The organism is Bartonella sp. AA86SXKL (assembly GCF_042196885.1).
In genome coordinates this window covers 1-57,671 of the sequence record NZ_JBHIRE010000008.1, presented here as the reverse complement: position 1 = coordinate 57,671, position 57,671 = coordinate 1, and the positions used below count along the sequence as shown (strand labels likewise).

Below are 57,671 nucleotides of genomic sequence, written 5' to 3'. Positions count from 1 at the left end.
AATGGTTCTTTTAATCCGCCTGCCATTCCAAATATATCAACCTGCCCGCTAGAATTGTCATCGAGAATACGAAGTGCACGCGCATGAAGGGTTCCAAGATTGGCTAATAAAACCTCACGTGCAATGTTAAAACAATCAAAAGCACCAGCACAAACTAAACTTTCCATCGCACGCTTATTAACAATACGAGGATCAACGCGCGCACAAAAATCTTCCAAATCCTTAAAAATCTTATTCCCACGACAAGAAACAATATGATCTACAACAGTTTCTCCCACACCTTTAATGGCAGCAAGAGAATAATAAATACTGTTATCACCAACCTCAAAAACACGATGAGATGTTTGTATAGAAGGTGCAATAACTTCAATACCCAACCTTAATGCTTCGCGTCGAAAATCATTGAGCTTATCTGTATTCGTCATATCATATGTCATTGAAGCAGCTAAAAACTCAACGGGATAGTTTGCTTTCATATAAGCTGTTTGGTAAGAAACAATTGCATAAGCAGCAGCGTGCGATTTATTAAAACCATAATCGGCAAATTTTGCTAAAAGATCAAAGATAATATCAGCTTGATCTTTATCCACACCACCTGCAACAGCTCCATTGATAAAACGCGTACGCTGTTTTTGCATTTCAGCATGAATTTTTTTCCCCATAGCACGACGTAGTAAATCAGCTTCTCCAAGCGAATAGCCAGCAAGAACCTGAGCAATCTGCATCACCTGTTCTTGATAGACAATAACACCTTGTGTTTCTTTAATCAGATGATCTATCTTAGGATGAATAGAAGAAATTTCCTCTTCCCCATGTTTGCGTGCATTATAGGTTGGAATATTCTCCATTGGACCTGGACGATAAAGTGCAACCAGCGCAATAATATCTTCAATACGGTCTGGCTTCATTCCAATCAACGCCTTGCGCATACCAGAACTTTCCACCTGAAACACGCCAACCGTTTCACCACGTGCCATCATAGCATAGGTTGCTTCATCATTCAGAGGAATATTTGATAAATCTATTTTAGTCCCCTTTCTGGCAACAAAATCGACTGCCATTTTCAAAACAGTAAGCGTTTTTAATCCAAGAAAATCAAATTTTACCAGCCCCGCCTGTTCCACATATTTCATGTTAAATTGTGTAACAGGCATATCAGAACGAGGATCACGATACATCGGGACAAGCTCCCAAAGTGGACGATCTCCGATAACAATCCCAGCAGCATGAGTTGAAGCATGACGATAAAGTCCCTCCAACTGAAGTGCTATATCTAATGTGCGGACAACAACGGGATCTTTTTTCTTTTCCTCTTCAAATTTAGGTTCATCCTTAATAGCATCAGCTAATTCTACCTGACTTCCTGGCGTGGCAGGAATTAATTTTGTAAGATAATCCACCTGACGATAAGGAACTTCTAAAACACGCCCCACATCACGCAAAACTGCACGTGCCTGTAACTTACCAAAGGTAATAATTTGAGCAACTTGATCACGTCCATATTTTTTTTGAACATATTGAATAACTTCTTCGCGCCGCTCTTGACAAAAGTCGATATCAAAATCTGGCATCGAAACACGATCTGGGTTGAGAAAACGTTCAAAGAGAAGAGAAAACCGCAAGGGATCCACATCAGTAATTGTCAATGCATAAGCAACAAGTGAACCAGCACCAGAACCCCGTCCTGGTCCAACGGGAATGTCATGAACCTTTGCCCATTTTATGAAATCTGAAACGATAAGAAAATATCCAGAAAATTGCATACGCGTAATAACTGAAATTTCATAATCAAGCCGCTGTTCATAATCTGCAATCGTATACCCTTCAGCCAACCCTATTGTTTCAAGCCGCATCTTCAAACCAGCTTTAGCCTGATTTAACAACTCACTATCTTCTATTTCTAAAGTAGTTTCTGAATTAACAGATTGTTCTATAAAACGAGGCAATATCGGTTTTCGAAGAGGCGAGGCAATATGACAACGCAATGCAATTTCAACACTATTTTCCAAAGCTTCTGGAAGATCAGAAAACAGTGTAACCATTTCATCTTGTGACTTCAAATAATGATCTGGCGTCACACGTTTGCGATCTGGATTAGAGACAATTTGTCCTTCTGAAACAGCCATCAGCGCATCATGCGCTTCATACCCTTCTCTTTTCAGAAAAAAGGCTTCATTCGTTGCAACAAGAGGAATTTCATGCGCATAAGCCAATTCAATAAGATCAGCTTCTACACTCCGGTCATAAGAACTATGCCGTTGTAACTCCACATAAAGACGATCCGCAAAAGATTTTTTCAAATAAATTAAGCGCTCAACAGCGTGTTCTTTTTTCTCTTCCGCCAAAGAAAGATTAATAGGTCCTCCCTTTCCACCCGTTAAAGCGATTATTCCTTCACTGTGTTCTGACAACCAATCAGCTTTAATATGAGGAGGATCAGTATCACACTTATCAAGATAAGCACGGCTCACAAGACGAACCAAATGAGCATAACCGGTTTCGCTAGCTGCCAAAAGAACAATAGAGCAAAAATCAGAAGGATTACGCCATTTAGCCAAACGTGAATGATCATTTTCATCACAAAAATCAACAGTAAGCTGACAACCAATAATAGGTTGGACCCCATGAGAAAGACAATGCTGTGAAAATTCCAAAGCACCAAATAAATTATTGGTATCGGTAATAGCAACCGCTGGTGCATGATCTGAAATCGTCTGTTGAATAATTTGGGGGATTTTTAAAGCCCCTTCGAGCAAGGAATAAGCTGAATGCACTCTCAAATGAATAAAGCGAGGAAGAGAATTTTTGTTCTCTTGCATTTGCATTTTATTTTTTACCACTCTCACAATTTCCCACTACAAAATAAATGCTAAACAGCAGCCCTTATAAAAGAAAAAACTTCTGTTTATCATCAAACTTTAAAGCTATAAATTCATCATCCTACATAGGAGCAATATCCCAATTTTATTAATATTTATAAGAGAGTTCTATCAAGAAAATGCTTCTATTCACAGCAAATAAACACCTAAAATAAAAAGAAAAACAATATACCTCATCTAAGCACTTTAATTTTTGACCATTTAATTGTATTTTTCTTTAAATATTAATTTCTCTTCCTAAAGTTCAATGTGTAAATAAAGCAACCTCCTCTTTATGACTTTATCCCCAAAAAGCTCTTCTAAAGGTCTAGAAAAAACAAAAAGGGCAGGTTAAATTTGCTCATGCCTCCAAGTCTTCTTACCCCACTTTTTAATTCTATCCGAACTCTTTCTGGTATTACACCTAAAGTCTATGGTTTATTGACCAAACTCTTAGATGTTAATCCCACACAACGCGAAGCAACCCTTATTGACCTTCTTCAATTAATGCCCCATTCCGTTATAGACCGCAGAATGCGTCCCAACATTACTTGTGCAAAAGAAGGAGATACTGTTACGCTCGAAATTATCATCGATCAGCATCAACCACCACCCCGTGGTCACAACCGAATTCCCTATCGTGTTATTGCCCATGATCAGACAGGAAAAATAAATTTAGTCTTTTTTCATGCTCAACCTCTTTGGCTAAAAAAACAACTCCCCGAAGGAAAAAAAGTCATTATATCAGGAAAAGTTGAATGGTTTAATGGACAGCTTTCAATGGCGCATCCAGACTATATTGCCCCAAGCGAACAATCAAATCAGATACCTCTCATCGAACCTGTCTATCCCTCTACTGCAGGACTAACTGTAAAGACACTAAGACGCGCCATACAAAACGCTCTTGATTTTATTCCTCTTCTACCAGAATGGATAGATGAAAATGTAAAAAAGCAGCAAAATTTTCCTTCTTTTTCTGTTGCTTTACGCCGTATCCATGCGCCCATTAACCCCAATGATCTATCCTTAGAAAGTACAGCACGCAAACGTCTTGCCTATGATGAATTGCTCGCTTGTCAATTGGCACTAGGACTCGTGCGTTTGAAAACTAAATCTCTTGTTGGCACTTCTCGACCATCAACAGGAATTTATACTAAAAAATTGCTCAATATCCTCCCCTTTCAACTCACAACCGGACAAAAAAAAGCAGTAGAAGATATCGCAAATGATCTTGCTTCACCAGAACCGATGCTAAGACTACTTCAAGGTGATGTAGGCGCAGGAAAAACTGTTGTTGCATTGATGGCAATGGCACAAATTGCTGAAAATTCAGGACAATCAGCTTTAATGGCACCAACTGAAGTGCTTGCTAGGCAACATTTTGCCACCATCGCTCCTCTTGCCAAAAAGGTCGGATTACAAACAACGCTTTTAACAGGACGAGAAAAAGGGAAATTGCGGACAAATATCGTGAATGATATTCTGTCAGGTCAAGTTTCTATTGTCATCGGAACCCATGCTCTCATACAAAACAGTGTTACTTATAATAATCTCGCTTTAACCATTATCGATGAACAACACCGTTTTGGTGTCCATCAACGTATCGCTCTTACAGAAAAAGGTAATAAAGCTGATATGCTGGTTATGACCGCCACGCCCATTCCGCGCACACTTGTCTTAACAGCTTTTGGTGATATGGATGTATCTAAAATTACCGAAAAACCAATGGGACGACAACCCATTACAACAGCAACGCTTTCTTTGAAACGTCTTCATGAGCTTATAGAGAGAATCGCAATTGCATTAGAAAAAGGAGAGAAGCTCTATTGGATTTGTCCTTTAGTGGAGGAATCGACAGCTCTTGATCTCACTTCAATTGAAAACCGCTTTGCATTTCTCCATGAGTGCTTTGGAGCACACGTTGGTATGATCCATGGAAAAATGTCTACAGCAGAAAAAGAAGCCGCTATGGCATCTTTTAAATGTGGAAATACACGTATTTTAGTTGCAACCACAGTCATTGAAGTGGGAGTAGATATTCCAGATGCTTCGATCATTATCATCGAACACGCGGAACATTTTGGCCTTTCACAATTGCACCAATTACGTGGACGTGTAGGACGAGGCGATAAAAAATCTTCCTGCATTTTGCTCTATAAAGATCCACTGACTAAAACAGCAGCAACACGCCTTAATATTATCCGCAATACAGAAGATGGTTTTGAAATCGCTGAAGAAGATTGGCGCCTACGAGGCGAAGGAGAGCTTTTAGGTACAAAACAATCCGGAGTCCCAGAATTTCATATAGCAAACCTTGCTGTTCATAGCGATCTTTTGTCAATGGCAAGAAAAGATGCTCGTTTATTTTTACAACGCGATCCTCATCTTTCTTCTGAGCAAGGACAAGCTTTACGGTTGCTCCTTTATCTTTTCGGACACAACGATGCTGCACGCCTCTTACGAGCAGGATAATAAAGACCCTCTAATAAAAAACTTAAATACTTTTCTGTTTAAATATGGTTTTCTCTCTTAGAATTACCCATAAATGATCTACGCAGTCTCTTACCATCTTTATGCTTCATGAACGAATAATAAATCAACAGCACTATCTTCTCTCTCAATCTGAATTATTCTTGCATTAAAACAGTAGAAGCAATATTGCGTCTTTTTTTACCATTATGTTCACATAGCTGATCCATTTTTTGATAGGTAAGAAGATATTTTTTGTTTTATCGTAAAGGATTGAGAAAGAAAAAAACTGTCTACAGCATTCTCGTTCAACAGAGAAAAATGGAAAAATAAGCTTTATTATAAATCAATTTCTTACACTTGATTATTCTTCAAAAGATTCAAAAATATACTTTTATTCAACCGTGACTGATTTTGCTAAATTACGGGGTTGATCAACATCTGTTCCTAATAAAACAGCCGTATGATAAGCGATTAACTGAACAGGGAGTGCATAAATAATAGGAGAAATAAATTCTGGAACATCTGGCAAAGTGATCGTTGATAAAGTCTTAAGAAAAGCCACCTCTGCTCCTTTTTTATCGGTTATTAAAATAATACGACCATTACGCGCTACCACTTCTTGCATATTAGAAAAAGTTTTTTCAAACCACCGATCATAAGGTGCAACAACAATAACGGGTATTGTCTCATCCACCAGAGCAATTGGTCCATGCTTTAATTCACCTGCCGCATAACCTTCAGCATGAATATAAGAAAGCTCTTTCAGTTTAAGAGCTCCCTCCAAAGCAATCGGATAAGAAGTTCCACGTCCCAGATAAAGAACACTTTTTGCATTCACCAAATCACGACAAATACATTCAATTTTTCTCTCTAATTTTAAGACCTCATTTAAAATACGTGGAACTTCTGCCAACTGTTGAACCAGTTTCTTTTCCATTTGAGCCGAGAGATAGCCACGTTGTTTAGCAGCACTAAGAGCGAGTGAAGCAAGCGTTGCCAATTGACAGGTAAAAGCTTTTGTTGAAGCAACACCTATTTCCGGTCCGGCAAGTGTTGGGAGAATAAAATCAGCCTCCCTTGCCATTGTTGATTGCTCTACATTCACAATTGTTGCTGTTTTTACACCCCGCTCACGACAATAACGCAAAGAAGCCAATGTATCAGCTGTCTCACCAGATTGAGAAACAAACAGCGATAACACATCAGACGTTATAGGAGGTTCACGATAACGAAACTCCGAAGCAACATCATTATCAACACTTAAAGCGGCAAATTTCTCAAACCAATAGCGCGCAACTAAGGTTGAATAATAAGCCGTTCCACAACTCGCAAAAAGAAGCCGATGAATATTTTTCCAATCAATCAAATTCTCAAGCGGTCTAACGACATAATTTCCAAGGTCAAGATAATGCGCCAAATTATGAGAAATCACTTCAGGTTGTTCAAACATTTCCTTGTGCATAAAATGACGATGATTACCCTTAGAAATCAATAAAGCCCCTTCGAGTAATGTCGTCACAGGACGTTTTACCGGTTGGTTGTTAGCATCATAAATTGTAACACCCTCCCGTGTGAGAACAGCCCAATCCCCATCTTCCATATAGCTAATATAATCAACGAATGGTGCCAAAGCAATCGCATCTGAACCCACAAAAAATTCATCTTTTCCATAACCAATTGCCAGAGGTGGACCAGAACAAGCAGCAATCATAAGGTTATCTTCACCTTCGAAAATAAGAGCAATAGCAAAAGCCCCCTGCAGCCTTTTCCAACTAGTACGCATAGCTTCTTGCGGAGAAAGACCATCTTTTAATGCACGCGTTATTAAATGTGCAATAACTTCCGTATCCGTCTCTGTTTCAAAGATACAACCATCCTCTATGAGTTCCTTTTGCAATTCTACAAAATTTTCAATAATACCATTATGAACAATCGCAAGCTTTTCAGTCACATGGGGATGCGCATTGCGTTCAACAGCAATTCCATGCGTAGCCCAACGGGTATGACCAATCCCTAAACTTCCCTCCAGAGGTGTTTTTTTTAATTTTTCTTCTAAATGAACAAGCTTCCCCTCAGCACGTACACGATAAAGATGCCCATTATGGACTGTTGCCACCCCAGATGAATCATACCCTCTATATTCAAGACGTTTTAACCCCTCAACCAAAAAGGACGTAACACACCTCTTTCCAAGAATTCCAATAATTCCACACATTAAAAAGCTCCAACCCTCATCTTAAGATTTAAATCTTATAAAACAATCCAACAGCCTTTATTTAAAACTATAAATAATAAAATAATTCAAACATGGAGTACGGCAATCTTTAAGAATAAACATCCTATCCATCGTTAGATTAACACGAAACAAAGGAATAGACTGAAAATAATCATTTTTTCTGTTTGTTTTCTAACAAGCGCTCTCGAAATTTTGTCGCATAGCCCTCTTTTATAACCTGTCGTGCACGCCCAAAAGCCATACTGTTCATAGGAATATTTTCAGTAATAACACTTCCTGAAGCAACATAAGAGCCATCCCCTATTACCAATGGGGAAACAAGTGCCGTATTAGACCCAACAAAAGCATGATCACCAATTATGGTTTTATATTTGTTAAATCCATCATAATTACAAGTAATCGTACCAGCTCCAATATTGGTATGTGCACCAATTTCGGCATCACCAATATAACTTAAATGATTGATTTTAGAAGATTCTCCTACCTTAGCTTGTTTGACTTCACAAAAATTTCCAATCTTTACGGACTTCGCCAACTCTGTTCCTGGACGCAAACGTGCATAGGGACCAATCTGTGCATCCTTACCAACCACAGCACCCTCGAGATAACTAAATGCATGAATAACAGCACCAGATTGTACTTTCACGCTTAATCCAAAATAAACATTTGGTTCTATCACCACCCCTGGTTCAATTTCTGTATCATAAGAAAAATAGAGTGTTTCTGGTTTTAAGAGTGTAACACCCGATAACATTAAATCGCGCGCTTTACGTTTTTGCCACAAAGAATCAGCCTCAGAAAGCTCAAGACTGTTGTTAATTCCTACAATATCTTCAAAAGGAACTTCAACAACACGCACATCTAATCCTTCGCGTATTGCAAGAGCAGCAATATCTGTTAAATAATATTCTTTTTTCACATTGTTATTACCAACCTTCTCTAAAAGAGAAAGTGCAAGTTTTCCACGCATAGCGAGTATTCCACCGTTACAAAAAGAAATCTTTTTTTCTTCATCGCTAGCGTCTTTTTCTTCTACAATTGCGATCAATTGACCATTTTTCTCGAGAAGACGCCCATAACCTGTTGGATTTTGGGTATGAAAACCTGCAAAAACAACATCTGCTCCATCAGCAAGCTGTGCACGCATTTGGTTCAATGAATCTTGCTGAATGAGAGGCGTATCCCCAAAAACAATGAGAACATCATCCACTTCCTTTTGCAAAGCTAAACGAGCAGATAAAACAGCATGAGCTGTTCCTAAACGCTCTTTTTGTTCAAAAATCATCGCATCTTTTACAAATGACTGAACAACGTGCGTAACCTCCTTAGCACCAAATCCCACAACGACTGCTAATTGTGAAGAGCCTGCCAATTCTATTTGTTTTAGAACATGGCATATAAGAGGCAATCCAGCAATTTTATGAAGTACCTTAGGCAGAGACGATTTCATGCGCGTCCCCTCACCTGCAGCAAGAACAATAGAAAGACAACTTCTAACCATAGAAACACATAAGACTAACGAGAAAATCCAAAAAAATTCATAATATCGTGCCAACGAATATCTTCAATATAACTCAACGAAGGATAATGTTCTAAAAGCCAAAATGAAAGATCCTGCATAGAGCCTGTTAAAAACAAAATCCCTGTAAGAATAAGAAAAACACCAATAATTTTTTCAACTTTTCCTAAATGAATACGAAAAGCTCCTAAAAATCGCATAAAACTGCTCGAAAATAAAGCTGCCAAAATAAAAGGAATAGCAAGACCTAATGCATAAACCGCTAATAGAACAGCTCCCTCTCCCACAGTTTCTTTTGTTCCAGCAAGCGTTATAATAGGGCCTAAAATGGGGCCAATACACGGTGTCCAACCAAAAGCGAAAGCTAACCCAATAATATACGCGCCTAAAGGACCAGAAGGTGTTTTTTTGGTCTGAAAACGCGCTTCACGGAATAAAAAAGCGATCTTGAAAATCCCCAAAAAATTTAAACCAAAAATAATAATGACAATTCCAGCAGCAAGGGCGAACCAATCACGATAATAACCGATGAATTTCCCAATTGTGCTAGCACTGGCACCTAAAGCAACAAAAACAGTCGTAAACCCGAGAACAAAAGCAATAACAGAAGACAATAAAGCCCACCGTACAAAGACTTTCTCATCACGATTTTTTGAACGAAAATCATCAATACCAACACCTGCCATATAGCAGAAATAAGGAGGAACTAATGGCAAAACGCAGGGCGACAAAAAAGAGAGTGCCCCAGCAAAAAACACACCAACTGTTGAAATTTCAATCAAAACTCATACCCCGTCTCTCATCATAGTTTACCCCCATGAACAACAATCAATCCACATCTTCATCAATTCGTTGCATATTTTGCTCATTCGCCACCACACTTATATCTTCATCATGACCAGAAACGACTGAAAAAACTTTTTGATAGATTTTATCTTTATTTTTAGCAATTGCAATATACTCTCCCTCCGCTAACACGAGTGAAACATAAGCACCAACTGTTTCATAAACGATATCACCAGAATCATTGGCAAGAGACCAACTTGTATCTGCAAGCGCTTCCCCTCCTTCTTGTCGTACCAGCTTTAAGACAATCTGAGCAGCCTGATGTTCAAGGGTAACTTCTGTCATTTTACCAGCATCCACTTGAATATCCGAACGAGCCGTCGCATTAATAGAACCATAATGGGAAGCAACATGGTAGCGGCCAGCTTTTAAACGCACAACTGATTGGGGTTTAACATTTGATAAAATCACCCCCGTATCATCATTTTCTTTTTCATCCTCATAAATGGTAAAACGTAATTCCTTTTCATTCATTACACCATTGAGCAGTGTTGCATTTAAAATGACTCCACCAGCCTCAAGATTAAAGTTTTTTACAAGACTCTGTCCATTTTTTAAACGAATATGGCGCACAGCACTCATATGACCAAATGAGACATGAACAAGATAATTTCCTGGTTCGAGATCAAAACGCGCACTTCCCCCCTTATAGGTTGCCACTAATGGTAATTTATTATCAATCCCTAGAATAGGGGCATAAACCCGCCAGACAAGCCCTTTTTCAATATCCGGATGACTATTTGTTAATCGAGCATTCAAAATGAGTTGTGTTTGAGATGCTACATTTTCTTTTTCCTGCTCTTGAGACTTTACAATAAAACTCCTTGATTGTCCCTGCTGCTGATCTTTCCCTTCTCCTTCTTCAGAAAAAGCACAGTGGCTCCAGATCAATAAAGTAAGCACCACGCACAACCATACACATCGGTGCACTATTTTTATAAGAATACCCATTCTCACATTGTTGACCAACATGATATTTTTTTCAAGAAACAATATCACAAAGCCATCATTTTAAATTGAAAAACTCACACCACAACCACATGATGAAACAGCATTGGGATTGTGGATTTGAAAAGACTGCCCCATAAGATCATCAACAAAATCAATCTCAGCTCCTTCCATGAAAGGAAGTGATAGTAAATCAATAAACACAACAGCCCCATCTTTTGTGAGAACGAGGTCATCTTTACACATTTCAGAAACCAAGTCATATTTATAAGAAAAACCAGAACACCCACCACCTTCAACAGAAATACGCAATGCTATTTTATCGGGTTCACGCAAAAGTATCTGTGCAATTTTTTTGGCAGCAACATCTGAAATTTTCACATTCATTTTATATATCCTTGCATTAAACCATCAAGAAAGAGTATCCCATACTCAAAGAGCAGTTTATTTGTCATAAACCACTCTCAATTTTAAGATGATAATGGGCAACTTGCAATGGATATAGGCAATATCAACTTTAATTACCAATCTCGAGCAGTGTACAGTGCTCATCCGCAAACAAGCCGTGGTAGATTATTCCATGAAACGATGAGTACCACACGCTCACCTTTTCAACGAGATAGAGATCGTATTATCCATTCTAATGCATTTCGACGTCTTAAACATAAAACGCAAGTATTTATTGCTGACGAAAGCGATCATTATCGTACTCGCCTAACCCATTCCATAGAGGTCTCTCAAATTGCAAGAACATTAGCCCGTGCCCTTTGTCTTGATGAAGATCTTGCCGAAGCCATTGCCCTTGTTCACGACTTTGGACACACGCCCTTTGGCCATGCTGGAGAAGATGCACTTAATGAAGCCATGGTACATTATGGCGGCTTTGATCATAATGCACAAGCATTACGCATTGTCACAAAACTAGAACAGCGCTATGCAAATTTTGATGGACTTAACCTTACATGGGAAACCCTCGAAGGACTTGTAAAGCATAATGGTCCCCTTTTAGGTCCTCACGCGAAGAATAAGGAAGTTCCTATCGATATTTTACAATACAATGCAGAGCAAGACCTTGCACTCGATTGTTTTGCAGGACTAGAAGCGCAATGTGCTGCTATTGCAGATGATATCGCATACAATGCGCATGATATTGATGATGGTCTACGTTCGCAATTTTTAACACTCGATCAATTTGAACATGTTTCACTAACAGCAACAATATTAAAAGATATAACAGATGAGCATCCCCACCTCGACCAAGCGCGTCGCGGTTACACACTTGTACGAAGACAAATAACAACCATGGTTGAAGATGTTATCAAACAATCACAAGAAAATTTAGCACGCATCAAACCAACAAGCATAAACGATATTCACCAAGCAAAACAAACTATTGTCACCTTTTCACCGACAATGATCGTTTATGAAAAAGAACTAAAAAACTTTTTATTTAAAAATCTTTACTACCATGAACAAGTTCTTAGTCGTCGCAATGCAGCAAAATGCATTGTACAAAAATTATTCAATTGTTATTATGAAAATCCAAATACAATGCCTGAAAGTTGGCAGAGCAAAACAGTGCACTTAAAAAATCAAGAGTTAGCACGTTTGATTGCTGACTTTCTTTCAGGCATGACAGATCACTACGCTCTACGTGAATATCACCGTTTATTTGACCATACAGATAATTTCGTCTAATGGCTTTTGGCATCATCATGGAAGCTAAATATGAATATCTTTAAAAACTTCGAAAAAAAAATTAAGAGATCAATTGAATTATCTGATATAAAAGGAAAAAATGGAGAAGATCTAGATTTATCAAAAATCACTGTTGATCCTCCGCGTGATTCCTCCCATGGTCATTTATCAACCAATGCTGCTATGGTGCTTGCAAAATCTATTGGAATCAATCCACGTGCACTTGCAGATAAAATCATAGAACTTCTTAAAAATGATTCCTCTATCGAAAATATAGATGTTGCCGGTCCTGGTTTTATAAACATAAAGCTTACAAAATTATTTTGGCAAGATGCTATAAAATCCATGCTTGAATCAGGCACTTCTTATGGTCGTATTCCAATGGGACAAGGAAAACGCGTCAATGTTGAATATGTCTCAGCAAATCCGACAGGACCAATGCATGTAGGACACTGCCGCGGAGCGGTTGTTGGGGATGTTCTCTCCAATTTGCTACAATTTACGGGCTATAACATTACGAAAGAATATTATATCAATGATGCTGGTCAACAAATCGAAGTCCTCGCCCACTCTGTACTATTGCGCTATCGTGAGGCTCTTGGGCAAGAAATTAATGAAATTCCAGAAGGGCTATATCCTGGAGAATACTTGATACCATTGGGACAATCACTTGCTCAAGAGTTTGGTGACCAACTCCTCACGATGGATAAAGATGAAGCCTTATCTCTTGTGAAAGAACGTGCAATTCATGCAATGATGTCCATGATTCGCGAAGATTTGGCTGCTCTTAATATTTATCATGATATCTTTTTCTCTGAGCGAATGCTTTATGCAGATAATGCACGCGCCATTCGTAACACCATTAACGACCTCACTTTAAATGGTTATATCTACAAAGGAAAACTCCCCCCTCCCAAGGGACAAAATACAGAAGATTGGGAACCAAGTGAACAAACTTTGTTCCGTTCAACAAATGTTGGTGATGACCAAGACCGTGTTTTAGTCAAATCTGATGGTTCTTACACTTATTTTGCTGCTGATGTTGCTTATTTTCGGGATAAATTTAATCGTCATTTTGATGAAATGATTTATATTCTAGGCACAGACCATGCTGGCTATGTAAAGCGGCTAGAGGCAATGGCAAAAGCAATTTCTGGGGATAAAGCTAAATTAAGCGTCTTCTTATGTCAATTGGTAAAACTTTTTCGCAACGGTCATCCTGTACGCATGTCAAAAAGAGCGGGATCTTTTGTCACTCTACGGGATGTTGTCGAAGAGGTTGGGCGTGATCCTGTGCGTTTTATGATGTTATACCGTAAGTGTGAAGCACCTCTTGATTTTGATTTTGCAAAAGTAACAGAACAATCAAAAGATAACCCCATCTTTTACGTACAATATGCAAGTGCACGTTGTCACTCAGTCTTTCGTCAAGCACAAGAAGCGCTTCATATTAAAAGCTTTTCAAATGATACATTAATCGCCCATCTTCATCGATTAACAGATGACCATGAAATATTGTTAATACGCAAACTTTCTGAATATCCACGTATCATTGAACAGGCCGTCGTTCATAAGGAACCGCATCGATTAGCGTTTTATCTTTATGACCTTGCTTCCAGCTTTCACACCCATTGGAATAAAGGGAGTGAAAATCTCAATTTACGCTTTATTCAACCTGATGATAAAGAGTTATCCTTTGCAAGATTGGGGTTGATACAAGCTGTTATCAATATTTTATCATCAGGACTTACCATCATAGGAGTCGAAGCACCAATAGAAATGCATTGAAAAAGTTCTATAAATACATACAATAGGTACTCTATTGATAAACTTTTTCATGTATCCTTGCATGAGAGGGGGAAAATTTATAATTTTAATATAACAAATCAAAATCAACCATTGATTGCACGCAGATGCAAATCACCATGTGAGAAAAGCTATGAGCGATAACGATCGCAAAAATCTACACGAAACAAAACACGATCATGAACACCATGATCCTTTGGAAAGGCTTACGCGCATTTTTAATCCGCACAAACAAAGCGGAAACCAAAATGAGCAATCTTCTTTACAGACAGATCGATCAACATCTCACCCCGAAACATCATCCCATGATGATGATTTTGATTTGTCCTTTCTAGAAGAGGAACTTGAAAATAATTTAGCACATGACTTACCGTTTGATGATCAAAAAAAACAATGGGACTTGCGTGCAACCAGCAACGCAACAGCCTCAGATATTGCACAAACTGTTTCTTTCAACCATTCAAAACAAAATAATTTATCTGAAGAGAAATATTCTTCACCTAGCAGTCATGATGAAGAACAAATTTTAGATGAGCTTTCTCCATTACCAATCCCAAAGAATCAATCCCCTCAAGAGAAAACAACAGCAACCAGTGCTGATCCGTTTCTTAAAAAAAGTAACCTTATTTCACAATCAGAATCAGAAAATTTCTTTTTTGATAAATCTGAAAGACGCGAAAATAAGAAAGAGATTCCAGAATCTGTTGAACAAACCAATCGTTTTTCACAAACAAATTCACAACAGCCTAAAACTACGGATATACAACAAACTTATGATGACAATCAAAACCTCTATGACATTCCTGTAAACCATCCCTATAAAATTTCAGCTGATCAAGAAAATTGGATCAAAAAAGATTATCCTGATGTCTCCTCTTCTACAGAGGCAAATGAGTTTTTCTCATCTTCTAATCTTATGTCAGAAAGACAAAACACTGCAAGAAATCAAACAAGAAGTACCTTCTCCTCACCTTTAGATTCTCCACCAGTTGATAGACAATCTTATTTAAAGGGGGCTTCACAAGAAGATCATACAACCAATTATCCCCATTTTTTTGCAGAAAACCCCTCACAACAAAAAACTTATGGCGAAAAAGTTCCGATATATGATGAGGCTCGAGCCCAATACATCAATAACGCCGAAGGTGCCTCTAACCCAAATAGAGAAATTTCATATAATGAAAATAATTTAGATGAGTTTCTTTCCTCATCCCCCTCTTTAAATACAAAACAAACGGATGGCTTTTTTGCCCATAACTATACGCACAGAGATACTCCCCCTCCCAATGTTGATACTTATAAATTTTCAGAGGAAATCGTAGAAAAAACTGGTCCTATTATGGTTCCAGAAGTCCCGTATGAAGCGCCAGAATATGATGTGCCAACTAGTGGTGGTTTAGAAGAAGAATTTGCTGATGTACTTAATGTAGGAAATGTCCCAACGGATAATTTTTCTCAAAAACAACAGAAAAATGAGGTTTTTAGTGAAGTTTTTCATCAGTCTATGCAAAATTCAAAAGAAGGTGTTTATATAAACTCTAAAGAACAAAATTCCGACTATTTTTCTTCTGCCAATATGGAATATAATTTTCCCCCTTTTAGCGAGAATTCATCATATACAAGCTCAGATGAGGTTCCCACGCATCCACCAGCTCCTCCTCCCTTAAAAAGTTTTATTTTTAGTAAAACTTTCGTTAAAGGTATTTTTATACTTATTTTAATAGGAATTGGGTTTTCTGGTTATTCGCATTTTTTTATGCCATCACAAAAAAATGAAGAAACGGTCATTATCCACGCTGATAATACGCCTTTTAAATTCAAACCAGAAACAACTGAAACGAAAAATGATGTTGCACATAATTTAGATATCTATAAACAAACAACTGAACAAAATGAGAAACAAGAAAATACACAACAATTTCTTATTGATAACTCTGAACAACCTGAAAATTTAAAAGAATTAAACCCTGAAGAATCTTCAAACGTTTCCTCATCGTCTTTAAATGAATCTGATGTTGAAGATGCAGTCACAGAAGCTATAAATCATACTATTCCAATGCGAGAAGTACAAACTGTTATTGTCAATCAAGATGGTACAGTTACACTAGCCCCCGCGCATCAAACAAACAGCAAAACTGCTGCTCAATCTGAAGAAAGCATTGATCAAGCTTCTAATGAACTTCAAGATTCGTCCCTTGTTTCGTCGCATAATTCTGATATAAACGACCAAGAAAGAGATCATGATCTTAAAAATAATATTGATAAAATAATCGCAGAAAATAATTCTAGCTCAAATATTGAAGAAAAATTTATCCCTATTCCTTCTCATGCAGAAAGAAATACACAAGTTGAAACACCAGCCGCGTCTCGCCCCATATCACCAAACAGAGTCGCAGCACAAAATTCAGAAAGTTATTACGTACAACTTGCATCTCAGCCAACGCATGAGCTCGCTAGAAGTTCTTTAAAAAATATGAAATCTAAATTTGGATTCCTTATCGGTGCCCGTTCTTTAAATATTCAATCCGCTTTTATACCAGGAAAAGGCACTTATTATCGTGTTCGGATTCAAGCACAAGACCGTAATGAAGCCATAATCCTTTGTGAATCCATTAAAAGTTCTGGTGGAAGCTGCTTCATCACACGCTAAACCAATAATGCAACGGTTTTAACAACCGTTGCATTATTTATTTCCATACCATTTAATTACTTATAAAAAACTTCAGAAATTAAAATCGTTCCTCTCTTTTTTATGTCTTTGTGCTGACTTTATTCTTTAGTCTACGTCGATTTTCGCTCTATCTAAAAGATTATATTTATGAAAAAATCACTCCGTACCCTTATAGGTATAAGGTACAGGAGGAAGCGAATTTAAATCTTTTTTGGGCGTTGTTACACTTTGGCTTGTTTCTGGAGTATTATAACGCGAACTATGTTCAGGAGATTTTGCAAAAAAAGATCCTAAAAAACCAAAAACAAACCATAGAATAACGACCGCAAGAAGAATAGCAAAAATACCCTTAGCAATTGAAACACGTTGTTCACTATCTCTTCTTTCTGCTGCCATACGTTCTTCATATGTGTGATAATTTTTATCAATCATAGTAGATTCCTTTTCTCAATTCCCTTACCTTTTAATTTCTAGAAAATATGCATATATGAAATTATTCAGATACTTATTGTGAGAAAACGATAATTATAGAAAAAAGTTCCAGCTTACTTCATAAAGTTGAGAAAAAGAGGCGAGAGTAGAATTAAAATATCTATCATAGCCTTTGAATTCTATAATAAACTCCTTTGTGTTCTATAATAAAACATTGACACAAAGGTTTTGTTAATAATAGAGTTGTGATCAAAATATCTCATTATTTTTATTAATAAAAAGAAACATACTCAAAAGGTTTTTTTATGAAATCTCCTATATCGTCGCTTCCCTTTAAAATAGAAAAACACCCATCTCCTCTGTCAGAAGAAAAATGTGAAGAAATTTTAAAAAGTCCCGGTTTTGGTCAATTTTTTACAGACCACATGTGTACTATTCAATGGACTGAAGACAAAGGCTGGCATAATGCCATCATTTCTCAATACAAAGCTTTAAAAATTAACCCTGCAAGTACCGTTTTACATTACGGACAGGAAATTTTTGAGGGTTTAAAAGCATATCGTGCAAAAGATGGACGCATCTTGCTCTTCCGTCCTGATGCCAATGCACAACGCTTTATAGAATCAGCGAGGCGTTTAGCTATGCCAGAATTGCCAAAAGATATTTTTCTGGATGCCGTTCATCAATTAGTAAAGATTGATCAAAAATGGGTTTCTAATCATCCCAACGCTAGCCTCTATATCCGTCCATTTATGTTTGGCAATGAAAACTTTTTGGGAGTCCGCCCTTCTCAAGAATATCTTTTTTGTATCATAGCCTCTCCAGTTGAATCCTATTTCAAAGGAGAAGAAAAATCTGTCAATGTATGGATTGAAACAGATTATAGCCGCGCTGGTCCAGGGGGCACAGGCGCTGCAAAATGTGGAGGAAACTATGCAGCAAGCTTACTGGCACAAAAAACTGCAACTGAAAATAATTGTAGCCAAGTACTCTTTCTTGATATGATTGAACATAAATGGATTGAAGAACTTGGTGGTATGAATGTCTGCTTTATTATGGCAGATAGTACACTTGTAACCCCTGCGCTTAACGGCACTATTCTTCCAGGGATAACTCGTGATTCAATCTTAAGGTTAGCTCAACAAATGGGATTAAAAATAGAAGAGCGTCCTTATTCTTTTGCAGCACTTCAAGAAGATGCAAAGAGTGGACACCTTAAAGAAGTCTTTGCTTGTGGTACAGCTGCCGTTGTCACATCAATTGGTCGTTTTAAATATAAAGGGGGAGAATTTATTATTGGAAATGAAACAGTTGGAGGAGTTACAAAGCAGCTTCGTACACAATTGGTTGGCCTTCAAAAAGGGAACATAGAAGATAAAAATGGCTGGGTTCATTCTGTCCAGCTCTCATAATAATAAGATATTCTCATATCTATAAACGCTTCCATAAAAATAGATTCATGGAAGCGTATTTCCTAGAAAAACTCCCTCTATTTTTAATGACGAAAAAAGAAAGCATTAATCAAATTTTGAATGATCTCTATGCTGCGCTTTAATATTACGGACTGTACCCGTATGGGAGCGCATTATGAGAGTTTCCGTTTGAATGTAACGAGATGTAAATTTAACACCAGAAAGCATATTGCCATCTGTCACCCCTGTTGCTGCAAACAAAACATCACCCTTTGCCATTTCTTCCATTGTATAAGCTTTATTGGGATCACTAATCCCCATTTTAGCTGCACGAGCAATTTTCTCTTCTGTATCTAGCAGCAAACGACCTTGCATCTGTCCTCCAATACAGCGCAAAGCAGCAGAAGCTAAAACACCTTCAGGTGCTCCCCCAATCCCCATATAGATATCAATACCTGTTTCTTCTGGATCAGTTGTATCAATAACAGCAGCAACATCTCCATCCCCAATCAAGCGAATCGATGCCCCTGTTGCACGTACTTCATTAACCAATTTTTCATGACGAGGTCTATCCATAATACAAACAACAATCTGATTAACAGCCACTCCTTTAGCCTTCGCAAGAGCATGGATATTATCGGTAGGACAAGCATCTATATCTACTACTCCCTTTGGATAACCAGGACCAATAGCAATTTTTTTCATATAAACATCAGGAGCGTAAAGGAGATTACCTTTTTCAGCAATTGCAATTACTGCCAAAGAATTGGCAATATTTTTAGCACAAAGTGTTGTTCCCTCTAGTGGATCAAGTGCAATATCGATCGCCAACCCACTTTGAAGACCTACTTTTTCTCCAATATAAAGCATAGGCGCTTCATCCCGCTCACCTTCACCAATCACCACTGTACCATCAATAGGCAATCGATTAAGTTCCTGCCGCATTGCATCTACAGCAGCCTGATCCGCAGCTTTTTCATCGCCACGCCCGCGCCAGCGTGCAGCAGCAACAGCAGCACGTTCAGTAACACGTACCAATTCAAGCGTCAAAATACGATCAAGTCCATTTAAAATCTTCTGAGTTGTGGGCATATGAAAAAATCCTACCGAATGAATACCAGAAAAAATATGAGTCCTTATTAAATACTAAGAATAAAGTTTTTGGCAAAGATGAAAATTTTCCACAAGAAACAAAAGAACTCAAGCTTGCCTTTTTGTCATTATCAAGAAAGTTATCAATTCTCTGCCATAGGCTCAATACGAATAAATTGAGATTTTGCAACAAGATGTCCATCTTTTTCAATTTCTGCAAGTGCCTGTCGTACATTCACCTCTGTTGTTTCATGCGTAATTAAAATAATTGTTTTTTCAATTTGATCTTCTACAAAAGATCTTTGAACAATCGACTCCAATGAGATGTGATTATCAGCCATATGCCTTGCAACCGCGGCAAAAACACCAGTACGATCATGAACATTTAAACGAATAAAATAACCCCCTGCATGATGCGAAATACGTGCTTTTTTATGAGGAGTAAGTTCTAATGCTGGACGTCTTAAAACAGGTGCATACTGAAAACCAGAACGCGCTTTTGCTATATCAGCCAAATCACCAATAACGGCTGATGCTGTTGCCATTCCTCCGGCGCCAGGACCAGAAAACAGTAATTCACCTAATAAATCACTTTGAATAGAAAGAGCATTGGTTACGCCATTTATCTGTGCAATCATTGAAGATGTTGGTACCATTGTTGGATGAACGCGTTGCTCTATTCCAGAATCCGTTTTTAATGCAACTCCTAAAAGCTTAATCCGATACCCTAATTCATCAGCTGCTCGAATATCAATTTGCGAAATATTATGAATTCCTTCAACATAAACATCATCTAACGAAACAGCTGTTCCAAATGCCAAGCTTGTCAACAAAGCTAATTTATGAGCAGTATCATTTCCCTCAATATCAAAACTTGGATCTGCTTCAGCATATCCAAGTCTCTGTGCATCTGCTAAACAATCTTTAAATGAAAGACCTTCCGTAAACATGCGTGTTAATATATAATTACAGGTTCCATTGAGAATACCATAAATTCGCGATATCTGATTACTGACAAGTGATTCTCTCATCGCTTTGATGACAGGAATTCCCCCTGCAACAGCTGCTTCAAAATGAAGAAAAACTCCTTTTTTTTCTGCAATTATAGCCAGCTCTACTCCATGTCGAGCAAGAAGGGCTTTATTGGCTGTTACAACATGATGTCCCGCCTCAAGCGCTCTCTTAACAGCGGTGTACACCACATCCAATTCACCACCAATTAACTCTACAAAAACATCAATCTCATCAGAAGCAGCCAACTCCACGGGTGAATCAAACCATTTTATATCACTGAGATCAATTCCACGATTACGGCTTTTATCGCGCGCACTAACAGCAACGACTTTGATGAATCGCCCACATTGACAAGCTAAACTATTCGCTTTTTCACATAGAGCTCGAACAACTGAAGTACCAACCGTACCAAGTCCCGCAACACCAACTTTTAAAGCTTCTGCCATTATTAACCACTGATCCCTCTCTTCACTGAAAAATCGTTTAAATGATGTGCCAATCAACACAAAGAATACTTACATCCATAAGAACAAAAGAAATACCCCGCTCTATTCACTTCATGTTCTCCAATAGAATTATTCCCGCTTGTTCAATCAACATTCCTAAAAATATAATATTTATTGTCTTCAAAGATTTCAGAATCTTTATAAAATATCTAATTCAGAATGAAAATCTGTAAAACAGATAAATGCAAATTGCCATAAAGAAAAGTTCTAAAAAATAATCAATAACAAGTTAAAGAATATTAAGGACTTAGTAAGAAAGAATAAAAACATCTCTTCTAAATTAACAAATACGGAACAAAAAACATTCTTTCATATGAAAAATTAAGAGAATGGATAAAACAAAGTAGATCAGTAAATAATAACACATTTCTTCCTACCATTCCATAGTTTGAAATATAAATCTTTAATGCAAAAATCTTAATGCACTTATATATCAAAATAGAACCTTACATTAAAGTAAAAAACAAGACTTAATATGTGCACACCATAATTCTGAAATATTATAAATATGGAGAATAAATTTGCAAAACTCAAATATTTTACCTAAACTTACTGCCACCTCTTTGAAAAACTAGCGAATTGAAATGACAAAAATCTCAATCTACCCTTTACCCATGCTAATTCATTTTCAAATAAATAACCTTCTCAACATGTGAGGGAACAAATGAAGGGGTTTTAATTTTAAATTCCTTATAAACATGTAAAAGTAAAGATAAGAAAAATATTTTTAATATATTCTGTAAATAATTGCTTTAATATTTTTATTTTCATCATACAGAATCCATTTATATTTTTTAAAATAAAATTAATCTATGGTTTATGCCTAAAAAAACTTTTGTATGATTGGTATTATTTGCTAATTTGGTAATAAATATTTGTTTTATACTTCATAAATTATACAGTTTTTTGCTTTATGATAAGCTCAAATGAGAAATCTTCTGTATAAAGGCTCTTTCTAGCAAGTTAAATAATATTCTCATATACAAGCAAAGATAACAAACGATAAAATATGCAAAAAATAAACACACTTAAAATAATGTTTTGATCATTTTTGCCTACTAGTCAAAATGAAAAGAAACAATCCAAACAGGAATTGCTCAAAAATTATTCAATAAAACACACTTTTTTCAAAAAAAATGACACAGAGGGCTTGCGAAGTAAAAAGATCCTCTCTATAAGCCTCATCAATGGTTTGCGCCCATCGTCTAGCGGTTAGGACATCGCCCTTTCACGGCGGAAACAGGGGTTCGATTCCCCTTGGGCGTACCATAATTCTTTTTTCTATGTGTAATACATTCATTTTATTCGTATTCTTAAAAATGAGGAATGCATAAATAAAAACGAGGGAATAAGATTTTTAAAGGGATCTCTTCGTAAAAAAGATACAAGAATCATTAGATAATTGATTTCTTTGTTGCATTTCGAAGATAGTGTTTTACTGCGCAAAGTTAATAACAATAAAAATTGATAAAATATAAAAATTAGAAGGTTCTAGCTCGTGATCCGGTGAGTTTATAAGCCATATTCTTGCGTATACCGTTAATTTTTAAATTAAAACCAGCCACATCATTTATACGTTTCTTCCAACCTTCAAAACTAAAATTCACCCCAAAACACATCTTATATGAAGCATTTTTAATTACGGTGCCTTTTCACATTAAACTTTTCTATAAACAAACAGACCGTAATCTTAGAATTGAAATGCGATATAAAAATAGATTCTTATTCACCTAACACAACAAATCAAGAAACTATAATTTAGAATACAATCAACTTATTAAATGGAAACTCTGATAATAAAAATGCATAATCCTTGACCCCCAGTGATCTAACTACCTTATCTATTAAACAGATTCTTCATCAATCATAGAATAATTATAGATTTGCAAACACATCACTTCTTTTCAAAAATTAAACCCTCCAACAAAATTTACACTCTATTGATCATAGATTCTAAAAGATCATATTTGAGTGCTTTTTTCCCTTATTTTTACTTTTCATTATAAACTTGAAAGTGCTATAAAGTAGTATCGCTTAAAAAAAAGGACTTCTAATGGCAAAGATCAAAGTAGAAAACCCCGTTGTTGAACTTGATGGGGATGAGATGACCCGTATCATCTGGAAATATATCAAAGATAAATTAATCCATCCCTATCTCAACATTGATCTCAAATATTATGATCTTTCCGTCGAAAATCGTGATGCAACCAATGATCAGGTCACTATCGATTCTGCCAATGCTATCAAAAAATATGGGGTTGGTATAAAATGTGCAACCATCACACCTGATGAGGCACGCGTTAAAGAATTTAACCTAAAAAAAATGTGGAAATCACCTAATGGCACAATCCGCAATATTTTAGGAGGAGTCATTTTTCGCGAACCCATTATCTGTAAAAATGTCCCTCGCCTTGTTCCTAACTGGACAAAGCCAATTATTATTGGACGTCACGCTTTTGGTGATCAGTACAAGGCAACAGATTTTAAATTTCCAGGAAAAGGGAAATTAAGTATTAAATTTGTAGGTGATGACAATCAAGTTATTGAACATGATGTTTTTGATGCCCCAAGCGCAGGGGTTGCTATGGCTATGTATAACCTTGATGAGTCAATTCGTGATTTTGCTCAAGCATCCTTTAATTATGGACTACAAAGGAATGTCCCAGTTTATCTTTCAACAAAAAATACCATTCTAAAAACTTACGATGGTCGTTTTAAAGATATCTTTCAAGAAATATTTGATACGGAATTTAAAACTGAATTTGAAAATCGTAAATTATATTACGAACACCGCCTCATTGATGATATGGTTGCTTCTGCAATTAAATGGTCAGGAGGCTATGTATGGGCATGTAAAAACTATGATGGTGATGTTCAATCTGATATTGTTGCCCAAGGCTTTGGTTCTCTCGGTCTCATGACTTCTGTTCTTATGACACCAGATGGTAAAATTGTTGAAGCAGAGGCAGCACACGGCACCGTAACACGCCATTACCGTCAGCATCAAAGAGGCGAAGAAACATCAACAAATTCTATTGCATCTATTTTCGCATGGACGCGTGGACTGGCACACCGTGCTAAACTAGATAACAATGAGAAATTAAAAAGCTTTTCCGCGACATTGGAAGAAGTTTGTATTAAAACCGTCGAAGAGGGTTTTATGACTAAAGATCTCGCACTTTTGATTGGGCCTAAACAGAAATGGCTTTCTACAACAGGTTTCCTCGAAAAAATTGATGAGAATCTCAAAAAAGCAATGGGCAATTAAGTTATTACTTAAATTAAAATTCAAAGCTCTAAACAGAGCTTTGAATTTCTCTTGGCAAATTCAAAGAAGTACCTTATAAGTAAAAAGAGGATAAATTTTTATTAAATAGCAAAAAACAGTGAAAAAACAGGGCTGGTCTGCGCTTTTATTGGGTAAAAATGGTCTTTGCTTTTTAACGTTTACAGGTGGAGTTGTGTTACACGCCACCAACGTTTATATTGTTATTACTATTTTACCCTCTCTTATGAATCATATTGGGAGTGAAATATATTATTCTTGGGTAGCTACTGTCTTTATTACAGCTTCACTCGTGGGTACTTCACTTGCAACAAAAATATTAGGGAAATTAGGTCCTCGCAATGCGTATGTTATTTCTGGACTTATCTTCACCCTAGGCACTTTTATGTGCAGCATTTCTTCATCTATGCCATTGTTTTTAATAGGACGCTTTATTCAAGGATTTGGAAGTGGTTCTTTGTTATCCCTATCCTATTCCATGGTACGGATTGTTTTCAGCCCATCTTTATGGTCACATGCATTAAGTATTATCTCTGGAATGTGGGGAATATCAACCTTGTTAGGACCAGCAATCGGGGGGCTTTCTGTATATTATGGCCTATGGCGAGCATCCTTTTTGGTCATTGGCGTATTAGCTATATTTTTCTCACTCATCGCCTTTAAATTTTTACCAAAAAAGAATGAAAACTATGTTCCAACATCCCCCCTCCCTCTTCTCCAACTTTTCATACTCACCTTATTGATTTTTATCATTTCTGTTGGAGGAGCTATGGACACAACAATGGCAAAAATTTGCGGATTAGTTATCGGACTTAGTCTTCTCTTTGTTCTAGCAAAAATCGAATCATATAGCTTTCATCCTATGTTGCCGCGCAAATCCTTTTCTTTCTCTTCTGAAATTTTTCCCGTTTACGCATTAATACTCGTGATGACAACAGTCGTGTACAGTATAGAACTTTATTTACCACTTTTTCTTCAAGAGCTTCATGGACAAGCTCCCCTTATAGCCGGTTATATAGCAGCACTTATGAGCCTAGGGTGGACATGTGGAGCCCTCTCAAGTGCTGCTGTCTCCACAAAAAAAATTCGCAACATCATTATATACTCGCCCCTATTTAAACTGTTAGGCATAGCGATTCTTTTATGGCTCATCCCAACAGAAGTTTCCACACTCGAATATATTTTTATTATTTGCTTAGCACTATTTTCTATTGGAATCAGTGCGGGCATAGCATGGCCACATTTGCTCACACGGATCTTGCAATGTACAAATGATGAAGATGCTCTACGTGCCAGTGAATCCCTTACCTCCGTACAACTATTTTCAGCTGCATTGAGTGCAACTCTAGCCGGAGTGATAACCAATCTTGCCGGTCTCTTTAATCCTGGAGGAACAATAGGAATGATCTTAGCAGCAAAAACTCTTCTTATAGTGCTCATTGGTTTTTTATTGTGTTTTGCTATTCCATTAGCGCTGCGCATCTCTTACTGCATATTAAAAAATCCAACAGGACATTCCAATAATTAAATAAACATAAAAATACCTTCTTCATTAAAAAAATGAAAGTATTAAGCATGCTTTTCCATATACCATGAGACGCAAAAAATCACTAATCCACACAAAGTTAGAACACTTCCTAAAATAGCTGTATATTCATAACTATAGCCCAATTTTAAAACTAATGCTCCAGATTCTGCACCAAGAGCATTAGCAATATTAAAAGCAGACTGCATTAATGCTCCTGCCAAAATCTGTCCCTGTAGTGCAACATCCATAATTTTTGTTTGTATAGAAGGCATAGCAGCAAAAGAAGTTCCAACAAAAAAGCATCCTATTGCCGCTGTTAACGGAGCATAAGATAAAAAGAAAAAAAGAAAAAAAACAAATACGCTCCAAAGCATAGAAAAAAATATCATCGGCGAAATACCAATTTTAACGGCCAATTTAGGCCCCAAGAGATTTCCTACCACCATACCCAATCCAACTAACGGCATGATAAATGGTACCAACTCAAGTGAAACACCAGAAATATGCATTAACGTTGGCTTGATATAAGTGAAAACAGAAAATAATCCTGACGCTCCCACCGAAACCATCAACAAAAGAAGCCACACCTGCTTTTGCTTTAATGCACCCATTTCGTGCAAAGGATTCGTTTTTGGAAAACTTAAATCACAAGGTAAAAAATTCCAAATAAGCAAACAACATAATAAAGCAATCATACCCACAAGGACAAAAGCAATCTGCCAACCAATAAGTTGACCAATCCAAGTAGCACTGGGTGCTCCCAAAACGGTTGCAATTGTTAAGCCAAGCATAACATATCCAACAGCTTTAGAACGTTCTTTCATTTCTACCATTGAAGAGGCAACCATAGCCGCAAGTCCAAAATAGATTCCATGGGGAAGTCCACTGAGAAAGCGTAATACTACTAATATGCTAAAATCAGAAACAAAGGCACTAGCAATATTTGCTAAAGCATAAAAAAGCATCAATCCTATCAAAACAGTTTTGCGTGATACCTGAGCTGTTGCCACAGCTAAAAGAGGTGCTCCAATCACAACTCCTAATGCATAAGCAGAAATATATTGACCAGCGGTAGGAATATCAACATATGAACTTCGTGCTATCTCTGGCAGTAGCCCCATTGCAACAAACTCTGCAGTACCAATAGCAAAACTCCCCACGGCAAGAGCTAAAATTATTAAACGCCGTATTCTCGAATCAATTTCCAATGCAAGAACCTTTTGTTTATAAGAATCCCTCATATCATCACTTCTGGATAGGAGTTTTAACTGTAGATATCTGTAATACACACAAACAAAAATTCAAAACATTGTTATACGCATGCCCAATAGTCCCCAATGAAGTTTTAGAAATATTTTGATATATAAAGCATTTTATGAAGCTTTAGGTAAGATTCTTTAATGGAAAATCTTTGAAACCCTCAAGGTTATAAACGTATTCACCTATTTTTATCAGATCTGCCAAATAATAAACTTTGTCTCCTATTTTCAGCAGTTCCAATTTTACAGTGAAACCTTTTTTTGCAACTATATACTATACCCTATAAATAATTCTAAAATTTGTCGAATAATGCACTTCAAACAAGTGAACCACATCTCATTATTATCTTGATATAAGGATTAAACTTCTCCAAAACTTATTGTTTCTTTGTTTTTGCTACCTGAATGCAGATCCTCCAAATCGATAAGCTATAATTTCAACTTTACGCCATTCTTATAAATTATTATAGATTCTTTTAAAAATTCTCATGATAATAGTACTTGGTTTCTAGATTTATTAAATATCCTCTTTTAGGCATCTTTACCCCTCCCTCCTCTAACAGAGGAATCGCATCAGATATCTAACTCATTATCTTTAAATTAAAATATTCACGTAAATATATTGTACTTATTTTCAGATAAATTCTATAAACAGAGCATAAAACAAATATAATAATTTTTATCTCAATATATTCATCGATATTTTATAAATGTGCTAATTATCGTGATTAATATTTAATTTTTTATGACATAAAATATATAATTATAATATTTAAAATGTTGTAATCTTATTTTAGTTTTCTTTTAATTTTCTAAAAATCTATCTATTCGATTGTATATAACCTATTCTTTACCTTTAGTAATAAAAAACACAAATTATCTCATAAAAATAAAATTTTCATACTTCTTTAAGAGTTCGCTAACGCCTCATTAACATTGTTGCTTTAAACAGTCATCAGAAACAGAAATAAACTGTTTTTCTCCGGATCAGGTAGCGCGTACCGGAGTAACAGTTTCTGTTTTATATAGTAATTAGAAAAAGAATATATGCCCTATAAAACCGCACTTCTATATCTTAGGATAGTGGAATTTATAATTTTGGAAGGTGTTTCTAATTTCATATTTTTAGCTAAATTTGTAAATGCAAGAATAAATTCAATAAAAAAATGAAACGCTATATTACGATTAATATTTTAGCGTCCTTGTGCCCATAGAGCGCGCGTTTCAGCGCAAAAATCAGCATAACAGCCTTCTTCAATGGCATCACGAATTCCCTGCATCAGTTGTTGATAATAAAAAAGATTATTCCAAGTCAACAACATCCCCCCAAGAGATTCACCAGATTTAATCAAATGATGCAAATAAGCACAACTATAATCATGTGCTGCTGGACAAAGTGACTGCGGATCAAGAGGATGTGGATCTTCTGCATAACGCGCATTACGCAAATTAATTCTACCAAAGCGGGTAAAAGCTAAACCATGACGTCCTGCACGCGTCGGCATAACACAATCAAACATATCAACACCACGAGCAACACTTTGTAAAATATCATCAGGTGTCCCTACCCCCATAAGATAGCGTGGTTTATCCTCTGGTAAAATCGGACAAGTAGTATCCAATACTGCTGTCATAACACTCTGCGGCTCACCAACAGCAAGCCCTCCAATAGCGTAACCTTTTAAATCCATTTCTTTTAATGCTTGAGCAGAACGTTCACGTAGTTTCATATTATCACCACCTTGAACAATACCAAACAATGCTTTATTGGGCTGATCTCCAAAAGCTGTTTTACAACGCTGCGCCCACCGCAATGAAAGTTCCATAGCTTTTTCCATTTCTTTTTCAGTTGCAGGTAACGCAATACATTGATCCAACTGCATCTGGATATCTGCACCAAGAAGTTCTTGAATTTCGATAGAACGCTCTGGACTCATTTCATAGTAAGCTCCATTAATGTAAGAGCGAAAAATCACACCTTGTTCAGTAATTTTACGGATTCCCGCCAATGACATAACCTGAAAGCCACCAGAATCGGTTAAAATAGGTCCGCTCCAGCGTGAAAATTCATGTAATCCTCCCAAACGCGCAACACGTTCAGCTCCTGGACGTAACATTAAATGATAAGTATTCCCTAAAATGATATCTGCACCAAGATCACGTATCTGATCCATATACATAGCCTTAACGGTTCCTGCCGTTCCAACAGGCATAAATGCAGGTGTACGAACACATCCTCGCCCCGTTATAATTTCGCCTCGACGTGCATACCCATCTTGAGCAATTTTTCTATAATGAAATGTCTTTATCATAACTCTCGTCTTTTTGATTCCATCACTGCATATCTCTATAGAAAGAAAAAAGATATCCCCTTACGAGCATTGTCATAAGCTTTATGAATTAATTTTTGATTCGCTCAATATTGTAACCAGCATAAAAAATTAAACGAGATAAAAGAACATTTCTTGTTAAGAAATCACCATAATAAAAGTAATAATCTAGCTCCAGAAAAATAGTAAAATCCTTATAATATCATACCTCAAAATACCTACGCTTAACGCACTAAAGCCTTAATAGAACTACAAAATTATTATCACAATAATCTCATCTTAACATACTTCCATAAGCAATAACTTTGTACGCATAGAAGAAAATTCTGAACGCATTGTACAGCCTACAATATTGTTTACTTTTACAGATAAAAATTTTTCATCTGCTGAGCACGGCGATCCCCACGCTTAATAAAAGCGCAAATGAGCATAATCATTTATCCCCTTACAATATTGAGATAGCTCTTGGCACTTGAGATAATTCACAAAAGGAATTAACGTGTAAAAACACTTAAAAAAACTAAAAATGCTTTTTGTAAAGATTCTCAAATATCAAAAGCTCTATCGTAACATTAGAGGCTGAAAAAGCGTATGATGTCCCCCTCTTGCTCCTTCACAAGCTTTAAAGATGGTGGTGCATAATAGATTTATAGCTTTAAAACTATACACGCCACGAACGTCATTATGGAAGTGAATGTTGATATGTACTGAGAAATGCTTCTTAAAAAACACGTAAATGTGCAACATTAAGTATATTCCATTTGGAGCGTTCCTCTATTAAAAAACGAGAAAAATAAAAGCGTAAGTCCATGCATAATCTTCATTATTTAAAAGATATTGCATTAGATACTTTTAAAAAAGTAAAGCTGCATTAAAAAGGAGATGGCAAGACTAGCCATTTGTTTCACTTCTGCGCCTTTATTATATTCTTCTAAGATTAATTCTTATTTTAAAGATTACGATAATATATAAATGCTGGTTTTCCACCTTACTAGGAAAACTGGATGAGCTAGTAAAGCTCTTATCCGTCTTAATATGTGTTTCAAATATGCTTCTGCATTAGGATTGAATGTTGATTTACGAGCAGAAACAAAAGCACACGCTCTCTTAGGAAAGTAACATCATAAAACCATTAAGAGCGGCAATGGATTGAAGAGAAATGCCGAATTTTTTATAAAACACTTTGCCAAACAACAACCATAATACAATAGACTTTGTGTTTTCTTATTCTGACAGGTATTTGTACAAATCCTTTGCGTTATATTCTTCAGGAAGATCCAATTGAAGAAAATATATGGACAATGCTTAGCTCGAAATTATAAAAGGTAAGCGTGATACTACAAAAGAGTTTCGTGTGCCTTTATTGATCAGAAAAGAGTATTTTTTCTTAGAAACTTATAATTAAAATCAGTATAGTTTATACTATTCTACATCCGCAGCAATAATGGCTTTGGTAATTGAATCTGGATCTGCAACAGGTTCACCACGTTTAATTTTATCAACATTTTCCATACCTTCAACAACCTGCCCCCATATGGAATATTGACGATCAAGCCACGGAGCATCTGCAAAACAAATAAAAAACTGAGAGTTAGCAGAATTTGGATTCTGACTCCGTGCCATAGAAACTGTACCACGCTTATGAGAAAGATTTGAAAACTCTGCTGTTAAATTTGGTTTTTCTGCCCCCCCCATACCAGCACGTGATAAATCGAATTTATCACTATCCTTCTTTCCAAATTGCACATCCCCTGTTTGCGCCATAAAACCATCAATAACGCGATGGAAAATAACATTATCATAAGCACCTTCACGTACCAGTTCTTTAATACGTGCAACATGACAAGGTGCTAAATCAGCAAAAAGCTCAATAACAACTCTGCCCTTTGTTGTTTCAAGAATTAAAGTATTCTCTGGATTTTTATTCTCAGCCATATGGAAAGCTCCCTTGATTCATTTCTCAACTTGTAAAGTAGCAGCATTAATAACATCAGGATTTTTTACAGATCCATTATTACTTGTCGTACCTTTTTTTATTTTATCAACAACATCCATCCCCTTTATAACCTCTCCAACAACCGTATACTGACCGTTTAAAAAAGCAGCATCATCAAAACAAATGAAGAATTGAGAATTCGCGGAATCCGGATCTTGTGATCGTGCCATCCCAACTGTACCACGCTTAAATGACTGTTTTGAAAACTCTGCCGGTATATTAGGATAATTTGAGCCACCCATACCAACGCGTTTCAGATCAAAATCTCTACTGCCTTTTTTTCCAAATTCTACATCACCAGTTTGCGCCATGAAATTAGAAATTACACGATGAAAAATAACATTATTATAGGCCCCCTCCTCTGTTAATCTTTTGATTTGCGCAACATGTTTTGGCGCCAAATCAGGACGTAGACGAATAATAACATCACCATCTTTGAGAGATAAAACAAGAAGGCTTGCATCACTTGCTGGGCTAGGATTACCAGCGACAGCAGACAATGAAAAAAAACATATCAAAACAGCAAAAATTCTACGAAACACACTTATTCTCCCTTAAAAGATTGGTATTTCGAGCTTAAAGCTTGTGCAACATTGGGCGGTACAAATGGTGTCACATCACCTCCCATAGAGGCAATTTGGCGTACCAATGTAGAAGTTATCGCACGCCCAGAAACACTTGCCGGCAAAAAAACAGTTTGCAATTCAGGAGCTAGAATGCCATTCATCCCTGCCATTTGCATTTCATAATCAAGATCAGTACCATCACGCAATCCACGAACGAGAAATGAAGCACCAACTTCACGCGCCTTTTCAATGAGAAGGTTACTAAATGAAAGAACCTGCAATCGATTAGAATCTGCACCAAATAAGTCCTTCCCGACCTGCGTAATGAAATCAACACGCTCTTCGAAGCTAAAGAGTGTTTTTTTGTCAGCCTGTATCCCTATAGCGACGACCACCTTATCAGCTAACACAAAACACCCTTTCAAAACATCAAGATGACCATTTGTAAGAGGATCAAATGAACCTGCGTAAAGAGCAATTTTCATGATTTTACTCCTTCCTCTTCAAAATTATTTTTCTTCGCTCATATCAATCGTATCAGAATGCTTCACACTTTCATCATCTAATGAACTCGTATCATCTTCAGGTTCAGAAATACGTTCAACCGATACGACTCTTTCACCTTCAGCTGTATTAAAAATCGTAACGCCCTTAGTTGAGCGCCCAGCAGTACGAATTCCCTCAATAGGGACACGAATAAGCTGCCCCCCATCTGATACCAACATAATTTGATCTTGCGCCTTCACCGGAAAAGCCGCTACTAATTTACCAATTTCAGCTGTTTTAGATGGATCTGTTGCGCGAATCCCTTTTCCGCCACGTCCCGAAATCCGGAACTCATAGGAAGAAGAGCGTTTACCATAACCAAACTCACTCACCGTCAAAAGCATTTGTTCACGTGCATGAAGTTCTGCATAACGTTCATCTGTTAACTCTGTTTCAGCACCCCCATCTTCCTCATCAAGAGTTATAATATCTTCAATATCAGCATCTGTACCAGAAGCACGCCGTTCATTCATTACACGTTTAATATAAGCAGAACGCTCAATGGACGTCGCCTCGACATGCTCTAAAATTGTCATCGAAATGACTTTATCGCCTTTAGCTAAATTGATACCACGAACTCCCACAGAATTACGCCCAGCAAAGACCCGAACATCAACAACTGGAAAACGGATACATTGTCCATTGGCTGTTGTTAGAACAACATCATCATGTTCTGTACAGGTTTCAACAGAAAGAATTTCATCTTCTTCATCAAGTTTCATCGCAATTTTACCATTACGATTAACCTGAACGAAATCTGATAATTTATTACGACGCACAGTTCCACGTGTTGTCGCGAACATAATATCTAATGCACTCCAGCTCGCTTCATCTTCAGGCAAAGGCATAATCGTTGTAATACGCTCACCTTGTTGTAAGGGAAGCATATTGATCAAAGCCCGCCCACGCGATTGGGGTGTCCCCAGCGGCAGTCGCCAAACTTTTTCCTTATAAACAATCCCACGTGATGAAAAGAAAAGAACCGGAGTATGCGTATTGGCAACAAACAACCGCGTTACAAAATCCTCATCCTTCGTGGACATACCAGAACGCCCCTTACCACCACGTCGCTGTGCACGATAGGTATTAAGAGGCACACGCTTAATATAGCCACTATGGCTTACCGTTACCACCATATCCTCTGATGCGATCAGATCTTCACTCTCCATCTCAGCGCTACCAAAACCAAATACGGTACGTCGCGGCGTTGCAAATTCCTCACGAAGAGCACTCAACTCATCCTTAACAATACACATAATGCGTACACGTGATGCCAAGATCTCAAGATAGTCAGCAATATCCACACCAATTTTATTCAATTCATCAGCGATTTCATCACGCCCAAGGGCTGTCAATCGTTGCAAACGCAATTCTAAAATAGCACGCGCCTGTTCTTCAGAGAGATTATAAGTACCATCCTCATGAATAATATGACGAGGATCATCAATAAGTTTAATCAAAGGCGCGACATCCATTGCTGGCCAGCGTCGCTCCATTAACTGTGCACGTGCTGTCTGCGGATCAGGAGCTTTGCGAATAAGCGCTATAATTTCATCAATATTGGCAACAGCAAGGGCAAGACCAACCAAAACATGTGCTCGCTCACGCGCTTTACGCAAAAGATATTTTGTTCGCCGACTGACAACTTCTTCCCGAAAAGAAACAAATGCACGCAGCATATCAAGCAACGTCATCTGTTCGGGTTTTCCCCCATTCAAAGCAACCATATTACAACCAAAGGAAGTTTGTAGCGGCGTATACCGATATAATTGGTTTAAAACAACTTCCGCAACAACATCTTTCTTCAGCTCAATAACAACGCGATATCCATCACGATCAGATTCGTCACGCAAATCAGAGATTCCCTCAATGCGTTTATCGCGCACCAATTCAGCCATTTTCTCAATCATTGTTGCCTTATTAACTTGATAAGGGATCTCACTCACAATAATTGCTTGTCGACCACTGCGAATTTCTTCGATCTCAACTTTAGCACGCATAATGATTGAGCCACGCCCTGTTTCATAAGCTGCACGAACACCAGAGTGGCCAAGGATAATACCCCCTGTAGGAAAATCCGGACCAGGAATAATTTCAATTATTTTATCGAGTGTGATATCGGGATTATCAATCAAAGCGATACAACCATCAACGACTTCACCAAGATTATGGGGAGGAATATTGGTTGCCATTCCCACAGCAATCCCCCCTGACCCATTAACCAAAAGATTGGGAAAACGCGCTGGCAAGACAACCGGTTCACGCTCACGCCCATCGTAATTATCCTGAAAATCAACAGTATCTTTATCAATATCAGCTAAAAGTTCTTCTGAAACTTTTTCTAAACGACACTCAGTATAGCGCATAGCCGCGGGTGGATCACCATCAACGGAACCAAAATTTCCCTGACCATCAATCAATGGATTTCTTAAAGAAAAGTCCTGCGCCATACGCACTAAAGCATCATAAATTGAAGCATCACCATGGGGATGGAATTTCCCCATAACCTCACCAACAACACCAGCAGATTTACGATATGACTTATTAAAAGAAAGCCCCATCTCATTCATAGCATAAAGGATACGTCGATGAACAGGCTTAAGACCATCACGAACATCAGGGAGTGCACGTGAAACAATCACGCTCATCGCATAATCGAGATAGGAGCGTTGCATTTCATCAATAATACTGATTGGTTCAATACCTGTTAGCACATCACGTTCTGGGTGTGGAGTAAGATCGGTCACAATTTTAAAACTTTCAAAAAAGAATCATTTCACTTTATTTATATCGAAAAATACACCAAAATGCTAATTTCTCCCCCATGACAAAAAAGAAATTTAACAATATTTTTCAAGATGTTATTAATTTATATTTTAAATTACCAATAATAATTAACAATTTTCACTTCGATAAACTTCAAAAATCTGAAACAAGCAAACCATAAAATGATCATAATACTGCAATTTAAAGACTCTTAAAAAGGTACGTCATCATCTAATTTGTGTGAAAAATTTTCTCCCAATTGATTATTATTTTGACCAAACGTATTTCTCTGATTTGAGTTACTATCGGCAAAGCCACCACTATAACTCCCCCCTTGACTTGCTCCTTGCTCCCCGCCCGCGGCTCCCCGCCCATCAAGCATTTGTAATTCGCCACGGTACTTTTGCAAAACAACCTCTGTTGTATAACGGTCATTTCCATTTTGATCTTGCCATTTTCTTGTCTGTAACTGCCCCTCAATGTAAATTTTGCTGCCTTTTTTTAAATATTGCTCTGCAACTTTGACAAGGTTTTCATTAAAAATAACAATATTATGCCACTCAGTGCGTTCTTTTCGCTCATTTGTATTCCTATCACGCCAACTTTCTGAAGTAGCAATACGTAAATTTGCCACTTGGTCACCAGAATTCAAACGGCGGATTTCAGGATCCGCACCAAGATTACCAATCAGAATAACTTTATTAAGGCTACCAGCCATCGCATAAACTCCAAAATTTTAATTCGTAAAATACTCTGTTTTATAACAGTTATAACCATCTCGACCTTCAATTTACATGTCTGCAATTGACCTTCAATATGGATATTGCTATCCTTTCCCAATATTGTATCCGTGTAATTATAACAAAAGATGATAAAGACGCATAGTTTATTCCACCACAAGAGAATAAAAAGCTGCTCATTTGTATTTTTCTTTTCACAAAACTTATACCTTCCTTTAGCATTAAAGCAGTTAAACACATTGTAATTCTAAAAAAACAGTTTTATTCCATTTTAGGTGCTCAATTTTTGCCACATATGCCAAGGATAAAGTATGACTCATCAAAAATATATCTCCATTCGCGGTGCACGTGAGCATAACCTTAAAAATATTGATCTCGATCTTCCTCGTGATAAACTCATTGTTATAACAGGACTTTCTGGATCAGGGAAATCATCCTTAGCGTTTGATACAATTTACGCTGAAGGACAGCGTCGCTATGTCGAAAGCCTTTCAGCCTATGCACGCCAATTTTTGGAAGTCATGCAAAAACCTGATGTCGACCGTATAGACGGTCTCTCTCCAGCTATCTCCATTGAACAAAAAACAACCAGTCGCAATCCTCGTTCAACGGTAGGTACCGTTACTGAAATCCACGATTACATGCGTCTTCTCTTTGCACGTATTGGTATTCCTCATTCTCCTGTGACAGGACTTCCTATTGAAAGCCAGACAGTAAGCCAAATGGTGGATCAAATTATGTCCTTACCAGAAGGAACGCGAATTTTTATTATGGCCCCTTTGGTGCGAGGACGAAAGGGAGAATATAAAAAAGAGCTAACAGAACTTTTAAAAAGAGGATTTCAACGCGCTAAAGTTGATGGAAAATTCTATGAAATCGCTGATATTCCACCTCTTGATAAAAAATATAAACACGACATCGATGTCGTGGTAGACCGCATTGTTGTACAGAAGGATATCACCTCTCGCTTGGCTGATAGTATAGAAACCTGTTTACAGCTAGCAAATGGGCTTGCCATTGCTGAAATGGCAGACCAACCCTTAGCACAAAAAGAAACGACAAAGGAATCTGCTCATAAGTCGAAAAATAATACACACAAACGGCTCATTTTTTCAGAAAAGTTTTCCTGCCCTGTATCGGGTTTTTCTATTCCTGAAATTGAACCACGCCTTTTTTCGTTTAATAATCCTTTTGGCGCCTGTCCTCTCTGCGATGGACTGGGCATCAAAAAAGCAATGGATCCACTGAAAATTGTGCCCAATAAAAATCTTACCCTCAAAAATGGCGCCATTGCTCCTTGGGCTAAATCGGATTCACTTTATTATAGCCAAACCCTAGAAGCATTAGGAAAAGCTTACGGTTTCAAACTCACAGATCAATGGTGTGAACTCTCTAATGAAGCACAACAGGCTATTCTCTACGGTACAAAAAGAGATGAAATTTCTTTTATCTATAAAAATAATTCTGGTTCGCATAAAACGACCCAACCTTTTGAAGGAATCATCCCTAATATGGAGAGACGCTGGAAAGAAACCGATTCTGCTTGGTCTCGAGAAGAAATCGAACGTTATATGTCTTCTTCGCCCTGCCCAGCTTGTCACGGTTATCGTTTAAAACCAGAGGCACTTGCTGTAAAAATCAACGGAATGCATATTGGGCAAATATCAGATCTTTCTATTCTAAAAGCAGATGATTGGTTTGCCAATGTTCATCAATATCTCACAGAAAAACAACGTAATATCGCCGTACGTATTTTAAAAGAAATTCGTGAACGTTTGGCTTTTTTAAATCATGTAGGATTGGAATATCTTACCTTGTCTCGAAATTCAGGAACGCTTTCAGGTGGAGAAAGCCAACGCATTCGGTTGGCATCCCAAATTGGTTCTGGTCTTACAGGCGTTCTTTATATTTTAGATGAACCATCTATCGGTTTACACCAACGCGATAACGAACGCCTGTTGGAAATGCTGCGCCATTTGCGCAATCTTGGCAATACAGTTATTGTTGTTGAACATGATGAAGATGCTATTCTCACAGCGGATCATGTTGTCGATATGGGGCCTGCCGCGGGCGTTCATGGTGGAGAAATCATAGCGCAAGGGACACCGCAGGAAATTATAGAAAATTCAGCCTCTCTCACAGGCCAATACCTTTCAGGAAAAATGGCTGTTAAAATGCCGACAGAGCGACGCAAAATATCAAAAACGAAAATACTTAAAATCATCGGCGCCAAAGGCAATAACCTCAAAAATATCAATGCGAATATTCCTCTTGGAACCTTCACATGCATAACTGGTGTTTCTGGAGGAGGAAAATCAACATTTCTTATTGAAACGCTTTTCAAAGCAGCATCACATCATATCATGGGCTCTCATCATACTCCTGCCAGCTATGACAAAATTGAAGGATTAGAATTTCTTGATAAAGTCATCGATATCAACCAGTCCCCTATTGGACGCACCCCACGCTCTAATCCCGCAACCTATACAGGCGCTTTTACACCGATTCGTGAGTGGTTTGCCGATCTTCCAGAATCAAAAGCCCGCGGTTACAAAGCTGGGCGTTTTTCATTTAATGTTAAAGGAGGACGTTGCGAAGCATGTCAAGGTGATGGAGTCATCAAAATTGAAATGCACTTTTTACCTGATGTCTATGTTACTTGCGATGTCTGTAAAGGAAAACGCTATAACCGAGAAACACTAGAAATAAAATTCAAAGGACAGTCTATAGCCGATATTTTGGATATGACAATTGAAAAGGCAGAGGAATTTTTCCAAGCTATTCCCGCTATTCATAATAAAATGGAAACTCTCATTAAAGTAGGATTGGGTTACATAAAAGTAGGACAGCAAGCAACCACACTTTCTGGTGGGGAAGCACAACGTGTAAAACTTGCGAAAGAACTTTCTCGTAAAACAACGGGACGTACACTCTATATTTTGGATGAACCGACAACAGGTTTACATTTTCATGATATTTCCAAACTTCTTGAAGTGCTTCACGAACTAGTCGAGCAAGGCAACACAGTTATAGTCATTGAACATAACCTTGATGTTATAAAGACAGCCGACTGGATTATTGATTTAGGACCAGAAGGTGGAGATCGCGGTGGTGAAATTGTTGCAATTGGACGCCCTGAAGACATCATTAAGGTTCCCGCCTCCTATACGGGAAAATTTCTAAAACATGTTTTACTGCGCCCATCTCTCTATAATTCCAATTCTTAGAAACGCTTTCTATTGTAAAATACAGCATACTAACAAAGCCTGTACTTTTATTATTACCTGTAAACCAACACCTAATTTCAGTGGTGCAACACGTTTGAAGCAAAGACTAAAAACAATTTAGCGCTTTATAAGCTGTTTCAGTTGTCGTATTGCCAAATAGGAACGCGCACATAATTGCGTATTTATTCTCTGTTTTGTTTATACCTGAAACGACCAGACAGCCTAAACTGGGAAGAATATGAAGTTTTAAGGGTATAAATAAGTTCCTATCTTTCCATTTCCTTTTAATTTATCTTTATGATTTTCAAAGACATCCACAGCAATATCTTATAATGAAGATTGCCATTGCTTCACGCTTTTATTTATCGCATTCCTTAATAAAGATCACATTCCTCACGAAGGAACAAAACGCCCCAAACGGAATATATTTGCGTTGCCAATTCCCACATCTGTTTTAAAGAAACATTTCTCAATGCTCTCAAGCCCATTTCACGACGGCTCCTATGAATGCTATAATGATAAACTCATTATTGTACACCACCATCTTTACATTTATGAAGAAGCATAATCGGCATCATCACACTCTTTTCCAATATTTGTCTTCCCTACTCCCTAATATTGTAAAGCCTTTAGTTATCGAAAGCTTTCATAAAAAGCATTTTATTTCTTTTTTCAAATGTTGTTATCCACACACTCATAACTATTTATGATATATAAAAGTATCGTTTTGATTGATTGACGATAAAAAGATCTAAAATGAGAAAATCTTACGCTATTAGAGTTTCTCATTTAATGTGGAGAGAGTCTAATTATCCTTATAAGTCAAGATATTATCTAACAAAAAAGAAACAAAACTCTTTTATTATATTATTTGAATTCTTGTATAAGAATTGTAAGTTTTTTTCCCAAAAAACAGTATTTGGCTGTATTCTACAAAAGAAACTCTCCTAAAAGAGCTTAGAGTATCATTATTTTCGACTTTTTGTGCACAAAGTATCTGTTGGACATCTTACAGTTGTCAATATAATGTGATGCAGTCTAAAAAGACAAAATAACGTTGGAGATAATTTCAGCATGAAAAAAATTGAAGCCATTATAAAACCTTTCAAACTTGATGAAGTGAAAGAAGCGCTTCAAAAAATTGGGTTACATGGTATTACAGTAACAGAAGCGAAAGGTTTTGGTCGTCAAAGGGAACATACAGAACTTTATCGTGGTACGAAATATGTTGTTGACTTTCTACCTAAAGTAAAGATTGAAATTGTTGTGTCCGATGAAAAACTGGAACAAACTGTTGATGCAATACGTAAAGCAGCTCAAACCAAACATATAGGGGATGGAAAGATATTTGTCTTTTCCATTGATGATGCAATTCGTATAGGCACGGACGAAACCGGTATCGATGCCCTTTAATAAATAACGAGAAAATTCACTTTTTTATCCACCTCAACGCCATATTAAGGAAATTGAATATGACAACCGCATCAGATATTATCAAACAGATTACAGACAACGAAATCCGTTTTGTTGATTTACGTTTTACTGATCCACGAGGAAAATTGCATCATATTACAATGGATATCGCAGAGATCAGCGAGGATACTTTTAGTGATGGTGTCATGTTTGATGGTTCTTCAATTGCTGGTTGGAAAACAATTAATGAATCTGACATGATTTTAATGCCAGATCCAGCAACAGCACATATTGATCCTTTTTTTGCTCAATCTACTTTGGTCATATTTTGTGATGTACTTGATCCTGTCTCTGGTGAGTTTTATCGTAGAGATCCTCGTTCTATCGCCAAAAGGGCTGAGGTTTATATGAAATCTTTAAACATTGGAGATACAATCAATGTGGGTCCAGAAGCTGAGTTTTTTATCTTTGATGATGTACGCTATAAAACGGACCCTTACAACACAGGGTTTAAACTCGATTCAAGTGAACTTCCCTCTAATGATGATACGGAATATGAAACAGGAAATCTAGGGCATCGCCCACGAATAAAGGGAGGCTACCTTCCTGTTCCGCCGATTGACTCCTGCCAAGATATGCGTTCTGAAATGCTCACAGCACTCAAGGATATGGGCGTACAGGTCGAAAAACACCATCACGAAGTAGCAGCAGGACAACATGAATTGGGTATTCGTTTTGATACACTTGTTCGCGAGGCTGACAAGATGCAAATTTTTAAATATGTTGTACATCAAATAGCAAACAGCTATGGGAAAACAGCAACCTTCATGCCAAAACCAGTTTTTGGTGATAACGGCTCTGGAATGCATGTCCACATTTCCATTTGGAAAGATGGTAAACCCATTTTTGCAGGAAATGAATATGCCGGACTATCAGAAACCTGTCTGTTTTTTATCGGTGGTGTTATTAAGCACGCAAAAGCAATAAATGCTTTTACCAACCCATCCACAAACTCCTATAAACGTTTGGTTCCTGGTTATGAAGCTCCTGTTCTTCTTGCCTATTCAGCACGTAATCGTTCTGCATCTTGCCGTATTCCTATGAGCTCCTCACCAAATTCAAAACGCGTAGAAGTTCGTTTTCCAGACCCAACAGCAAATCCCTATTTGGCATTTGCAGCCCTTTTAATGGCTGGTCTTGACGGTATCAAAAACAAAATTCATCCCGGACATGCTATGGATAAAGATCTTTATGATCTTCCCTTAAAGGAACTTAAAGAAATCCCTACTGTTTCAGGAAGCCTGCGTGAAGCGCTTGAAGCACTTGACAAAGATCGTGGCTTTCTTAAAGCTGGCGACGTTTTTGATGATGATCAGATTAATTCCTTCATTCAAGTAAAGATGCAAGAAGTCTTGCGTTACGAAACAACACCCCATCCTGTTGAATTTGATATGTACTATTCTGTTTAAACAATCAATACGCATTCTTTTGATTTTAAAAATGGAGGCTTTTGCCTCCATTTTTGTGGATATTCTTCTCATGCAAAAGCGCAAGAGGCTTTTTGCTCGTCCGCTTTTCCTTTATAATGTGTTGAATCTCTTCAAATGAATTAACAAAGGTTTCTAATGCCGCGAATTTGTTTTCTCGTTCCCGTTCTTTTATGCATTGTCTTTATCACATCAACAACTAAAGCACATACAATAACCAACCAAAAACTTACAACTCTTGAGAAAGCAACATCTGCTTATAGTAAAGCACTTAAAAATGCCGATGCAAATGCCATCTTAAATGCTATTCCTCCCCAAGTCATCAACCGCTTAACCGCCAAAAAAAATCTTAATCAATCACAATTTCTACAAATCATGAAAAGCCAAATAGAACGGTTGGCAGAAAGTTACAAGATTGAAACGATCAACATTGATCAAAAACAAAAACGTGAAGGTACCCTTGATAATGGTACCCCTTATTTTGTTATACCCGTGGAGCTTGTAACCACAACAAATGCTGGAAAAAAATGCTCTATTCAAACTGAAATTATTGCCCTACTTCACGATAACCAATGGTATTTTATCCGTGGCAATGACGAAGCGCTCTTAACCATAACCAATGAACTATTTCCTGGACTTGATAAAGTAAAAACCAATCCTCAAAAAGTCACAAAAATACTCTGAGCGAAAAGAATGCACGTAAATAAAAGATTTTCCCCTATAAACAAGTTGTAACAATTGTAGCAGCAGCATTAAATTCAACTTTTTTATGAGCACGGCGTGCTATTGTGTCTTTATCCGTTCCCCATTGCTCCATCATCCAATCTTCATCTAAATGGGCAATAGACCAAGCATGATCAGCATCAATGTTTCCCGCAGCAACAGCAAGAGCAATGAGAGCAGATCCCGTTAATGTTGTCATCATATGAAGTGCCGCAAGTATATAAGCAGACTCAACTCTACGTAAATAATGACTCACAGCTTGAAGTGCTTCTGGTGATTGTTCCACATGCATCAGCCCTTCTGTCAAATAAAACCGCGCACCCAGTTTTTTTTCTGCCCAATCTAATAAAGGATCCCATTGTTCAGATTGTTTTTGCACCAACTCTTTAGGTGTCTGTGCACGATAAAAGATCATATCACATGCAACGAAACGCAATAAATCTTCAAAAACCGCCTGCATATCATCAGCGATACCATCAATAACAGTATTAACCAAACGCGTCATCGGCATTTTTGCAGGATCAACAACGTGCTTTTGGTTCTCAAATTCCTGAGCAACGTATTCAGCAAACACTTCTGTTGGCACATGAAAATGACGCCTTGCGGGCGTTTTTACAGGACGTTCATCCAACAAAATCGTAAAGCCGCCCTCCTCACAAGCGATCTTCACTTGCTTATAAAACCGTTTTGGGTGTGATTGGAATAAAAGATTTTGAATCTTTTGAACAGAACTCTTTTTATTCAATGGCATATCAAAATGATCCAAAATCTCACGCATATTTGTTTACCTCTGATTTTTTCAAGAAAGCGACTGTTTCTTTAGGTTCTGTAGCTTCAATAAGGTTTAATCTGACCTTCTTAACGATTCCAAAGAAGAAAAAAATCTTGCCAATCTCAATCTAACTTAAGAGTTATATTTCATGTTTCTTTTACAAACAAGACAATGATGATTGCCTTTTATATATTTAATACAATCATAATAGTAAAACAATTTTTAAAAGTATTATCTTAATTAAGACGTTAAATATATTGAGTTTTATGGCAAAGATGTTCACGCCTTACCAATTTGCTTATTATTCACCTATAATAGTATTATCAATATGAACAGATTCAAAAACGCTGCTCATCCAAAAAATGATAGAGCAGTACGGTTTACGTGTCATTCACCTTCGCTTAACCATTCCAATAATTCTCTAACATATCCAATAAATACCCTGCATAGAATTTTTCTGCTCAATTACTCCCCTAAAAGACAATGTTTTACGGCATGATAGAATAATGAACAGACAAAATTATAATTGTAAATTTTCTTTCATATATACATTATTTTATAAAGCACTAAATTACTTAACGCATTGTGCTTGATATACTCTACATATTACAATAGTTTAAATTTAGTCATATAATTATAAAGAATAGAGATCATGCAATCTGAAAATAATACTTTTATCTATACACTTGGCCCTGCAGATACTAACTGTGCAGCAGCAGCACAGTGGTGGCTTGACAATCACAATAGAAGTGTTTTGTTCACTGACTCGAGATCCCGTATTATCTTATACGCAACTCTTGAAGAAGCATTTAATGAATTTGCTCAGAAAAAGGATGGATATCTCTTAAGCTGTGCTGCTTACCCTGATTTGCATACACTCATATTTACCCGTTTAGGTGATATGCAATTATTTGACAGCTTTATCATGCCTACTCACTCTATGGTTTTAGCTAAACGCAATAACATTGATGAAATTAAAACCGTAGCGACTCATCCTGCCCCGCAATCTCTGGTAGCTCATCAATATGACAAAGTATTTGCCAACAGCAATGCTGATGCAGCCGTTTCTTTGTAAGGCTGAAAAAGCCGATGCTTGTATCACAACATCGGTTGCGGCAAATCGCTATAGGCTGAGTATTGTCGAAAATTTTGGACAAGTGCCAATGGCCTTTTTGCTCCACTCACTAAAGTCAACTAATCATGAAAAAATCTGAAGCGCTTCTTTCCATTGTTAACTTAGTTGACAAATTCCGTATGCGCCAAGAACGAGATGGGAGCATTAAAGAACCAACTTCAGCAGATAATAATATGATCAATGAATTGATCACTCTGCTGAACCACCATGCTAATATTCTTGACGGATTATCTCCAAAACTTTTAGCGACCATTTCTGATGATCTTCATCAGTGGATGATCAGCGGTTTAACGACCCCTCCTCAATTTGATAACACTTTGGCTGCTTTCAAAGCCCCATTACCAGATGCTCCCTTGTTTTTCTTGGCTCCAATGCGTGCAACAAATGGACCTGATCCAGAAGGATTCCGGCTGGAATTAGTTACAGGATATCGTCATGAAACGGCCTATCTTGCTGACGCCTCAAAATATACAAATAATTATCTGTCACCTTTTCAATGTATAAAAATGGGAATAGCATCAAGAGGTTTTTTAGAAGGCAATTGCATTGTTCTATTCCCAGAATCTGTAGCAACTGCTCAAAAAATTGTTAAGCAAGCATTTGCTTTGTTTTTTTCAGTAAATTCTTTGATATTTACAATAAGCAAACAATTGTGGAAGCTGAACGTTTACTCGGCCGTGATAGTAAATTCCTATTCGGTCAATTGCATAGTCGAAACTTATCTAAAGAAGACATTTACGATGCTCGCTGTTTGTGGGGCTATTATCATGACTATGCACATCATACTGGACCGCGGCCATTGGATAAAAATCTATATATAAAATTAAATTGGTTCACTGGTCTTCTAGAAGAAACTAAAGTTGATTTAATTACAGTGCGTATTATGCTACAAAATCATCCAAAATTTTGGAAAGAAATAACTGAATTTGTCCTATTAGAACGCATATTCCGTTATCCAAAAGATTCTGATCAGCATATGACATTCGATGCTGGTAAAGGGATCTTGCTTTTTGAAATATTGATGCGGAACAAAGCATTGATTGAAACAAATCAAGGTTATCTTCAATTTGATTTGGAGTGTCTTGAAAAAGTAATAATATTGATGATAGCAGATATAGAAGCACTTGAAGCATTAGATGATGACGCTTATTTGGCAGGAGCTAAAGATTATATCCAAAATAATCTTGGAAAACCACAGACCTCAAAGTCACGATTTAATTTTTCAACATCATCTTATGCACAGCGAGTGATTAGAGGATTAAATCATTGAGTTTTATAAAAGGACGATTACTATTATTTACTTTTGCCATTCTAGCATTGTTTTCCATAAGTTGGTTATTATCTAAGAATTTGGTTAGCAATATACCCGTCATGCATGCGGTTGGACTTAGGTTGTTTGCCACCGCTGCCACCTTATGGCTGATTGCAGTATTTCGTGAGAAAGCTGTTTTCAGATCCCTACCATTGCTTTCCATGATACCTTCTTTTTTAATTCTATCAGTATTAGGATTCTCGCTGTATTTTGTATGCAGCTTTGGTGCATTAAAATCACTCAAAGCCAGTGATTTAACCATGGTGCTCGCTACTATTCCAGGAATTACTTATATATTAGGTGCATTGACAAATGTCCTTAAATTCTCATGGCTGAAGCTTAGTGGAGTGATAATTGTCAGTGTAGCAGCTGTGGCATTCAATATAAACAATGGAGAAGGTGGATACAGCCTAATAGGAATAGCTCTTGCTTTAACAGCAGCCCTTTCTTACTCTGCTTATGGCTTATTGTCTAAACGTTATCTTAAAAATTTACCTTTGCTCACCTCACTGGCTTGGATCACGACAATTTCTGCAGCATCATTTATGCCATTATTTATTTTTGATCCTGCCCCACTCTTATATCTTAAGTTAGAAGATATATTTAAAATATTGATTTTAGGAACTGTTTGCTCGGCACCAGTTTACGTATTATACCAAAAAGTTTTAGCCGAAGGAGGCGTATTATACGCCAACACTATCGGCGTATTATCCCCTTTTGCAGTGGTTGCATGTGAATGGATAATCGACTCGAGCCCTTCTCTCAACATTATCAAAATAATTGCTATGATTGTAGTTGTTATAGGGATGACACTCTTATTTATAGATGCATCAAAGGTATCTACATGGCAACATAAACGCCATTCTCAAAACTCCAAATTTAATAAGGAAACAAAATGAAAAAACTCGCGTTAGTTTGCCAGCGCAATGCAAAATTACCATTTATATTTGAAGCAGCACAAGCAGCTAATATCGAATTAGTAATGATCTATGATACCGCTGAAAGCGCTCCCACTCAACACCTCGCAGCAGTCACTTCAACTTGGCAACTTCCTGTTTTTGATAACCCAGAGCTAGCTCTAGACACTTTTGCAACAGGAGCAAAAGAACGCAATATTGCTGGGGTTATGACCCTTCGCGAAGAAGCCATTCTATGGACAGCTTTGGCTGCAAAAAAAATCAATACTCCAAGTATTGAACCAGAAGTAGCAGCATTAACCAGAAATAAATATCTCATGCGTCAAGCTTTTGCTAAAGCAGGCTTAAGAACACCAGGATTCTTTTATATAGATAATCCAGAAGACCTATCACAAGTACATGCCTTAGACTGTCCACTCGTTATTAAACCCGTCTCTGGATGGGCAAGTGCAGGCGTCATGTTAGCTAAAAATTCCATCGAACTTCCTGATCTCATTAAAGCCGTATGGAATGTTCAGCATAAAGACATGGCACGTTTTAATGATAAAAATAAACCTGTAGGTTTAGTCGTAGAACAGTATTTGTCAGGAAAAGAGTTTGTCGTAGAATGCTTTGTTGATACAGCAGGTGTACACGTTCTATCCGTTGGAGACAAGGGACAGCCTGAGGGACCATGGTTTGAAGAAACAATTTATCGTCAACGCTGTGATATAGATGATCCTTTAATTATTGCTTTATGTGAGGCTGCATGCTCTGGAGTTAAAGCTCTTGGTATAAATATGGGAGCTGCCCATGTAGAGCTACGCCTAGATACTAATAATTTACCTTATATCATTGAGATAGGCGCTCGTATAGGTGGATCAGGTGTTTCCCATTTTATTGTTGAGCAAGGTACAGGAATTTCATTTGCAAAACTATGTATGAATGCCGCTTTAGCTGAACAAACCCCAGACCTTCCCGATATACTCCCAACTGAAAAAGTGGCGGCAAATTATATTATTCCTCTTCATGGGTATGGACGGTTTTCTGGATTTTCAGGTCTAGATAAGGTTGCACAGCATCCTCAAACCGCCAGAACTATCATTTTTTTTGAAACCAATCACATTTCACCACCTCCACCAGCATTTGGTGGATATCCTGGTTTTATTTTCTCTGTTCATAACTCAAACGAAGAAGCACGCAATTACCATAAATGGCTCGATGATACCTTAAGCATCATATGGCAAAATACTGATTTATAATGATAATTTATCGTTATTCATATTGAATGAGAACGCCGATATCGTAGGATTTTCTCATTTTAAATCTGTTTATCAGATGAACAAATTTTTTAAAGCATTTGAAAAATGCTATAGTAGATAAAAATAAATCAACACGATATTTTCATATTTATTAAAACACATGATATCATTATTAAAAGAAGAAACTAAAATTCTGCACAAACAATGGTTTTAATTCCGATAGTAGAACAAGACTTTGAAAATCACATTTATTATTTTTTTAAAAGATTTATTAAAAATGATAGCGCAAACCACCAGAAAAATGAACTCCAGAAAAACCAGCCTTGGTTAACCTATGCTGATAGCTAAGATCACTGTAAAGTGTAACTTTAGAAGAAAACTGCGCATTGATACCCAAACCTGTTTCTAAGGAAGAACCGAAAGCACTCAACTGAAAAACATCTTTAAAATGAACAAATTGTTCTTTACCAAAACAATGAGCAAGATGAATATTGCCATAAAAAGAAGTGATACGATCCTTATCAGAGGCTGTAAATGTTTTACTTAAACGCCCACCAACACGCACAAACCATTGACTCATTTTTTTCATATCAACATCAAATCCATCAATATCACGAAACTTATCAAATTGAAGATGTTGATAAATAAGCTGAAGTTGCGGATCAAAAATAAGATCTTTATATCCTGTCATAAACGTTTTACCAGCAGAAAACGAAACGTTCAAAGGATTTGCTTTTAATGTCGCCGTCTTACCCCAAACATGGCTACGCACATCCCCTTTAAACAAACCATAAGATAAAAGACCATCTATATAAAAACCAGTTTTGTGTTCCACACTACCGTATGACGTAAATGACCATTTATTAAACGTACTCTTTTGGCTTCGTTCCACGTTACGAGGTTGTAAAGAAAGCTTTCCATAGGTTCCCATAATCCCAAAAGATGTCGTACTATATGCGCTCTCTATTGTTTTGAGCAAAATATCTGTTTTTATAGCGTTATAATCAACATGACCATCGTACCCATATTTAAGTATAGAAAGATCTGAGACATAACGATAACTCCCACCATAACCGTGAACAGATAAAGCAAAGTTCCCTTCAACTTTTAATAATTTACGAGGAATAGACCGCGTAGCTTGCAACTGCTTTTGTTGATGACCAATATCCATGAGCCCAACATGAAATAAAGCATTTGGTAACAAAAGATAAGTTGGAACTTGTGGAACAACCTCTCTGACCTTTAACTCGGAAGGGGGAATAGCAGACACCTCTAAAGCAGGCTGAATATATTTACTTTCAAGGCGAAAATCCCAAAAATCTCCATCTCCTTCAACCAATCTTTGAGAAGTTTGTGCATTTCCAAGAGCAGAAGCTGGACCATAAGCATGAAGATAATATTGGTAAGGCAAACCCTCTAATGCGATATAAGCACGATTTAACTGAAAAGAATCCTCTGCCGCTTTTCCAGAAACCTGAATAAGTGAAATACTATGAGCATTTTCACCGGTTGCTATCTCACCCTGATTTCCTGCAACAAATTGCACATAAACTGTTGTTTTTCCAGAAACATCACCATGTATTAAAAGCCGATCAGTTTTTTTATTATCGAGCAAACCATCACTACTGAGATGCGTATTGAGATAAATATCTGCCCTATCTTGCGCACTATAAACTTCTTTTTCTCCCTTCCCAATATGAAGTGTCTGATACTCCTGAAACATTGGAGTCTCAAAAGCAATAAAACTATCAGAAACTTTCACAAATGAAATAGACGAACTTGTACGGTTTGCAACTTGCAAATCGATCTCTCTTCTTTTTGTCAAAAACCATTTTGATCCCCCTGTTAAATAAAGCTCAGCAATAGAATCATCGGCAACACGAGTCCCTCCTATCAATGAAGAAGAATTAGCCAAAATCGCTACACTCCCCCCCTTTTCAACTGTTAATAATAAGTCACCAAAAATTTTTGTACCTTCTGTTACTCCAATATAACTACGACTGTTATTACTATGAACAGCTGTCCCATCTGGAACCTCAAAAATCGTCCTTTTCAAAAAGACAAGCCCCTGTTCATACGCATCATTTTCCCCATCCCTCTCAAAATACATACCATGTTTGTTACCTATTGCTTTAATTGTTGAATCTTCAATATTAACCCGCGAAATTAAAATATTTCCTTCCCTGCCGTTATTGGATGGCGTGTTAGAATCTTGTCCAACTGTTAAAACATGAACATCCGTAGAAATAATATTCGTATTTTTTACATAAACAGAACCCTGATGTTTTACATTGAAAACTGTATGTGTACTTTTTTCATTTGTATTTTCTTTGTCTTCTGTTTTTTGATATTTTGAAGCAATGGTAACACCATCTAAAGTCGCACTCCCCCCTCTCCCCACATAAAGCGCAGCAGCATCATTCACATCAATAAATCCACTTTTCATCTGAATACCCGCATCAGCACTAACGAAAAGAGCACTCTCTTGACCGATACCCAAACCTTCCACTTTAATTTTTGTATTCGTTAACGTAACAGATGCTCCTCGCTTCTCTGCATAAGCAGCAATCTGAGAAGCCTCAATTGTTCCACGATTAACCTCAATCATTCCACTATCAGCTTTAAGACCTATTGATACATTTTTAAAAGCTGAATCGCTCAAAACAATTTTTCCCCCTCGTGATACAAAAACACCATAAATATCTTCTATACCCGCAGTAGCTTCAACCTCTACACGCGTTGCCTGAATAACTGTATTTGGCTCCTGCACTACTATAGCAGCAGGTAACATGAGAGAACGACCCTCCCCATTCTTTTCTTTAACAGGCGCCGTGAATTTATATACTTTATCACTAATTGTATGCTTTGAACCATCACTGCATCCGTAAGGTAATTTGTTTTCATCACATGACAGTGATGTATATGAATGAGAATGTGCCTCAATATTTATATTTAACAAAAAAGAAAAAATAGCTGCTGTAAAAAAGCACGAATACAAGTGATTGTTAGATACCTTGACTATCATTGTTTCTCAAAACTTTCTTTTTTCAACAAAAACAAAAAATGCTGGAAAAAAAATAAACCACAAATTAAACACAATAAGAACAAAACAAACAAAATTATTTTATTTTTTTATGATAAAATCATAGCATTCAATAATATGTTTTGTGTTTTATGTAAAGAAAGAACAAAAAGTTTAAAAATACCATTTAGGAGGACAATCCCTTTAAAGAAGGCATCTCAAAAACCGCTGAAAACTGTAATTACAAAAGTCCCAAAAACCAATCTTAAAAAAACGTGAAAAAATGCGAATTTTGAAGAGATATAATATTCAATTTATCTCACCACAAAAAAATAAAAATACAACAACATGAGAATAACTTTTAAGATTAAACGATTAAAACGTTTTAATAAAACACAGCACAAAAAGATACAATATACGAAATCTATAACCGCATCATCTCTTCAACCACAACAAAAAAACAAGAAATTGCACACTAATGTATAAGCTAATGTACACAATTTCTATATTAAAAATGTTAAATATCTAACAAAGAAATTTGAATAAATAAAAAACTTCTCCTAATACCCTATCATCAATGATTTGAATTAATAAATGTAATATTTTAGATCTTTTGATAAAATCTAAAATACAGTAAAACACTCACCATTCTGAACTTAAAAAACACCAAAATAAAATTTCATCAAAATTAGCTCTATGAAAGCTATCTGTTTATTATCGTTAAAGCAGATATTTTAGCAAAGCTATTATTTGCCATTCTTTATATTGAATAAATTTCTCTAAACAACAACCCACTATCCTCCGCTAGCATCATCTGACCACAACACTATTGCCAATCTCGTAGCTGATGAATATAACTACATTGGAGACAAAAGAGCTATATTTCTCTCTTCTCCCGTTTAATATTTTTATTTAATTATTGCTTTAAAAATCAACGTTCTACTGTTGATGATCACTTGTACAAAGCTTTTTTTATTTTCTGGCGCTTTTTATCATTTTCAAAACGTATCATCAAATCTCGCTCTTGTTGTGTCGAATTGGTTACACCAAAAGTATCATTGTCCATAACCTGCTGATACCCTGCTACCATTAAATTAACTAAAAATGAATCACTTCGCGGCGTTGATGAAAAATAGATTCCCTTTGAAACTTGTAATTTGTACCGATAACCTGCTTTAGTCATGCACTCATAAACTGCTGCAAAATCACTTGCACGCGAATCCATATTTTTAGAAGAAGCGTAGATTGGTTTCCAACCACATTTTGACAGTGCTTGTTGGACCATAGACTTACTGACACCAGACTTTTCCCATAATTCTAACGTCGATGGGGGAGGTTTGCTAATACACCCAGCAGAGCTTAATAAAATTATAGCACTCAATAATTTCAATGTTTTTTTCATTTCCCCCTCCGTCAATATTTACGATAGAAAGACTGATAAGTCTTCTAATATTTACTCACACGCAAAATGACTTTTGTTAGCATATAGATATTGAAGAAACAATCCCACCCCCCATGGAAAAACAAGAATGTAAGGATTTTTGATTACAGCAGCCTCAATACTTAAGGTTGACATTCAGGTTGTTCTTTATGCTCTTGACAATGAGGACTATTCAAACGCCTCTCTACACTTCGCTGAGGAATAACTGCATCAGGCTGACAAATTGGAAGATTTTTATATTTCTCACACCACTTCATTCTTCCCAATTTATCTTGGAAACCTGCTTGGATCATACATGCATTCACAGACTCCTCAGCATTGAATTTCTCATCCGTACTTGTTTCTGTATCAAGACGACCATCAAAATGCTGTATTCCACATTCTAACAGAGCTTTTTTGATCTCAAGCTGATCAGTACCGGATTTTTCCCATGCATCTACAGCTGTTCGAGAAGGCTGCTCAGGGTAGCATCCAGCCATAACAAATAAGGTTATCCCGCTTAATAATTTTAAAATCTGCTTCATTTTCCTATCCTTGAGTAATTTTGAGATTACGAAACAATCTATAAATTATTTTACATGCTATTTTTTATTTCCAAAACAATGATGAACATTATCAACATATATTATTTTTATCTTTCCGAAGATTATACCATAATTATTATATCAAAAATACGGTAAAATTATTACTAAAATCATATATCTATCAACGATATGCTTATAATTATTATCAATATTTTGATTACAACCAAAATAGATATTTTATATTATTGCGCCAACAGTTGTGGTACCCATAAATAAATAGCATTGACATGCTGAATTAAGCCCCCCGCGTACGGGTATGAAAAACATGAAGGTAGGGACTGTGATCGTCACAAACAGCAAAACTTAAGGTTGGCATTTGCGACTATTTTTATACTTTTTACAAAAAGGGCTGTTCACGCGCTTCTTGACACTGCGCCTCGGGATGACAGCGCCTGGACGACAAATGGGCAAGTTTTCGGCTCTATGATTCTCGCACCAAGTCCCCCCACTTTATCACGGAAACCTGATTGGAACATACAAGCTTCTATGGTTGCTATTGCATTGTAGCTGAGCTTTCTGCTTTCTGGATCAACATCATAAGGCGTTGGCATACCACATTCTAATAATGCTTTTGCTACCTCAGTAAAATCTGCTCCAGGTTTCTCCCACGTAGCTATCTCTCCTGGAGGAGTTTTATTAAACTGGCACCCAGCTATACTCAATAGAGTTATCGCGCTTAATAATTTTAGAGTTTGTTTCATTTTTACTCCATGATTTAATTCAAGGCTTTTGTTCTAAATGAGATGTGCCATAAAACTTTTGGCATTTATAACCCACATCTCCAAGACAAGTATGGAAGCTTATGGGATTCATGATCACTCTCCACCATTCTTTCCAAACGTTACTACCAGCAGGTATCGTCTCGTAGGTATAGCCATTACCGCCAATAATTCTGCTTACAAAGTCAAATCTATTCCCATCAAAACCAATAATGGTTTGTTTGCCATCACTCACATAACCTAACAGACCGTATGCAACTAAAACATTAGAGGCTGGTCCATAGAAATTGATATTCGTGTTATCGGCTATCCCGCGAACACCTTCTTGTTTGAAAGAATTCAGCATATTCCCCAATGTCATTGTCCCGCGGCTATGTCCATAAAGTTCCAACCCTGTAATACCATGGCTATACACCAAATCTTTTGCTTCTTGTGTGGAATTGGTCAAACCCCAAAAGTTATTTTCCATAAACTTCTGATAACCCGCGACCAAAAGTTCTGAGATAGCAGAATCAGCTTCTGGGAACACAACAAAATAAAGCGGATTATTTTTATCCTTCGCATGTTGCTCTGTATAAACAGCGGCTTCCTCTGGTGGAGTAAAGATGCCATTAAAGGATACATGCACCTTGCCATCAGAACCTTCTTGCAAATGCTGCTTTTCTTCATCCGTTAAATAATGAAAGAGAGGGAACAATCCCACCATTCCAAGCGAAGGCAAGGATAGCGGATTGTTGCTTATCACTAGCTGCAAGATTTAAGGATAGCATTCATATTGTTCTGGATGCTTTTTACAAAAAGGGCTGTTTAAGCGCTTCTTGACACTGCGCCTCGGGATGACAGCGCCTGGACGACAAATCGGCAAGTTTTCGGCTTTATGATTTCCACACCAGCCCCCCCTATCATATTTATCATGGAAACCAGCTTGAATCATACAAGCTTCTATGGTTGCCCATGCATTGTTGCTTAAATTTCTGTTTTCCGGAAACACATCATAAGGAGCTGGCATTCCACATTCTAAAAGTGCTTTTTTACCTCAAACCGATCTGCTCCTGATTTCTCCCACACCGTGAAGTATTCTTCAGGAGGTTTATTAAACTGGCATCCCATTATAACTAATAAAGCTATGCAACTCAATAATTTTAAGCTTTGTTTCATTTTTTCCTCCTTAAAGGGACTTGTACTCGATTGAATGAGCCATGAACATACCGACATGCTTGGCTCGCATCTCCAAGGCAAGTATGGGGATTTATGGGATTTGTAGCCACTCTCTACCATTCTATCCAAACGTTACTGCCAGCAGGTATCGTCTCGTAGGTATAGCCATTACCGCTAATAATTCTGCTTACAAAGTCAAATCTATTCCCATCAAAACCTGTTTCACGCGTCTGTGAATGGCTGCTATGATGGTCTGTCATGCCAACAATCGTCATACTTTCTCCCATTACATTGATATCTTGATCGGAAATCAGATGAGAAGCAATAATCGTAGCATCTCATTGTACATCCATATCAACATTGCCTGTTGCCTCAAGGATAGAGAGAATTGTTGTTGTGTGTGTTTCAGAGCTATTGGAAGATTTCTCGTGTAAAAAGCCATTTTCCGATGATTGTTTTTGCTAGTCGTAGTGTTCTTGAGCGCCTTTTATGGTAATATTGAATAATTTTGCACCGAAATACAGTTGCGGAGTGCATTTTGTCCGCCTCCACTTGTAATAAAAATTACTCTTGTATCAATATTAAAAAAATAAGTTTGATCCTTCCTCTTGTGAGAACAATAACAATAAGAATCGTAAAACTGTCACACGTTCATTGTTCTCTTTAATTTACTCTTCTATGAGATTTTATTGTAATACCTTGCTGCTGTTTATTAAAGTTTTTGTAAAAACAATGATACAATGCCTCATGTAACTTTGTTATCCACTATTTTCTACCAACGCCAATCCTCTTTGAGAAAAAATACATAAAGAACTTTATCTTCGCTTCTAAAAGCAATAGTAATTTTCTAAACAACAAAATTTAAACAACCAATTTTTTAAAGAGCTTAAAAAACAATTCTTACAATAACTTCTCTTGTGAAACAGAACTTCATTAATACGTTTAGAAAAAGATATCTGCCTATAATCATGTATCTGGTAAAATCTATTTGCACTGTTAGGCATTTTAACCTGAAAGACTTATATTGATGGCACAGCTCACCATCAAAAAAACGCCTAATATTTATATGATTTTGTCGTTACCGTAAGCAATGGCTTACAAAAACTTCCAAAGCAAAATAATAACGAGCAGATTTTTTCAATCTAGATTGTTCTAACCTTTAGAGAAAACAATCAAACACCTGTTCTCCTGATGACATCAGCTATTTGTTTTGAGTTTTTTCTCTATTCACATTTTATTGCTGTTTCTTTTGCTAGAAATAACAAGACCTCTTTTTATCTATATAGATAATTGATTTTATATATCTTTTTAAAAGTACGGGATACGTGGATAAAAGTTAAGGGAATAGGATTTTTAACATTTCTCTATAAAGCACGCTTCGCACAATGTTTCTAATGTTTCTTTGAAGTCTGCTAACGCTTCTTGATGTAAGCCATCTAAAAGTCTCATAAACGCAACAACAGTTTCACGTTGCAACGGAGTAGAAGGCTTTATGATGATGCTTTTTCGACAAGAATAGGCTTCTTTCCTTAAGAGTAAAGCCTTCTCTTGATCTAAAGCATAGAGTTCAATTATCTTTTCCTCCAGTCCTACAGGAACAGATTTTTTGCCAATTTCTACAGCAGATAAAAATGATACAGATATGTCTAATTTCTTAGCCATATCTAAGAGGCGTTCGGAGTGATCAATGCGAAGTTTCCGTAAAATTTTACCAAAAGATGTAACCATATAAAAAGTCCTATTAGAGAAGAAATATTTCTTCTGATTCTAACAAATCTTTTTATGATTTTCTTCAATTATTACGAATCAAGAGTTCTTTTCGGGGTGGTTTTTTAGCAAAACCAGAGGTCCAAAGGGTCTCTAATTCTAAAAAGTCAAAATCCTTAAAGATCTCTCGAACCGCATCACAATCATTTAGACTCAAGACAAATTTGCCTTGTATGCTTTTGAGAACTTTTGCCATACTCACAAAATCATCTTCAACAAAATTCCC

Annotated in this window: 39 protein-coding genes, 1 tRNA gene and 3 pseudogenes (1 of these 43 running past the window's edge); 17 read left to right on the top strand and 26 right to left on the bottom strand. The window is 37.0% G+C overall.

All coding sequences use genetic code 11. The features are described 5' to 3' along the window. Positions 1 to 2,819: the 5' portion of a DNA polymerase III subunit alpha gene (dnaE, locus tag ACFIO5_RS05205; RefSeq protein ID WP_375633192.1), read on the bottom strand. The gene continues 649 nt to the left of window position 1, outside the view; 2,819 of the gene's 3,468 nt are visible here — the first part of the coding sequence; the start codon lies at positions 2,817 to 2,819; the stop codon falls past the left edge of the window. A 402-nt stretch (positions 2,820 to 3,221) separates the two neighbouring features. On the opposite strand from dnaE, the gene recG reads away from it, so the two are divergent. Further along, the gene (recG, locus tag ACFIO5_RS05200; protein WP_375633177.1) at positions 3,222 to 5,330 is read left to right on the top strand and encodes an ATP-dependent DNA helicase RecG; all 2,109 of its coding nucleotides are present in this window, start codon (positions 3,222 to 3,224) and stop codon (positions 5,328 to 5,330) included. Between the two features lie 391 nt (positions 5,331 to 5,721). Here recG and glmS read toward each other — a convergent pair whose 3' ends face one another. The 5 genes from glmS to ACFIO5_RS05175 all read right to left on the bottom strand — a co-directional run bounded on the left by glmS (position 5,722) and on the right by ACFIO5_RS05175 (position 11,266). Next, entirely contained in the window at positions 5,722 to 7,545 is a 1,824-nt protein-coding gene (glmS, locus tag ACFIO5_RS05195; protein WP_375633178.1) for a glutamine--fructose-6-phosphate transaminase (isomerizing), read from the bottom strand. 172 nt (positions 7,546 to 7,717) lie between these two features. Beyond that, positions 7,718 to 9,067 (bottom strand): bifunctional UDP-N-acetylglucosamine diphosphorylase/glucosamine-1-phosphate N-acetyltransferase GlmU, encoded by a 1,350-nt coding sequence (gene glmU, locus ACFIO5_RS05190; protein ID WP_375633179.1) that lies wholly within the window; start codon positions 9,065 to 9,067, stop codon positions 7,718 to 7,720. A gap of 14 nt (positions 9,068 to 9,081) precedes the next feature. Then, entirely contained in the window at positions 9,082 to 9,867 is a 786-nt protein-coding gene (locus tag ACFIO5_RS05185; protein WP_375633180.1) for a cytochrome c biogenesis CcdA family protein, read from the bottom strand. 46 nt (positions 9,868 to 9,913) lie between these two features. Then, positions 9,914 to 10,930: an RgsD C-terminal domain-containing protein gene (locus ACFIO5_RS05180; protein ID WP_522729872.1), complete on the bottom strand. Its 1,017-nt coding sequence runs from the start codon at positions 10,928 to 10,930 to the stop codon at positions 9,914 to 9,916. Between the two features lie 12 nt (positions 10,931 to 10,942). After that, the gene (locus tag ACFIO5_RS05175) at positions 10,943 to 11,266 is read right to left on the bottom strand and encodes a HesB/IscA family protein (RefSeq protein WP_375633181.1); all 324 of its coding nucleotides are present in this window, start codon (positions 11,264 to 11,266) and stop codon (positions 10,943 to 10,945) included. A gap of 108 nt (positions 11,267 to 11,374) precedes the next feature. On the opposite strand from ACFIO5_RS05175, the gene ACFIO5_RS05170 reads away from it, so the two are divergent. From ACFIO5_RS05170 to ACFIO5_RS05160, 3 genes are all read left to right on the top strand, one after another. Next, entirely contained in the window at positions 11,375 to 12,577 is a 1,203-nt protein-coding gene (locus tag ACFIO5_RS05170; protein ID WP_375633182.1) for a deoxyguanosinetriphosphate triphosphohydrolase, read from the top strand. Between the two features lie 30 nt (positions 12,578 to 12,607). Beyond that, positions 12,608 to 14,365: an arginine--tRNA ligase gene (gene argS / locus ACFIO5_RS05165; RefSeq protein ID WP_375634467.1), complete on the top strand. Its 1,758-nt coding sequence runs from the start codon at positions 12,608 to 12,610 to the stop codon at positions 14,363 to 14,365. Positions 14,366 to 14,516: 151 nt separating this feature from the next. Then, entirely contained in the window at positions 14,517 to 17,033 is a 2,517-nt protein-coding gene (locus tag ACFIO5_RS05160) for an SPOR domain-containing protein (RefSeq protein WP_375634466.1), read from the top strand. Positions 17,034 to 17,210: 177 nt separating this feature from the next. On the opposite strand, the gene ACFIO5_RS05155 is transcribed toward ACFIO5_RS05160, so the two are convergent. Then, positions 17,211 to 17,486, bottom strand: coding sequence for a hypothetical protein (locus tag ACFIO5_RS05155; RefSeq protein ID WP_375633185.1), 276 nt, complete (start codon positions 17,484 to 17,486; stop codon positions 17,211 to 17,213). Between the two features lie 305 nt (positions 17,487 to 17,791). Between ACFIO5_RS05155 and ACFIO5_RS05150 the strand changes: the two genes are divergently transcribed. After that, positions 17,792 to 18,898, top strand: coding sequence for a branched-chain amino acid aminotransferase (locus tag ACFIO5_RS05150; protein ID WP_375634465.1), 1,107 nt, complete (start codon positions 17,792 to 17,794; stop codon positions 18,896 to 18,898). 105 nt (positions 18,899 to 19,003) lie between these two features. Here ACFIO5_RS05150 and glpX read toward each other — a convergent pair whose 3' ends face one another. Next, positions 19,004 to 19,990, bottom strand: a complete 987-nt coding sequence (gene glpX, locus ACFIO5_RS05145) for a class II fructose-bisphosphatase (protein WP_375634464.1) — start codon at positions 19,988 to 19,990, stop codon at positions 19,004 to 19,006. A gap of 143 nt (positions 19,991 to 20,133) precedes the next feature. Continuing rightward, complete coding sequence (locus tag ACFIO5_RS05140) at positions 20,134 to 21,450, bottom strand: homoserine dehydrogenase (protein ID WP_375633188.1); 1,317 nt, start codon at positions 21,448 to 21,450, stop codon at positions 20,134 to 20,136. A 1,254-nt stretch (positions 21,451 to 22,704) separates the two neighbouring features. Here ACFIO5_RS05140 and ACFIO5_RS05135 point away from each other — a divergent pair. From ACFIO5_RS05135 to ACFIO5_RS05125, 3 genes are all read left to right on the top strand, one after another. Beyond that, positions 22,705 to 22,779, top strand: a tRNA-Glu gene (locus ACFIO5_RS05135). A 784-nt stretch (positions 22,780 to 23,563) separates the two neighbouring features. Next, positions 23,564 to 24,778 carry an NADP-dependent isocitrate dehydrogenase gene (locus ACFIO5_RS05130; protein WP_375634463.1) on the top strand — a complete coding sequence of 405 codons (1,215 nt, stop codon included), beginning with the start codon at positions 23,564 to 23,566 and terminating at the stop codon, positions 24,776 to 24,778. A 118-nt stretch (positions 24,779 to 24,896) separates the two neighbouring features. Next, positions 24,897 to 26,324, top strand: a complete 1,428-nt coding sequence (locus ACFIO5_RS05125; RefSeq protein ID WP_375634462.1) for an MFS transporter — start codon at positions 24,897 to 24,899, stop codon at positions 26,322 to 26,324. 41 nt (positions 26,325 to 26,365) lie between these two features. On the opposite strand, the gene ACFIO5_RS05120 is transcribed toward ACFIO5_RS05125, so the two are convergent. The 7 genes from ACFIO5_RS05120 to ssb all read right to left on the bottom strand — a co-directional run bounded on the left by ACFIO5_RS05120 (position 26,366) and on the right by ssb (position 36,505). Further along, positions 26,366 to 27,565, bottom strand: coding sequence for an MFS transporter (locus tag ACFIO5_RS05120; protein ID WP_375634461.1), 1,200 nt, complete (start codon positions 27,563 to 27,565; stop codon positions 26,366 to 26,368). 1,211 nt (positions 27,566 to 28,776) lie between these two features. Continuing rightward, positions 28,777 to 29,895, bottom strand: coding sequence for a tRNA guanosine(34) transglycosylase Tgt (gene tgt / locus ACFIO5_RS05115; protein ID WP_375634460.1), 1,119 nt, complete (start codon positions 29,893 to 29,895; stop codon positions 28,777 to 28,779). A gap of 1,440 nt (positions 29,896 to 31,335) precedes the next feature. Then, positions 31,336 to 31,848, bottom strand: coding sequence for a peptidylprolyl isomerase (locus ACFIO5_RS05110; protein WP_375617764.1), 513 nt, complete (start codon positions 31,846 to 31,848; stop codon positions 31,336 to 31,338). A gap of 18 nt (positions 31,849 to 31,866) precedes the next feature. After that, a complete protein-coding gene (locus ACFIO5_RS05105; protein ID WP_375705134.1) occupies positions 31,867 to 32,451 on the bottom strand; it encodes a peptidylprolyl isomerase in 585 nt (194 codons plus the stop codon). A 2-nt stretch (positions 32,452 to 32,453) separates the two neighbouring features. Beyond that, positions 32,454 to 32,960 carry a pantetheine-phosphate adenylyltransferase gene (gene coaD / locus ACFIO5_RS05100; RefSeq protein ID WP_375633839.1) on the bottom strand — a complete coding sequence of 169 codons (507 nt, stop codon included), beginning with the start codon at positions 32,958 to 32,960 and terminating at the stop codon, positions 32,454 to 32,456. A 24-nt stretch (positions 32,961 to 32,984) separates the two neighbouring features. Continuing rightward, positions 32,985 to 35,768, bottom strand: a complete 2,784-nt coding sequence (gene gyrA / locus ACFIO5_RS05095) for a DNA gyrase subunit A (protein WP_375636823.1) — start codon at positions 35,766 to 35,768, stop codon at positions 32,985 to 32,987. A 230-nt stretch (positions 35,769 to 35,998) separates the two neighbouring features. Next, complete coding sequence (ssb, locus tag ACFIO5_RS05090) at positions 35,999 to 36,505, bottom strand: single-stranded DNA-binding protein (protein WP_375633841.1); 507 nt, start codon at positions 36,503 to 36,505, stop codon at positions 35,999 to 36,001. 333 nt (positions 36,506 to 36,838) lie between these two features. Between ssb and uvrA the strand changes: the two genes are divergently transcribed. The 4 genes from uvrA (at position 36,839) to ACFIO5_RS05070 (ending at position 43,338) form a co-directional block, all read left to right on the top strand. Continuing rightward, positions 36,839 to 39,754, top strand: a complete 2,916-nt coding sequence (gene uvrA / locus ACFIO5_RS05085; RefSeq protein WP_375643017.1) for an excinuclease ABC subunit UvrA — start codon at positions 36,839 to 36,841, stop codon at positions 39,752 to 39,754. Between the two features lie 1,074 nt (positions 39,755 to 40,828). Further along, complete coding sequence (locus ACFIO5_RS05080; protein WP_015856528.1) at positions 40,829 to 41,167, top strand: P-II family nitrogen regulator; 339 nt, start codon at positions 40,829 to 40,831, stop codon at positions 41,165 to 41,167. Between the two features lie 59 nt (positions 41,168 to 41,226). Next, positions 41,227 to 42,636: a type I glutamate--ammonia ligase gene (gene glnA / locus ACFIO5_RS05075; RefSeq protein WP_375634454.1), complete on the top strand. Its 1,410-nt coding sequence runs from the start codon at positions 41,227 to 41,229 to the stop codon at positions 42,634 to 42,636. Positions 42,637 to 42,792: 156 nt separating this feature from the next. Then, positions 42,793 to 43,338, top strand: coding sequence for a hypothetical protein (locus ACFIO5_RS05070; RefSeq protein WP_375621407.1), 546 nt, complete (start codon positions 42,793 to 42,795; stop codon positions 43,336 to 43,338). Between the two features lie 34 nt (positions 43,339 to 43,372). Here the strand turns inward: ACFIO5_RS05070 and ACFIO5_RS05065 are convergent, their stop codons facing one another. After that, positions 43,373 to 44,155, bottom strand: a complete 783-nt coding sequence (locus tag ACFIO5_RS05065; RefSeq protein ID WP_375705133.1) for an ATP12 family chaperone protein — start codon at positions 44,153 to 44,155, stop codon at positions 43,373 to 43,375. Positions 44,156 to 44,801: 646 nt separating this feature from the next. Between ACFIO5_RS05065 and ACFIO5_RS05060 the strand changes: the two genes are divergently transcribed. The 5 genes from ACFIO5_RS05060 (at position 44,802) to ACFIO5_RS05040 (ending at position 48,754) form a co-directional block, all read left to right on the top strand. Continuing rightward, positions 44,802 to 45,224 carry a hypothetical protein gene (locus tag ACFIO5_RS05060; RefSeq protein ID WP_375634453.1) on the top strand — a complete coding sequence of 141 codons (423 nt, stop codon included), beginning with the start codon at positions 44,802 to 44,804 and terminating at the stop codon, positions 45,222 to 45,224. A 125-nt stretch (positions 45,225 to 45,349) separates the two neighbouring features. Continuing rightward, positions 45,350 to 46,105: a DUF6421 family protein gene (locus tag ACFIO5_RS05055; protein WP_375634452.1), complete on the top strand. Its 756-nt coding sequence runs from the start codon at positions 45,350 to 45,352 to the stop codon at positions 46,103 to 46,105. Then, positions 46,084 to 46,554 carry a hypothetical protein gene (locus ACFIO5_RS05050; protein WP_375634451.1) on the top strand — a complete coding sequence of 157 codons (471 nt, stop codon included), beginning with the start codon at positions 46,084 to 46,086 and terminating at the stop codon, positions 46,552 to 46,554. The genes ACFIO5_RS05055 and ACFIO5_RS05050 overlap by 22 nt, the downstream gene beginning before the upstream one ends. Then, positions 46,551 to 47,495: a DMT family transporter gene (locus ACFIO5_RS05045; protein WP_375634450.1), complete on the top strand. Its 945-nt coding sequence runs from the start codon at positions 46,551 to 46,553 to the stop codon at positions 47,493 to 47,495. The genes ACFIO5_RS05050 and ACFIO5_RS05045 overlap by 4 nt, the downstream gene beginning before the upstream one ends. Next, positions 47,492 to 48,754, top strand: coding sequence for an ATP-grasp domain-containing protein (locus ACFIO5_RS05040; RefSeq protein WP_375634449.1), 1,263 nt, complete (start codon positions 47,492 to 47,494; stop codon positions 48,752 to 48,754). The genes ACFIO5_RS05045 and ACFIO5_RS05040 overlap by 4 nt, the downstream gene beginning before the upstream one ends. A gap of 271 nt (positions 48,755 to 49,025) precedes the next feature. On the opposite strand, the gene ACFIO5_RS05035 is transcribed toward ACFIO5_RS05040, so the two are convergent. The 9 genes and pseudogenes from ACFIO5_RS05035 to ACFIO5_RS04995 all read right to left on the bottom strand — a co-directional run. Beyond that, the gene (locus ACFIO5_RS05035; RefSeq protein WP_375633848.1) at positions 49,026 to 51,779 is read right to left on the bottom strand and encodes an autotransporter family protein; all 2,754 of its coding nucleotides are present in this window, start codon (positions 51,777 to 51,779) and stop codon (positions 49,026 to 49,028) included. Between the two features lie 949 nt (positions 51,780 to 52,728). Continuing rightward, complete coding sequence (locus tag ACFIO5_RS05030) at positions 52,729 to 53,178, bottom strand: hypothetical protein (RefSeq protein ID WP_375680610.1); 450 nt, start codon at positions 53,176 to 53,178, stop codon at positions 52,729 to 52,731. Between the two features lie 161 nt (positions 53,179 to 53,339). After that, positions 53,340 to 53,741 (bottom strand): hypothetical protein, encoded by a 402-nt coding sequence (locus tag ACFIO5_RS05025; protein ID WP_375617749.1) that lies wholly within the window; start codon positions 53,739 to 53,741, stop codon positions 53,340 to 53,342. Positions 53,742 to 54,104: 363 nt separating this feature from the next. Further along, positions 54,105 to 54,502, bottom strand: a pseudogene (locus tag ACFIO5_RS05020) (hypothetical protein). A gap of 19 nt (positions 54,503 to 54,521) precedes the next feature. Further along, positions 54,522 to 55,241, bottom strand: coding sequence for a filamentous hemagglutinin (locus ACFIO5_RS05015; protein WP_375705132.1), 720 nt, complete (start codon positions 55,239 to 55,241; stop codon positions 54,522 to 54,524). Between the two features lie 36 nt (positions 55,242 to 55,277). Continuing rightward, positions 55,278 to 55,678 (bottom strand): annotated as a pseudogene (locus ACFIO5_RS05010) (hypothetical protein). Positions 55,679 to 55,791: 113 nt separating this feature from the next. Then, positions 55,792 to 55,953 (bottom strand): hypothetical protein, encoded by a 162-nt coding sequence (locus ACFIO5_RS05005; protein WP_375617748.1) that lies wholly within the window; start codon positions 55,951 to 55,953, stop codon positions 55,792 to 55,794. A 1,078-nt stretch (positions 55,954 to 57,031) separates the two neighbouring features. Further along, positions 57,032 to 57,406, bottom strand: coding sequence for an XRE family transcriptional regulator (locus ACFIO5_RS05000; RefSeq protein WP_375705131.1), 375 nt, complete (start codon positions 57,404 to 57,406; stop codon positions 57,032 to 57,034). Between the two features lie 64 nt (positions 57,407 to 57,470). Beyond that, positions 57,471 to 57,671 (bottom strand): annotated as a pseudogene (locus ACFIO5_RS04995) (DNA adenine methylase); the annotation flags it as partial.

Bases quoted from the DNA above. Each gene is read 5' to 3' on its own strand.
- recG (WP_375633177.1), top strand. From the start codon at position 3,222: ATGCCTCCAAGTCTTCTTACCCCACTTTTTAATTCTATCCGAACTCTT.
- glmS (WP_375633178.1), bottom strand. From the start codon at position 7,545: ATGTGTGGAATTATTGGAATTCTTGGAAAGAGGTGTGTTACGTCCTTT.
- glmU (WP_375633179.1), bottom strand. From the start codon at position 9,067: ATGGTTAGAAGTTGTCTTTCTATTGTTCTTGCTGCAGGTGAGGGGACG.
- ACFIO5_RS05175 (WP_375633181.1), bottom strand. From the start codon at position 11,266: ATGAATGTGAAAATTTCAGATGTTGCTGCCAAAAAAATTGCACAGATA.
- ACFIO5_RS05170 (WP_375633182.1), top strand. From the start codon at position 11,375: ATGGATATAGGCAATATCAACTTTAATTACCAATCTCGAGCAGTGTAC.
- argS (WP_375634467.1), top strand. From the start codon at position 12,608: ATGAATATCTTTAAAAACTTCGAAAAAAAAATTAAGAGATCAATTGAA.
- ACFIO5_RS05160 (WP_375634466.1), top strand. From the start codon at position 14,517: ATGAGCGATAACGATCGCAAAAATCTACACGAAACAAAACACGATCAT.
- ACFIO5_RS05155 (WP_375633185.1), bottom strand. From the start codon at position 17,486: ATGATTGATAAAAATTATCACACATATGAAGAACGTATGGCAGCAGAA.
- ACFIO5_RS05150 (WP_375634465.1), top strand. From the start codon at position 17,792: ATGAAATCTCCTATATCGTCGCTTCCCTTTAAAATAGAAAAACACCCA.
- glpX (WP_375634464.1), bottom strand. From the start codon at position 19,990: ATGCCCACAACTCAGAAGATTTTAAATGGACTTGATCGTATTTTGACG.
- ACFIO5_RS05140 (WP_375633188.1), bottom strand. From the start codon at position 21,450: ATGGCAGAAGCTTTAAAAGTTGGTGTTGCGGGACTTGGTACGGTTGGT.
- ACFIO5_RS05130 (WP_375634463.1), top strand. From the start codon at position 23,564: ATGGCAAAGATCAAAGTAGAAAACCCCGTTGTTGAACTTGATGGGGAT.
- ACFIO5_RS05120 (WP_375634461.1), bottom strand. From the start codon at position 27,565: ATGAGGGATTCTTATAAACAAAAGGTTCTTGCATTGGAAATTGATTCG.
- tgt (WP_375634460.1), bottom strand. From the start codon at position 29,895: ATGATAAAGACATTTCATTATAGAAAAATTGCTCAAGATGGGTATGCA.
- ACFIO5_RS05110 (WP_375617764.1), bottom strand. From the start codon at position 31,848: ATGGCTGAGAATAAAAATCCAGAGAATACTTTAATTCTTGAAACAACA.
- coaD (WP_375633839.1), bottom strand. From the start codon at position 32,960: ATGAAAATTGCTCTTTACGCAGGTTCATTTGATCCTCTTACAAATGGT.
- ssb (WP_375633841.1), bottom strand. From the start codon at position 36,505: ATGGCTGGTAGCCTTAATAAAGTTATTCTGATTGGTAATCTTGGTGCG.
- uvrA (WP_375643017.1), top strand. From the start codon at position 36,839: ATGACTCATCAAAAATATATCTCCATTCGCGGTGCACGTGAGCATAAC.
- ACFIO5_RS05080 (WP_015856528.1), top strand. From the start codon at position 40,829: ATGAAAAAAATTGAAGCCATTATAAAACCTTTCAAACTTGATGAAGTG.
- glnA (WP_375634454.1), top strand. From the start codon at position 41,227: ATGACAACCGCATCAGATATTATCAAACAGATTACAGACAACGAAATC.
- ACFIO5_RS05070 (WP_375621407.1), top strand. From the start codon at position 42,793: ATGCCGCGAATTTGTTTTCTCGTTCCCGTTCTTTTATGCATTGTCTTT.
- ACFIO5_RS05065 (WP_375705133.1), bottom strand. From the start codon at position 44,155: ATGCGTGAGATTTTGGATCATTTTGATATGCCATTGAATAAAAAGAGT.
- ACFIO5_RS05060 (WP_375634453.1), top strand. From the start codon at position 44,802: ATGCAATCTGAAAATAATACTTTTATCTATACACTTGGCCCTGCAGAT.
- ACFIO5_RS05055 (WP_375634452.1), top strand. From the start codon at position 45,350: ATGAAAAAATCTGAAGCGCTTCTTTCCATTGTTAACTTAGTTGACAAA.
- ACFIO5_RS05040 (WP_375634449.1), top strand. From the start codon at position 47,492: ATGAAAAAACTCGCGTTAGTTTGCCAGCGCAATGCAAAATTACCATTT.
- ACFIO5_RS05035 (WP_375633848.1), bottom strand. From the start codon at position 51,779: ATGATAGTCAAGGTATCTAACAATCACTTGTATTCGTGCTTTTTTACA.
- ACFIO5_RS05030 (WP_375680610.1), bottom strand. From the start codon at position 53,178: ATGAAAAAAACATTGAAATTATTGAGTGCTATAATTTTATTAAGCTCT.
- ACFIO5_RS05025 (WP_375617749.1), bottom strand. From the start codon at position 53,741: ATGAAGCAGATTTTAAAATTATTAAGCGGGATAACCTTATTTGTTATG.
- ACFIO5_RS05005 (WP_375617748.1), bottom strand. From the start codon at position 55,953: ATGACGATTGTTGGCATGACAGACCATCATAGCAGCCATTCACAGACG.
- ACFIO5_RS05000 (WP_375705131.1), bottom strand. From the start codon at position 57,406: ATGGTTACATCTTTTGGTAAAATTTTACGGAAACTTCGCATTGATCAC.